The organism is Lelliottia sp. RD5 (genome assembly GCF_056032945.1).
Map to the genome: position 1 here is coordinate 227,081 of NZ_JBVYHQ010000001.1, position 52,383 is coordinate 279,463.

Annotated in this window: 71 protein-coding genes (2 of these 71 only partly in view); 42 read left to right on the top strand and 29 right to left on the bottom strand. The window is 51.0% G+C overall.

Annotated features, from left to right (window positions below; translation table 11 throughout):
- A protein-coding gene (locus AC0LWE_RS01165; protein ID WP_131487217.1) for a YchJ family protein crosses the window boundary here: on the bottom strand, positions 1 to 143 show its start. 316 nt of this gene lie to the left of the window's left edge; 143 of the gene's 459 nt are visible here — the first part of the coding sequence; the start codon lies at positions 141 to 143; the stop codon falls past the left edge of the window.
- A gap of 115 nt (positions 144 to 258) precedes the next feature.
- Between AC0LWE_RS01165 and rssA the strand changes: the two genes are divergently transcribed.
- From rssA to galU, 3 genes are all read left to right on the top strand, one after another.
- Positions 259 to 1,161, top strand: coding sequence for a patatin-like phospholipase RssA (gene rssA, locus AC0LWE_RS01170; RefSeq protein WP_174343279.1), 903 nt, complete (start codon positions 259 to 261; stop codon positions 1,159 to 1,161).
- Positions 1,162 to 1,253: 92 nt separating this feature from the next.
- A complete protein-coding gene (rssB, locus tag AC0LWE_RS01175; protein WP_174343278.1) occupies positions 1,254 to 2,267 on the top strand; it encodes a two-component system response regulator RssB in 1,014 nt (337 codons plus the stop codon).
- Between the two features lie 197 nt (positions 2,268 to 2,464).
- Positions 2,465 to 3,373 (top strand): UTP--glucose-1-phosphate uridylyltransferase GalU, encoded by a 909-nt coding sequence (galU, locus tag AC0LWE_RS01180; RefSeq protein WP_202667859.1) that lies wholly within the window; start codon positions 2,465 to 2,467, stop codon positions 3,371 to 3,373.
- A gap of 201 nt (positions 3,374 to 3,574) precedes the next feature.
- Here galU and hns read toward each other — a convergent pair whose 3' ends face one another.
- Entirely contained in the window at positions 3,575 to 3,988 is a 414-nt protein-coding gene (hns, locus tag AC0LWE_RS01185) for a histone-like nucleoid-structuring protein H-NS (protein WP_012017689.1), read from the bottom strand.
- A 547-nt stretch (positions 3,989 to 4,535) separates the two neighbouring features.
- On the opposite strand from hns, the gene tdk reads away from it, so the two are divergent.
- The gene (gene tdk, locus AC0LWE_RS01190; protein WP_202667860.1) at positions 4,536 to 5,150 is read left to right on the top strand and encodes a thymidine kinase; all 615 of its coding nucleotides are present in this window, start codon (positions 4,536 to 4,538) and stop codon (positions 5,148 to 5,150) included.
- An 81-nt stretch (positions 5,151 to 5,231) separates the two neighbouring features.
- Here tdk and adhE read toward each other — a convergent pair whose 3' ends face one another.
- A complete protein-coding gene (adhE, locus tag AC0LWE_RS01195) occupies positions 5,232 to 7,907 on the bottom strand; it encodes a bifunctional acetaldehyde-CoA/alcohol dehydrogenase (RefSeq protein WP_059179176.1) in 2,676 nt (891 codons plus the stop codon).
- Between the two features lie 487 nt (positions 7,908 to 8,394).
- Here adhE and AC0LWE_RS01200 point away from each other — a divergent pair, with 487 nt between their 5' ends.
- The 7 genes from AC0LWE_RS01200 to AC0LWE_RS01230 all read left to right on the top strand — a co-directional run bounded on the left by AC0LWE_RS01200 (position 8,395) and on the right by AC0LWE_RS01230 (position 16,317).
- A complete protein-coding gene (locus AC0LWE_RS01200) occupies positions 8,395 to 9,042 on the top strand; it encodes a YchE family NAAT transporter (protein WP_012017686.1) in 648 nt (215 codons plus the stop codon).
- A 771-nt stretch (positions 9,043 to 9,813) separates the two neighbouring features.
- The gene (gene oppA / locus AC0LWE_RS01205) at positions 9,814 to 11,448 is read left to right on the top strand and encodes an oligopeptide ABC transporter substrate-binding protein OppA (protein WP_131487219.1); all 1,635 of its coding nucleotides are present in this window, start codon (positions 9,814 to 9,816) and stop codon (positions 11,446 to 11,448) included.
- 124 nt (positions 11,449 to 11,572) lie between these two features.
- Complete coding sequence (gene oppB, locus AC0LWE_RS01210) at positions 11,573 to 12,493, top strand: oligopeptide ABC transporter permease OppB (RefSeq protein ID WP_059179174.1); 921 nt, start codon at positions 11,573 to 11,575, stop codon at positions 12,491 to 12,493.
- 14 nt (positions 12,494 to 12,507) lie between these two features.
- Positions 12,508 to 13,416, top strand: coding sequence for an oligopeptide ABC transporter permease OppC (oppC, locus tag AC0LWE_RS01215; protein WP_059179173.1), 909 nt, complete (start codon positions 12,508 to 12,510; stop codon positions 13,414 to 13,416).
- An 11-nt stretch (positions 13,417 to 13,427) separates the two neighbouring features.
- Positions 13,428 to 14,432: an ABC transporter ATP-binding protein gene (gene oppD / locus AC0LWE_RS01220; RefSeq protein WP_059179172.1), complete on the top strand. Its 1,005-nt coding sequence runs from the start codon at positions 13,428 to 13,430 to the stop codon at positions 14,430 to 14,432.
- Complete coding sequence (gene oppF / locus AC0LWE_RS01225) at positions 14,429 to 15,433, top strand: murein tripeptide/oligopeptide ABC transporter ATP-binding protein OppF (protein ID WP_059179171.1); 1,005 nt, start codon at positions 14,429 to 14,431, stop codon at positions 15,431 to 15,433. The genes oppD and oppF overlap by 4 nt, the downstream gene beginning before the upstream one ends.
- Positions 15,434 to 15,480: 47 nt before the next feature.
- A complete protein-coding gene (locus AC0LWE_RS01230) occupies positions 15,481 to 16,317 on the top strand; it encodes an ion transporter (RefSeq protein WP_059179183.1) in 837 nt (278 codons plus the stop codon).
- A gap of 29 nt (positions 16,318 to 16,346) precedes the next feature.
- Here AC0LWE_RS01230 and AC0LWE_RS01235 read toward each other — a convergent pair whose 3' ends face one another.
- Both AC0LWE_RS01235 and cls read right to left on the bottom strand, forming a co-directional pair.
- Complete coding sequence (locus AC0LWE_RS01235; RefSeq protein ID WP_059179170.1) at positions 16,347 to 16,676, bottom strand: HI1450 family dsDNA-mimic protein; 330 nt, start codon at positions 16,674 to 16,676, stop codon at positions 16,347 to 16,349.
- A gap of 34 nt (positions 16,677 to 16,710) precedes the next feature.
- On the bottom strand, positions 16,711 to 18,171 hold the full coding sequence (cls, locus tag AC0LWE_RS01240; protein WP_059179169.1) for a cardiolipin synthase: 1,461 nt from the start codon (positions 18,169 to 18,171) through the stop codon (positions 16,711 to 16,713).
- Between the two features lie 142 nt (positions 18,172 to 18,313).
- On the opposite strand from cls, the gene AC0LWE_RS01245 reads away from it, so the two are divergent.
- The 7 genes from AC0LWE_RS01245 (at position 18,314) to AC0LWE_RS01275 (ending at position 23,079) form a co-directional block, all read left to right on the top strand.
- A complete protein-coding gene (locus tag AC0LWE_RS01245; RefSeq protein WP_012017677.1) occupies positions 18,314 to 18,487 on the top strand; it encodes a YciY family protein in 174 nt (57 codons plus the stop codon).
- 141 nt (positions 18,488 to 18,628) lie between these two features.
- Positions 18,629 to 18,760 (top strand): KPN_01571 family protein, encoded by a 132-nt coding sequence (locus AC0LWE_RS01250; protein ID WP_216979984.1) that lies wholly within the window; start codon positions 18,629 to 18,631, stop codon positions 18,758 to 18,760.
- Positions 18,761 to 18,879: 119 nt separating this feature from the next.
- Complete coding sequence (gene leuE, locus AC0LWE_RS01255; RefSeq protein WP_219346473.1) at positions 18,880 to 19,515, top strand: leucine efflux protein LeuE; 636 nt, start codon at positions 18,880 to 18,882, stop codon at positions 19,513 to 19,515.
- A gap of 152 nt (positions 19,516 to 19,667) precedes the next feature.
- Entirely contained in the window at positions 19,668 to 20,186 is a 519-nt protein-coding gene (locus tag AC0LWE_RS01260) for a DUF2569 domain-containing protein (RefSeq protein ID WP_174343272.1), read from the top strand.
- Positions 20,187 to 20,359: 173 nt separating this feature from the next.
- Positions 20,360 to 21,265, top strand: a complete 906-nt coding sequence (gene gcvA, locus AC0LWE_RS01265; protein WP_219346474.1) for a transcriptional regulator GcvA — start codon at positions 20,360 to 20,362, stop codon at positions 21,263 to 21,265.
- Between the two features lie 75 nt (positions 21,266 to 21,340).
- Positions 21,341 to 22,168, top strand: coding sequence for a DMT family transporter (locus AC0LWE_RS01270; protein WP_219346475.1), 828 nt, complete (start codon positions 21,341 to 21,343; stop codon positions 22,166 to 22,168).
- A gap of 20 nt (positions 22,169 to 22,188) precedes the next feature.
- Positions 22,189 to 23,079 (top strand): oxidoreductase, encoded by an 891-nt coding sequence (locus tag AC0LWE_RS01275; RefSeq protein ID WP_474264612.1) that lies wholly within the window; start codon positions 22,189 to 22,191, stop codon positions 23,077 to 23,079.
- 214 nt (positions 23,080 to 23,293) lie between these two features.
- Here AC0LWE_RS01275 and AC0LWE_RS01280 read toward each other — a convergent pair whose 3' ends face one another.
- On the bottom strand, positions 23,294 to 23,590 hold the full coding sequence (locus AC0LWE_RS01280; RefSeq protein WP_219346476.1) for a YciI family protein: 297 nt from the start codon (positions 23,588 to 23,590) through the stop codon (positions 23,294 to 23,296).
- 221 nt (positions 23,591 to 23,811) lie between these two features.
- Between AC0LWE_RS01280 and tonB the strand changes: the two genes are divergently transcribed.
- The gene (gene tonB / locus AC0LWE_RS01285; protein ID WP_219347690.1) at positions 23,812 to 24,525 is read left to right on the top strand and encodes a TonB system transport protein TonB; all 714 of its coding nucleotides are present in this window, start codon (positions 23,812 to 23,814) and stop codon (positions 24,523 to 24,525) included.
- 29 nt (positions 24,526 to 24,554) lie between these two features.
- On the opposite strand, the gene yciA is transcribed toward tonB, so the two are convergent.
- Positions 24,555 to 24,953, bottom strand: a complete 399-nt coding sequence (gene yciA, locus AC0LWE_RS01290) for an acyl-CoA thioester hydrolase YciA (protein WP_012017669.1) — start codon at positions 24,951 to 24,953, stop codon at positions 24,555 to 24,557.
- A 321-nt stretch (positions 24,954 to 25,274) separates the two neighbouring features.
- Between yciA and AC0LWE_RS01295 the strand changes: the two genes are divergently transcribed.
- Entirely contained in the window at positions 25,275 to 26,456 is a 1,182-nt protein-coding gene (locus tag AC0LWE_RS01295) for a tyrosine-type recombinase/integrase (protein ID WP_474264614.1), read from the top strand.
- Here AC0LWE_RS01295 and AC0LWE_RS01300 read toward each other — a convergent pair.
- From AC0LWE_RS01300 to AC0LWE_RS01395, 20 genes are all read right to left on the bottom strand, one after another.
- Positions 26,437 to 26,652 (bottom strand): helix-turn-helix transcriptional regulator, encoded by a 216-nt coding sequence (locus tag AC0LWE_RS01300; protein WP_474264616.1) that lies wholly within the window; start codon positions 26,650 to 26,652, stop codon positions 26,437 to 26,439. The genes AC0LWE_RS01295 and AC0LWE_RS01300 overlap by 20 nt on opposite strands.
- A 448-nt stretch (positions 26,653 to 27,100) precedes the next feature.
- Positions 27,101 to 27,349: a TraR/DksA family transcriptional regulator gene (locus tag AC0LWE_RS01305; RefSeq protein ID WP_474264618.1), complete on the bottom strand. Its 249-nt coding sequence runs from the start codon at positions 27,347 to 27,349 to the stop codon at positions 27,101 to 27,103.
- 91 nt (positions 27,350 to 27,440) lie between these two features.
- On the bottom strand, positions 27,441 to 27,632 hold the full coding sequence (locus AC0LWE_RS01310; RefSeq protein WP_474264620.1) for a DUF1382 family protein: 192 nt from the start codon (positions 27,630 to 27,632) through the stop codon (positions 27,441 to 27,443).
- Complete coding sequence (locus AC0LWE_RS01315) at positions 27,629 to 28,483, bottom strand: MmcB family DNA repair protein (protein WP_474264622.1); 855 nt, start codon at positions 28,481 to 28,483, stop codon at positions 27,629 to 27,631. The genes AC0LWE_RS01310 and AC0LWE_RS01315 overlap by 4 nt, the downstream gene beginning before the upstream one ends.
- A complete protein-coding gene (locus tag AC0LWE_RS01320) occupies positions 28,480 to 28,698 on the bottom strand; it encodes a hypothetical protein (RefSeq protein ID WP_279063226.1) in 219 nt (72 codons plus the stop codon). Before AC0LWE_RS01320 ends, AC0LWE_RS01315 begins: the two co-directional genes overlap by 4 nt.
- Before the next feature lie 2 nt (positions 28,699 to 28,700).
- The gene (locus AC0LWE_RS01325) at positions 28,701 to 29,576 is read right to left on the bottom strand and encodes a DNA adenine methylase (RefSeq protein ID WP_474264624.1); all 876 of its coding nucleotides are present in this window, start codon (positions 29,574 to 29,576) and stop codon (positions 28,701 to 28,703) included.
- Positions 29,573 to 29,725, bottom strand: a complete 153-nt coding sequence (locus tag AC0LWE_RS01330) for a DUF1317 family protein (RefSeq protein WP_474264626.1) — start codon at positions 29,723 to 29,725, stop codon at positions 29,573 to 29,575. The genes AC0LWE_RS01325 and AC0LWE_RS01330 overlap by 4 nt, the downstream gene beginning before the upstream one ends.
- Before the next feature lie 11 nt (positions 29,726 to 29,736).
- A complete protein-coding gene (locus tag AC0LWE_RS01335; RefSeq protein ID WP_234593501.1) occupies positions 29,737 to 30,450 on the bottom strand; it encodes a hypothetical protein in 714 nt (237 codons plus the stop codon).
- An 11-nt stretch (positions 30,451 to 30,461) separates the two neighbouring features.
- A complete protein-coding gene (locus AC0LWE_RS01340; protein ID WP_474264628.1) occupies positions 30,462 to 31,127 on the bottom strand; it encodes an ATP-binding protein in 666 nt (221 codons plus the stop codon).
- Between the two features lie 3 nt (positions 31,128 to 31,130).
- Positions 31,131 to 31,790 (bottom strand): exodeoxyribonuclease X, encoded by a 660-nt coding sequence (exoX, locus tag AC0LWE_RS01345; protein ID WP_474264630.1) that lies wholly within the window; start codon positions 31,788 to 31,790, stop codon positions 31,131 to 31,133.
- 3 nt (positions 31,791 to 31,793) lie between these two features.
- Positions 31,794 to 32,213 (bottom strand): HNH endonuclease, encoded by a 420-nt coding sequence (locus tag AC0LWE_RS01350; protein WP_474264632.1) that lies wholly within the window; start codon positions 32,211 to 32,213, stop codon positions 31,794 to 31,796.
- Positions 32,198 to 32,353 carry a hypothetical protein gene (locus AC0LWE_RS01355; RefSeq protein WP_474264634.1) on the bottom strand — a complete coding sequence of 52 codons (156 nt, stop codon included), beginning with the start codon at positions 32,351 to 32,353 and terminating at the stop codon, positions 32,198 to 32,200. The genes AC0LWE_RS01350 and AC0LWE_RS01355 overlap by 16 nt, the downstream gene beginning before the upstream one ends.
- Positions 32,347 to 32,742, bottom strand: coding sequence for a hypothetical protein (locus AC0LWE_RS01360; protein ID WP_449557247.1), 396 nt, complete (start codon positions 32,740 to 32,742; stop codon positions 32,347 to 32,349). The genes AC0LWE_RS01355 and AC0LWE_RS01360 overlap by 7 nt, the downstream gene beginning before the upstream one ends.
- A gap of 68 nt (positions 32,743 to 32,810) precedes the next feature.
- A complete protein-coding gene (locus AC0LWE_RS01365; RefSeq protein ID WP_446029104.1) occupies positions 32,811 to 33,023 on the bottom strand; it encodes a cell division protein FtsZ in 213 nt (70 codons plus the stop codon).
- A complete protein-coding gene (locus AC0LWE_RS01370) occupies positions 33,020 to 33,178 on the bottom strand; it encodes a hypothetical protein (protein ID WP_474264636.1) in 159 nt (52 codons plus the stop codon). The genes AC0LWE_RS01365 and AC0LWE_RS01370 overlap by 4 nt, the downstream gene beginning before the upstream one ends.
- The gene (locus AC0LWE_RS01375) at positions 33,175 to 33,426 is read right to left on the bottom strand and encodes a hypothetical protein (RefSeq protein ID WP_474264638.1); all 252 of its coding nucleotides are present in this window, start codon (positions 33,424 to 33,426) and stop codon (positions 33,175 to 33,177) included. The genes AC0LWE_RS01370 and AC0LWE_RS01375 overlap by 4 nt, the downstream gene beginning before the upstream one ends.
- 138 nt (positions 33,427 to 33,564) lie before the next feature.
- The gene (locus AC0LWE_RS01380) at positions 33,565 to 33,774 is read right to left on the bottom strand and encodes a hypothetical protein (protein ID WP_474264640.1); all 210 of its coding nucleotides are present in this window, start codon (positions 33,772 to 33,774) and stop codon (positions 33,565 to 33,567) included.
- On the bottom strand, positions 33,771 to 34,346 hold the full coding sequence (locus tag AC0LWE_RS01385; RefSeq protein WP_474264643.1) for a BRO family protein: 576 nt from the start codon (positions 34,344 to 34,346) through the stop codon (positions 33,771 to 33,773). The genes AC0LWE_RS01380 and AC0LWE_RS01385 overlap by 4 nt, the downstream gene beginning before the upstream one ends.
- A 760-nt stretch (positions 34,347 to 35,106) precedes the next feature.
- A complete protein-coding gene (locus AC0LWE_RS01390) occupies positions 35,107 to 35,592 on the bottom strand; it encodes a lipoprotein (protein WP_474264645.1) in 486 nt (161 codons plus the stop codon).
- A gap of 36 nt (positions 35,593 to 35,628) precedes the next feature.
- Complete coding sequence (locus AC0LWE_RS01395; protein ID WP_474264647.1) at positions 35,629 to 36,333, bottom strand: XRE family transcriptional regulator; 705 nt, start codon at positions 36,331 to 36,333, stop codon at positions 35,629 to 35,631.
- A gap of 111 nt (positions 36,334 to 36,444) precedes the next feature.
- Between AC0LWE_RS01395 and AC0LWE_RS01400 the strand changes: the two genes are divergently transcribed.
- The 4 genes from AC0LWE_RS01400 to AC0LWE_RS01415 all read left to right on the top strand — a co-directional run bounded on the left by AC0LWE_RS01400 (position 36,445) and on the right by AC0LWE_RS01415 (position 39,051).
- Positions 36,445 to 36,672 carry a helix-turn-helix domain-containing protein gene (locus tag AC0LWE_RS01400; RefSeq protein WP_474264649.1) on the top strand — a complete coding sequence of 76 codons (228 nt, stop codon included), beginning with the start codon at positions 36,445 to 36,447 and terminating at the stop codon, positions 36,670 to 36,672.
- Positions 36,673 to 36,701: 29 nt separating this feature from the next.
- Positions 36,702 to 37,244, top strand: coding sequence for a toxin YdaT domain-containing protein (locus AC0LWE_RS01405; protein ID WP_474264652.1), 543 nt, complete (start codon positions 36,702 to 36,704; stop codon positions 37,242 to 37,244).
- 185 nt (positions 37,245 to 37,429) lie between these two features.
- Complete coding sequence (locus tag AC0LWE_RS01410; protein ID WP_474264654.1) at positions 37,430 to 38,365, top strand: replication protein; 936 nt, start codon at positions 37,430 to 37,432, stop codon at positions 38,363 to 38,365.
- The gene (locus AC0LWE_RS01415) at positions 38,362 to 39,051 is read left to right on the top strand and encodes a replication protein P (protein ID WP_474264656.1); all 690 of its coding nucleotides are present in this window, start codon (positions 38,362 to 38,364) and stop codon (positions 39,049 to 39,051) included. Before AC0LWE_RS01410 ends, AC0LWE_RS01415 begins: the two co-directional genes overlap by 4 nt.
- A 164-nt stretch (positions 39,052 to 39,215) precedes the next feature.
- Here AC0LWE_RS01415 and AC0LWE_RS01420 read toward each other — a convergent pair whose 3' ends face one another.
- Complete coding sequence (locus AC0LWE_RS01420; RefSeq protein ID WP_474264658.1) at positions 39,216 to 40,382, bottom strand: hypothetical protein; 1,167 nt, start codon at positions 40,380 to 40,382, stop codon at positions 39,216 to 39,218.
- A 1,158-nt stretch (positions 40,383 to 41,540) separates the two neighbouring features.
- Between AC0LWE_RS01420 and AC0LWE_RS01425 the strand changes: the two genes are divergently transcribed.
- The 17 genes from AC0LWE_RS01425 to AC0LWE_RS01505 all read left to right on the top strand — a co-directional run bounded on the left by AC0LWE_RS01425 (position 41,541) and on the right by AC0LWE_RS01505 (position 52,052).
- Positions 41,541 to 42,032 (top strand): hypothetical protein, encoded by a 492-nt coding sequence (locus AC0LWE_RS01425; RefSeq protein ID WP_474264660.1) that lies wholly within the window; start codon positions 41,541 to 41,543, stop codon positions 42,030 to 42,032.
- Between the two features lie 188 nt (positions 42,033 to 42,220).
- Positions 42,221 to 42,676 carry a YbcN family protein gene (locus tag AC0LWE_RS01430; RefSeq protein ID WP_474265145.1) on the top strand — a complete coding sequence of 152 codons (456 nt, stop codon included), beginning with the start codon at positions 42,221 to 42,223 and terminating at the stop codon, positions 42,674 to 42,676.
- Positions 42,676 to 42,846: a NinE family protein gene (locus tag AC0LWE_RS01435; RefSeq protein ID WP_474264662.1), complete on the top strand. Its 171-nt coding sequence runs from the start codon at positions 42,676 to 42,678 to the stop codon at positions 42,844 to 42,846. Before AC0LWE_RS01430 ends, AC0LWE_RS01435 begins: the two co-directional genes overlap by 1 nt.
- Entirely contained in the window at positions 42,839 to 43,450 is a 612-nt protein-coding gene (locus AC0LWE_RS01440; RefSeq protein ID WP_474264664.1) for a recombination protein NinG, read from the top strand. The genes AC0LWE_RS01435 and AC0LWE_RS01440 overlap by 8 nt, the downstream gene beginning before the upstream one ends.
- Positions 43,447 to 43,830 (top strand): hypothetical protein, encoded by a 384-nt coding sequence (locus AC0LWE_RS01445; protein ID WP_474264666.1) that lies wholly within the window; start codon positions 43,447 to 43,449, stop codon positions 43,828 to 43,830. Before AC0LWE_RS01440 ends, AC0LWE_RS01445 begins: the two co-directional genes overlap by 4 nt.
- A complete protein-coding gene (locus AC0LWE_RS01450; RefSeq protein ID WP_157500249.1) occupies positions 43,827 to 43,943 on the top strand; it encodes a hypothetical protein in 117 nt (38 codons plus the stop codon). Before AC0LWE_RS01445 ends, AC0LWE_RS01450 begins: the two co-directional genes overlap by 4 nt.
- A complete protein-coding gene (locus AC0LWE_RS01455; protein ID WP_474264668.1) occupies positions 43,940 to 44,629 on the top strand; it encodes a bacteriophage antitermination protein Q in 690 nt (229 codons plus the stop codon). The genes AC0LWE_RS01450 and AC0LWE_RS01455 overlap by 4 nt, the downstream gene beginning before the upstream one ends.
- Positions 44,630 to 44,917: 288 nt before the next feature.
- Entirely contained in the window at positions 44,918 to 45,238 is a 321-nt protein-coding gene (locus tag AC0LWE_RS01460) for a hypothetical protein (RefSeq protein ID WP_474264670.1), read from the top strand.
- Positions 45,239 to 45,293: 55 nt separating this feature from the next.
- A complete protein-coding gene (locus AC0LWE_RS01465) occupies positions 45,294 to 45,746 on the top strand; it encodes a lysozyme (protein ID WP_474265147.1) in 453 nt (150 codons plus the stop codon).
- Positions 45,743 to 46,120 (top strand): DUF2570 domain-containing protein, encoded by a 378-nt coding sequence (locus AC0LWE_RS01470; RefSeq protein WP_474264672.1) that lies wholly within the window; start codon positions 45,743 to 45,745, stop codon positions 46,118 to 46,120. Before AC0LWE_RS01465 ends, AC0LWE_RS01470 begins: the two co-directional genes overlap by 4 nt.
- Positions 46,038 to 46,271, top strand: coding sequence for an Rz1-like lysis system protein LysC (gene lysC, locus AC0LWE_RS01475; protein ID WP_474264674.1), 234 nt, complete (start codon positions 46,038 to 46,040; stop codon positions 46,269 to 46,271). Before AC0LWE_RS01470 ends, lysC begins: the two co-directional genes overlap by 83 nt.
- Before the next feature lie 380 nt (positions 46,272 to 46,651).
- Positions 46,652 to 46,867, top strand: coding sequence for a hypothetical protein (locus AC0LWE_RS01480; protein ID WP_421550105.1), 216 nt, complete (start codon positions 46,652 to 46,654; stop codon positions 46,865 to 46,867).
- 165 nt (positions 46,868 to 47,032) lie between these two features.
- On the top strand, positions 47,033 to 47,671 hold the full coding sequence (locus tag AC0LWE_RS01485; protein WP_474264676.1) for a putative metallopeptidase: 639 nt from the start codon (positions 47,033 to 47,035) through the stop codon (positions 47,669 to 47,671).
- Positions 47,672 to 47,703: 32 nt separating this feature from the next.
- The gene (locus AC0LWE_RS01490) at positions 47,704 to 48,183 is read left to right on the top strand and encodes a DUF2280 domain-containing protein (protein ID WP_474264678.1); all 480 of its coding nucleotides are present in this window, start codon (positions 47,704 to 47,706) and stop codon (positions 48,181 to 48,183) included.
- Positions 48,170 to 49,642, top strand: a complete 1,473-nt coding sequence (locus AC0LWE_RS01495) for a phage terminase large subunit family protein (protein WP_474264680.1) — start codon at positions 48,170 to 48,172, stop codon at positions 49,640 to 49,642. Before AC0LWE_RS01490 ends, AC0LWE_RS01495 begins: the two co-directional genes overlap by 14 nt.
- A gap of 12 nt (positions 49,643 to 49,654) precedes the next feature.
- Positions 49,655 to 51,106 carry an anti-CBASS protein Acb1 family protein gene (locus AC0LWE_RS01500; protein ID WP_474264682.1) on the top strand — a complete coding sequence of 484 codons (1,452 nt, stop codon included), beginning with the start codon at positions 49,655 to 49,657 and terminating at the stop codon, positions 51,104 to 51,106.
- A complete protein-coding gene (locus AC0LWE_RS01505) occupies positions 51,042 to 52,052 on the top strand; it encodes a phage minor head protein (protein ID WP_474265149.1) in 1,011 nt (336 codons plus the stop codon). Before AC0LWE_RS01500 ends, AC0LWE_RS01505 begins: the two co-directional genes overlap by 65 nt.
- Here AC0LWE_RS01505 and AC0LWE_RS01510 read toward each other — a convergent pair.
- Complete coding sequence (locus AC0LWE_RS01510) at positions 52,036 to 52,236, bottom strand: hypothetical protein (RefSeq protein ID WP_474264684.1); 201 nt, start codon at positions 52,234 to 52,236, stop codon at positions 52,036 to 52,038. The two genes, AC0LWE_RS01505 and AC0LWE_RS01510, sit on opposite strands and share 17 nt — an antisense overlap.
- Before the next feature lie 48 nt (positions 52,237 to 52,284).
- Here AC0LWE_RS01510 and AC0LWE_RS01515 point away from each other — a divergent pair, with 48 nt between their 5' ends.
- Positions 52,285 to 52,383, top strand: partial view of a DUF2213 domain-containing protein gene (locus tag AC0LWE_RS01515; protein WP_474264686.1) — the 5' portion only. 1,296 nt of this gene lie beyond the right edge of the window; 99 of the gene's 1,395 nt are visible here — the first part of the coding sequence; the start codon lies at positions 52,285 to 52,287; the stop codon falls past the right edge of the window.

Sequence of the window (52,383 nt, forward strand, 5' to 3'; positions counted from 1 at the left end):
TAGTCTGCGTCTTTGATCACAAAAGCTGTGTATCTGGAGCGCATAAGGTGTGACGGGTCCGGAGCAAGCTGGTCGCCAGAAAGATATCGCTGGCAACATAGGCTATACTCGAGGGCGCTACCACAGGGACAGAGTTGAGTCACAATGCTCTTCCTGGAACAATAAAGTAATGGCGTCTTAACGCCTGGGCGGCACTATGTTAACTGAGCGGTAGCGATGATGCTACGCCGGGAATTCAGGGGAAGTGAAGCAGGGCTAATGAGAAAAGTAAAAATAGGTCTGGCGTTAGGCTCAGGCGCAGCGCGAGGCTGGTCACATATTGGCGTGATTAACGCATTAAAACGAATCGGTATTGACGTTGATCTTGTTGCAGGCTGCTCCATTGGTTCGTTGGTCGGAGCCGCCTACGCGTGCGATAAAATGCCAGAGCTGGAATCGTGGGTACGTTCTTTCAGCTACTGGGATGTTTTGCGTCTTATGGATCTCTCGTGGCAGCGGGGCGGACTCCTGCGCGGTGAGCGCGTCTTTAATCGCTTTCGCGAAATCATGCCACTCGATAATTTCAGTCATTGCCAAATGCCGTTCGGCGCAGTGGCAACCAATCTCAGTACGGGCAGAGAGCTCTGGTTCACCGAGGGTGATCTCCACCTTGCCGTGCGCGCGTCGTGCAGTATGCCGGGTTTGATGGCGCCAGTTCCGCATAACGGTTACTGGCTGGTCGATGGGGGTGTCGTCAATCCGGTTCCCATCTCTCTGACGCGGGCGATGGGCGCAGATATCGTGATTGCCGTGGATTTACAGCATGACGCCCATCTGATGCAGCAAGATTTAATGCCCATAAATGTGCAGAGCGAAGAACCGGATATCGATAAACTGGTCTGGCATGAGCGCCTGCGCGAGCGCTTAGGGCGAATGGCCGCACGTAAGACTGTCTCGGCGCCGACGGCGATGGAGATAATGACGACGTCAATCCAGGTGCTTGAAAATCGACTGAAGCGAAATCGCATGGCGGGCGATCCGCCGGACATTCTGATCCAGCCGTTCTGTCCGCAAATTTCCACGCTCGATTTTCATCGCGCCGACGCTGCCATCGCCGCCGGTGCGTTAGCCGTCGAAAAGAAAATAGATGAGTTACTACCTTTGGTGCGCACAACCGTATGAGCACCCGTATTTTGATGACTTCAGCAAATTCTGACAGGCGATAGGCGCAATAGCATGCCACTATTTACCTATTGTCAGGCAGGGGAGAGAACATGACACAGCCATTGACCGGAAAACACATTTTAATAGTTGAAGACGAGCCCGTTTTCCGTTCGCTGTTGGATTCCTGGTTATCCTCTTTAGGCGCGACCACGACACTGGCTACTGATGGCCTGGATGCCCTGGAAAAATTAGCCGATATGACCCCGGATCTGATGATTTGCGATATCGCCATGCCGCGTATGAATGGCCTGAAGCTGGTTGAGCATTTACGCAATGAAGGTGTTCAAACCCCGATCCTGGTTATCTCGGCGACTGAAAACATGGCTGATATCGCGAAAGCGCTGCGCCTCGGCGTACAAGATGTGCTGCTCAAACCCGTTAAAGATCTGAACAGATTGCGCGAAACCGTGTTCGCTTGCCTTTATCCGAATATGTTTAATTCTCGCGTAGAAGAAGAGGAGCGTCTTTTCCAGGACTGGGATGCGTTGGTCAGTAATCCGCATGCCGCCGCGAAATTATTACAAGAGCTTCAGCCGCCTGTTCAGCAAAATATATCCCATTGTCGCGTTAATTACCGTCAGTTGGTTGCCGCCGATCAGCCTGGATTGGTGCTCGATATCGCACCGCTCTCTGATACCGATCTCGCCTTTTATTGCCTGGATGTGACACGGGCCGGTGATAACGGGGTATTAGCAGCATTATTATTGCGGGCACTTTTTAATGGTCTCTTGCAGGAGCAACTCTCTCATCAGGGACAACGGCTTCCTGAATTAGGGACGCTGCTTAAACAAGTTAACCATCTTTTCCGCCAGGCCAATTTACCGGGACAGTTTCCGCTGTTAGTCGGTTATTACCATAGCGAGTTGAAAAACCTTATCCTGGTCTCCGCGGGCCTTAACGCCACGCTTAATACCGGTGAGCATAATATCCAGGTCAGTAATGGCGTGCCGTTAGGCACCATGGGGACGACATATTTGAACCAAATAAGCCATCGCTGTTCATCATGGCAGTGTCAAATTTGGGGCGCAGGCGGGCGTTTGCGCTTAATGTTGTCCACGGAATAAGCAGTTAAATTTTATTCTTCAGATAGCTTTATCTTCGTTTTACTGGCAGTGCTACTATCGTTGCCAGTTTGATACGTATTTATCCTAATTAATCGGTAACGCGCCCTTTTCAGACCCGGATCACATTGCGAGGCTGATATACTGAATGCGTTATTTATTGCATAAAGTTCAAAACTTGAACAGTTCAGGAGATTTCAATGGCTGCCCTAAATTCGAAAGTTACAAAGGCCGTTATCCCAGTGGCGGGATTGGGAACCAGGATGCTACCGGCTACTAAGGCCATTCCGAAAGAAATGCTGCCGTTGGTCGATAAGCCTTTAATCCAGTATGTTGTTAATGAGTGTATTGCCGCCGGTATTACGGAAATTGTACTGGTAACGCATTCGTCTAAAAACTCTATCGAAAACCATTTCGATACCAGTTTTGAACTTGAAGCCATGCTGGAAAAACGCGTCAAACGTCAACTGCTGGAAGAGGTGCAATCTATTTGTCCTCCGCACGTTACCATCATGCAGGTGCGTCAGGGGCTGGCTAAAGGCCTGGGCCATGCGGTGCTGTGCGCGCATCCGGTTGTGGGTAACGAACCTGTCGCTGTTATTCTGCCAGACGTGATTCTTGACGAGTTCGAATCTGACCTCTCTCAGGATAACCTCGCTGAGATGATTAAACGCTTTGACGAAACGGGCAGCAGCCAAATCATGGTAGAGCCCGTTGCAGATGTGACGGCTTACGGTGTTGTTGACTGCAAAGGCGTTGAGCTAAAACCAGGTGAAAGCGTGCCGATGGTTGGCGTGGTCGAGAAGCCAAAAGCAGACGTTGCGCCATCTAATCTCGCCGTGGTGGGTCGCTATGTGCTGAGCGCAGAGATTTGGCCGCTGCTGGCTAAAACCCCTCCAGGAGCAGGTGACGAAATCCAGCTCACCGATGGCATCGATATGCTCATCGAGAAAGAGACCGTTGAAGCCTACCACATGAAAGGCAAGAGCCACGATTGCGGTAATAAACTGGGTTATATGCAGGCTTTCGTTGAATATGGTATCCGTCACAATTCTCTGGGCGAAGAATTTAAAGCCTGGTTGAAAGAAACGATGGGTATTAAAAAGTGATCTGATCACTCAGATGTATGTAGCCGGTATCAGTCAGATGATATCGGCTTTTTTTATGCCTGATAACCGCCATAAGCTGATTCTTAAGGAAGTATGAGCAACGGTGTGTAGCTATATAATTGGGTGTAAGCGTATGTATCGGTATAAATTACGGGCATAAAAAATCCCGTATTAAACGGGATTTTTCTGAAAGGCAGGCGATTAATCCTTGATCAGGAAATCGTCCAGCTGTTTGCCTTGCTCTTCCATGGCTTTCTTGATTACTGCTGGAGTACGGCCTTGGCCTGTCCAAGTTTTAGTTTCGCCGTTCTCATCAACGTAGCTATATTTAGCTGGGCGAGTTGCACGTTTTGCTTTAGTGCTGGTCTTAGCGGCTGACATGCTGTTCAGTAATTCATTTGGATCGATACCGTCGGCAATCAGCATTTCACGGTATTGCTGAAGTTTGCGAGTGCGTTCTTCGATTTCGGCAGCCGCAGCGCTCTCTTCTTCACGACGTTCAGTCACAACCACTTCTAATTTTTCCAGCATTTCTTCCAGCGTTTCGAGGGTGCATTCTCTTGCCTGCGCACGAAGAGTACGGATGTTGTTCAGAATTTTAAGTGCTTCGCTCATTTTAGTAATCTCAAACTTATAATGGGGGGTTTGTTGTCCTAATAATAGAGTGATAATTTAAGATGTGCAATAGGTGGGAATGTAAGGAATTCAAAAAATACTTAATATCACGCGCCAATATTAATTACGTTAACTTAAATTTCATTGTCAGGATGATGGGCTTGTTATCATCTCGACTGGCATAAACCGACCGGCTACATGTTTGTTTAGTGGCAATCAGGCTTGTGATTATAGTTGCGGCGGATAAATATCAACCTTTTGTATTACCCCACTCGAAGGGGTCTTATTGCCAGAATAGTTAATAAATATTGAATTCGGGCGAGTAAGAATTCCATTATAAAAAGTCATGACTTACACGGCTATAAACGCTCTTCTGACAAATGGAAAATGGCATTACTGCATGTTTTAACATGTTATTTTGTTTATCAGTGTTGAATGCTGACATTGCCTATGCACCTGTTTTGTGGTTCGTCACACTGGGGACGAGGCAAATTATGGTACAATCATCCATCGGGAATATTACACATTGATTAGGGTTTAACGACCAATGGCACAACTTTATTTCTACTATTCCGCAATGAATGCAGGCAAGTCTACAGCGCTGCTGCAATCCTCTTATAACTATCAAGAAAGGGGCATGCGCTCGCTGGTATACACTGCCGAGATTGATGATCGCTTTGGGGCAGGGAAGGTGAGCTCTCGTATAGGGCTATCGTCCCCGGCAAAGCTCTTTAATAACGGAACCGATTTACTCAGTGACATCCGCTCTGAGCATGCTGTGAAGTCGATACACTGCGTTCTGGTAGATGAAAGTCAGTTTTTGACACGTCAGCAGGTCCATGCTCTTTCAGAAGTCGTTGATGAACTCGATATTCCCGTTCTGTGCTACGGACTGCGCACCGACTTTCGCGGCGAACTGTTTATCGGTAGCCAGTATTTATTGGCCTGGTCAGACAAACTGGTCGAGTTGAAAACGATTTGTTTCTGCGGCCGCAAAGCCAGCATGGTGCTGCGTCTTGATCATGAAGGAAAACCCTTCGCTGAGGGTGAACAGGTCGTCATTGGCGGCAACGAACGCTATGTATCCGTGTGCCGTAAGCACTATAAAGAAGCGCTGGCTGTTGGGTCTCTTACAGCTCTCGTTGAAGAGAATCGTCATTAGACTTCATCCTGTTTTTGCTGATGGTTGTTCATCAGGCATAAAAAAACCCGCCAGTGGCGGGTTTTTTATTTCAGCTAGTAATTAAGCGTTTTTCTTCACTTTTTTATCAGCTTTTACAGGTGCATCAATTTTTACTGCAGCTGTGTCATTTTCGCTGAATTCGCGTCCGTAGTATGTATCAAGCAGAATCTGTTTCAGCTCGGAGATCAATGGGTAACGCGGGTTAGCGCCAGTACATTGGTCATCGAATGCATCTTCAGACAGCTTGTCAACATGTGCCAGGAAGTCAGCTTCCTGAACACCCGCTTCACGGATAGATTTAGGAATGCCCAGTTCAGCTTTAATGCTATCAAGCCATGCCAGCAGTTTCTCAATCTTCGCAGCAGTGCGATCGCCTGGAGCACTCAGACCCAGATGGTCTGCGATTTCTGCGTAGCGACGACGAGCTTGCGGGCGGTCGTACTGGCTAAATGCTGTCTGCTTAGTCGGGTTGTCGTTAGCGTTGTAACGAATAACGTTCGAAATCAGCAGGGCGTTCGCCAGACCGTGAGGAATGTGGAACTGAGAACCCAATTTGTGCGCCATTGAGTGACACACACCGAGGAAGGCGTTAGCAAACGCGATACCGGCGATGGTCGCAGCGTTGTGTACACGCTCACGAGCTACTGGGTTTTTAGAACCTTCATTGTAAGAGGCTGGCAGGTTTTCTTTCAGCAGTTTCAGCGCTTGCAGAGCCTGACCGTCAGAGAATTCACTCGCCAGTACAGAAACATAAGCTTCCAGTGCGTGAGTCACTGCATCCAGACCACCGAATGCGCACAGTGATTTCGGCATATCCATCACCAGGTTGGCATCAACAATCGCCATATCTGGAGTCAGAGCGTAATCAGCCAGTGGGTATTTCTGACCCGTTGCATCATCAGTAACAACCGCAAATGGCGTCACTTCAGAACCGGTACCAGAGGTGGTGGTGACCGCAATCATTTTTGCTTTCACGCCCATTTTCGGGAACTTGTAGATACGTTTACGGATGTCCATAAAGCGCAGTGCGAGTTCTTCGAAATGCGTTTCTGGGTGTTCGTACATAACCCACATGATTTTAGCGGCGTCCATCGGGGAACCACCACCAAGCGCGATGATCACGTCTGGTTTGAAGGAGTTAGCCAGCTCTGCACCTTTGCGAACAACGGTCAGGGTTGGGTCAGCTTCAACTTCGAAGAAGACTTCAGTCTCAACGCCTGCTGCTTTCAGAACAGAAGTGATCTGGTCTGCATAGCCGTTGTTGAACAGGAAACGGTCAGTCACGATGAGCGCACGTTTGTGGCCATCAGTAATCACTTCATCCAGCGCGATTGGCAGTGAGCCACGGCGGAAGTAGATAGATTTCGGAAGTTTGTGCCACAACATGTTTTCAGCTCGCTTAGCAACGGTTTTCTTGTTGATCAGGTGCTTAGGACCAACGTTTTCAGAGATGGAGTTACCACCCCATGAACCACAACCCAGAGTCAGGGAAGGCGCGAGTTTAAAGTTATACAGGTCACCGATACCACCCTGAGAAGCAGGGGTGTTGATCAGAATACGTGCGGTTTTCATTTTGTCGCCGAAGTACTTCACGCGCTCAGGCTGGTTGTCCTGGTCGGTATACAAGCAAGAGGTATGACCAATCCCGCCCATTTCAACCAGTTTCTCCGCTTTGATCACCGCGTCTTCGAAACTCTTAGCACGGTACATGGCAAGAGTAGGGGACAGTTTTTCGTGAGCAAAGGGTTCAGATTCATCTACAACGCTGACTTCACCAATCAAAATTTTGGTATCAGCGGGAACCGTAAAGCCTGCCAGTTCTGCAATTTTAGCGGCAGGTTGGCCAACAATTGCAGCGTTCAGTGCGCCATTTTTCAGAATGATATCCTGAACGGCCTTCAGCTCTTTACCCTGCAGCATGTAACCGCCGTGGGTAGCAAAACGTTCACGCACTGCGTTATATGCAGAGTCAACAACGATAACTGACTGCTCGGAAGCACAAATTACGCCGTTATCGAAGGTTTTAGACATCAGGATAGAAGCAACAACGCGTTTGATGTCGGCGGTTTCGTCAACAACAACTGGGGTGTTACCGGCACCAACACCAATGGCAGGTTTACCGGAGCTGTATGCGGCTTTCACCATGCCTGGACCACCGGTTGCCAGAATCATATTAATATCTGGGTGGTGCATCAGCGCGTTAGACAGTTCTACAGATGGCTGGTCAATCCAACCAATCAGATCTTTTGGTGCACCCGCTGCGATGGCTGCTTGCAGAACAATATCAGCCGCTTTATTTGTCGCATCTTTAGCACGTGGGTGTGGGGAGAAGATGATTGCGTTACGGGTCTTCAGGCTGATGAGTGACTTGAAGATGGCGGTAGACGTTGGGTTAGTTGTCGGAACGATACCGCAAATGATACCGATTGGTTCAGCGATAGTGATAGTACCGAACGTATGATCTTCTGCCAGAACGCCACACGTCTTCTCATCTTTATAGGCGTTGTAGATATACTCTGAAGCGAAGTGGTTTTTGATCACTTTGTCTTCAACGATACCCATGCCAGACTCGGCAACGGCCATTTTAGCGAGAGGGATTCGAGCATCTGCAGCAGCCAGTGCGGCTGCGCGGAAGATTTTATCAACCTGTTCTTGGGTGAAATTGGCATATTCACGCTGGGCCTTTTTGACGCGCTCGACGAGTGCGTTAAGTTCCGCGATATTAGTAACAGCCATAATGCTCTCCTGATAATGTTTAAACTCTTTTAGTAAACCAGCGCTCAATAACTCACCAGTATAGCCGAGGTGTCAGCACTTGCTTAACACACAATAAAACAAAGGTTTACTGAGGTTCGCAATCAACTCTCCGGCACTAACTTACTAAAAGAGCCTGACTTTAGCATCATCCCTTTTTACTAGGCCCACTCCCTGTTGGTGTCATCAAGATTACTCACTTCTGAGTACGGAAAACATGATCTGAATCAATTTATACCGAAGCTGATACCTTTCAGCACGGGTATTTTGAGTAATCATATCAAGTGTTAAATAATTACAAAAGTAATGGAATCGAATATTCCATCATTGACACAAATACTTAACACAGGAAATTCATAGCGTTTTGGAGCAGATTTCTGGTGAAGTATGCTGATAAAAAGCGTATCTTCAGCGCGGTTTTACTTCCTTTAATTTGTTGTTCGGGCCATGCTGATTTGCGGAGCTAATTGTGACCCCATTGCTCTTTGATTTCTCTACCTATTTTAAGTTTTTTATTGGTTTGTTCGCACTCGTTAACCCGGTGGGGATCATCCCTGTCTTCATTAGTATGACGAGCTACCAGACGGCGGTTGCCCGAAATAAAACTAACCTGACAGCTAACCTGTCCGTTGCCATCATCTTGCTGACGTCACTTTTTCTTGGCGACTCGATTCTGCAAATTTTCGGTATCTCCATCGACTCCTTCCGTATCGCAGGTGGCATTCTCGTGGTGACGATTGCGATGTCGATGATCAGCGGGAAATTGGGGGAAGACAAACAGAACAAACAGGAAAAATCAGAGTCCGCGGTTCGCGAGAGCATAGGCGTTGTTCCCCTTGCACTGCCTTTGATGGCGGGGCCAGGTGCGATCAGTTCCACTATCGTCTGGGGCACGCGCTACCATAATCTGGTGCATTTGATCGGGTTTTCGATCGCGATTGCACTTTTTGCGCTGTGTTGTTGGGGCGTGTTTCGCATTGCACCCTGGCTTGTGCGTCTACTGGGACAAACCGGTATCAACGTGATCACGCGTATTATGGGGCTGTTGCTGATGGCGTTAGGAATCGAATTCATTGTGACAGGGCTAAAAAGTATTTTCCCAGGTCTGGTGAATTAATCATTTCATATGAAAGGACGGAGCCAGTGGCTCCGTTTTTTTTCGTTATTATCAGCAAATCATATAAATAAAGTTGAAATCTTCACAAGAAATAATAATTTCCGCTAATAAATCACTTTCGTTACATTTCAGTAACTTAATGTGAATCCTCTCTTTTCCCCGTACATAAACCGCGCAAACAGTCTGTTATTTTAATCACATGATACTCTGGGGCTTGCTGTGAGATAACCGAAATGTTATTAGTAATTTCAACATTCCCCTAGATGAATGTGCTAAATAACAACCAGTTGTTAAATTTTTGTACAAATGCGAGTCGATGATAGCGCAACGAAGCGCAACGCGAGATGAATCTCGCTATCACATTGAATGTTCGGTCTTTTCAATGTGTCTGTAGTACGGCAAGGCTGCCCTCACCGAAAATCCCATCGTAGTAAAAGAGAATTGCTTAACAAATTTGCAAAATGTATTGGCGCGAAATTAAGCCATTTGGTACTTTCCGGCCTTATATTTTGCTCCAGTATTCTTGTAGATGAGAATGATTTTCAAAATAGCGCTCATCTCAACCCAATATCACACGTCTCAAAACAGGGGAGGCGTGTTTGGAATCGACGCAAGGTGGCCACACGAGTCATCAGCAATAAGTAAAGTCGGTGATAGCAAGAAGTAAACGACCTGACAGCAGCTCAACTCCTGCGTTGTTCAGGACCCCTCAGGGGAATTAAACAGGCTGGTCATAAAACCAGTAATTATAATGAGTGGAGTATCAACACAATGTCCATCATCACAAAAAAAAATCTGATTGCCGCGGGAATCTTCACTGCGCTAATCGCGGGTAATATGGCAATGGCTGCCGACGTTCCTGCCGGAATTACACTGGCAGAAAAGCAAACCATGATTCGCAACAACGGTGCAGAGCCTCAGTCTCTTGACCCGAACAAAATCGAAGGCGTTCCGGAAGCAAACATCAGCCGTGACCTGTTTGAAGGTCTGCTGATTACCTCAACGAAAGACGGTCACCCAATCCCAGGTGTGGCTGAAAGTTGGGATAATAAAGACTTTAAAGTCTGGACATTCCACCTGCGTAAAGACGCAAAATGGTCCAACGGTGAACCTGTCACCGCACAAGATTTCGTGTATAGCTGGCAGCGTCTGGTGGATCCTAATACCGCATCCCCCTACGCGAGCTATCCGCAATATGGTCACATCCTGAACGTTGATGAAATCATCGACGGCAAAAAGAAACCGTCTGAGCTGGGTGTTAAAGCGGTTGACGACCACACCCTGGAAGTCACGCTGAGTGAACCCGTTCCGTATTTCTACAAATTGCTGGTTAACCCGGCAATGTCCCCGGTAAATAAAGCTGCCATCGAAAAATTTGGCGAAAAATGGACGCAGCCTGCGAACATCGTGACCAACGGTGCGTATAAGCTGAAAGACTGGGTTGTTAACGAACGTATCGTGATGGAACGTAATACCAACTACTGGGATAACGGTAAAACCATCGTTGATCAGATTACCTATCTGCCTATTTCTTCTGAAGTGACCGATGTAAACCGCTACCGCAGCGGTGAAATCGACATGACCTATAACAACCTGCCGATTGAACTCTTCCAGAAGCTGAAAAAAGAGATCCCGACAGAAGTTCACGTCGATCCGTATCTGTGTACTTATTACTATGAAATTAACAACCAGAAAGCACCATTTAACGATGTCCGCGTTCGTACCGCACTGAAGCTGGGCCTGGATCGCGATATTATCGTTAACAAAGTGAAAGCGCAGGGCGATCTGCCTGCTTTCGGTTATACCCCGCCATATGCTGACGGCGCCAAACTGACCAAACCAGAGTGGTTCACCTGGACTCAGGAAAAGCGTAACGAAGAAGCTAAAAAACTGCTGGCTGAAGCGGGCTACACCGCTGACAAACCACTGAAATTTGACCTGTTGTATAACACCTCAGATCTGCACAAAAAACTGGCAATCGCGGCGTCATCCATTTGGAAGAAAAACCTGGGTGTTGACGTGAAGCTGGTTAACCAGGAGTGGAAAACCTTCCTGGATACCCGTCATCAGGGCAACTATGACGTGGCGCGTGCAGGCTGGTGTGCGGACTACAACGAACCAACATCCTTCCTGAACACGATGCTTTCTGACAGCTCTATGAACACCGCGCACTATAAGAGCCCGGCGTTTGACGCGATCATGAAAGAGTCTTTGAAAGCAACCGACGAAGCACAGCGTTCCGCTCAGTACGACAAAGCGGAGCAGCAGTTGGGTAAAGACTCTGCGATTGTACCGGTTTACTACTATGTGAACGCGCGTCTGGTGAAACCTTGGGTTGGCGGTTATACCGGCAAAGACCCGATGGATAACATCTACACCAAAGATTTGTACATCATTAAGCATTAATGGCAATCCGTGGGGCAAAGCAATTTGCCCCACTGTGTCTTAACTCATCGCACAAACTACACGGCATCACTCATTTCGATTTGAGTGGGCATGTGTAAAAGGCACACGCCAGAAGGTACGGGCAATGTTGAAATTTATCTTACGTCGCTGTCTTGAAGCGATACCGACGCTCTTTATTCTCATTACTATTTCGTTCTTCATGATGCGACTCGCCCCGGGTAGTCCGTTTACCAGCGAGCGCGCGCTGCCGCCAGAAGTCATGGCGAACATCGAAGCCAAATACCATTTAAACGATCCTATCTCTACCCAGTACTTCAATTATTTGAAGCAGCTGGCGCAGGGTGATTTTGGACCGTCATTCAAATACAAAGACTATTCCGTAAACGATCTGGTGGCGTCGAGCTTCCCCGTTTCGGCTAAATTAGGCGCCGCGGCCTTTATTCTTGCCGTTGTTCTTGGCGTCAGCGCAGGGGTTATCGCCGCGCTTAAACAAAATACCAAATGGGATTATTCCGTGATGGGGATAGCGATGACCGGGGTCGTCATACCCAGTTTCGTTGTTGCGCCGTTGCTGGTGATGGTGTTTGCCATAACGCTGAAATGGCTGCCCGGGGGCGGCTGGAACGGCGGGGCACCGAAGTACATGATTTTGCCGATGGTGGCATTATCGCTGGCTTACATTGCCAGCATCGCGCGTATCACCCGTGGTTCGATGATTGAAGTCTTGCACTCAAACTTCATTCGTACTGCGCGCGCTAAAGGCTTGCCGATGCATCGTATTGTGCTTCGCCACGCGTTAAAACCTGCGCTGCTGCCAGTTCTTTCATATATGGGGCCTGCGTTTGTCGGGATTATCACCGGCTCTATGGTTATCGAAACTATCTATGGCCTGCCGGGTATCGGCCAGCTGTTCGTGAATGGCGCGTTGAACCGTGACTATTCGTTAGTACTGAGCCTGACGATTCTCGTCGGCGCACTGACGATCCTCTTTAACGCCGTTGTCGATGTGCTGTATGCCGTTATCGACCCAAAAATTCGCTACTAGCACTGGAGTACGCCATGATGTTGAGTAATAAAAACAGCGAGGCGCTGGAAAACTTCAGTGAGAAACTCGAAGTCGAAGGGCGCAGCCTATGGCAGGACGCCCGCCGTCGCTTTATGCATAACCGTGCAGCGGTCGCAAGCCTTGTGGTCCTGATCTTTATCGCATTATTCGTGACGCTCGCCCCCGTGTTGTCGCAGTTCACCTACTTCGATACCGACTGGGGCATGATGTCCAGTGCGCCTGATATGACGTCTGGACACTATTTCGGTACCGACTCATCCGGACGCGATCTGCTGGTGCGTGTGGCGATTGGTGGACGTATCTCCCTGATGGTGGGCATTGCCGCCGCGCTGGTGGCTGTTGTTGTCGGCACGCTTTACGGCTCTCTTTCCGGCTATTTGGGCGGCAAAGTCGATTCCGTGATGATGCGTCTGCTGGAGATCCTGAACTCCTTCCCGTTCATGTTCTTTGTTATTTTGCTGGTGACTTTCTTTGGACAAAACATCCTGCTGATTTTCGTGGCTATCGGGATGGTGTCCTGGCTGGACATGGCGCGTATTGTGCGTGGCCAGACGTTGAGCCTGAAGCGCAAAGAATTTATTGAAGCGGCGCAGGTTGGCGGTGTTTCCGTCGGTGGGATCGTGGTACGCCACATCGTTCCGAACGTGCTGGGCGTCGTCGTGGTATACGCCTCGCTGCTGGTGCCAAGCATGATTCTGTTTGAATCTTTCCTGAGCTTCCTCGGTTTGGGTACACAAGAGCCGCTGAGCAGCTGGGGTGCGCTGCTGAGTGATGGCGCGAACTCAATGGAAGTTTCTCCGTGGCTGCTGCTGTTCCCGGCTGGTTTCCTGGTGGTTACCCTGTTTTGTTTCAACTTTATCGGCGATGGCTTGCGTGATGCCCTCGACCCGAAAGACCGTTAAGGAGTGCCGCCATGACTATTATTGAAACGGCAACCGCGCCACGTCAGCAAAATGTCCTGCTGGACGTCAAAGATTTACGCGTCACCTTTCAAACGCCCGATGGCGATGTGACGGCTGTAAACGATCTGAACTTTGATCTGCGTGCTGGCGAGACGCTGGGTATCGTGGGTGAATCTGGCTCCGGTAAATCGCAAACTGCCTTCGCGCTGATGGGCCTGCTGGCGCAAAACGGCCGAATCAGCGGAACCGCGACCTTTAACGGTAAAAACATTCTGAACCTGCCGGAGCACGAGCTGAACACGCTACGTGCCGAGCAGATTTCGATGATTTTCCAGGACCCGATGACCTCGCTGAACCCGTACATGCGCGTGGGTGAGCAGCTGATGGAAGTCCTCATGCTGCATAAAGGCATGAATAAAGCCGAAGCGTTTGAAGAGTCGGTAAAAATGTTGGATGCGGTAAAAATGCCGGAAGCGCGTAAGCGTATGCGCATGTATCCGCATGAATTTTCGGGCGGTATGCGCCAGCGCGTGATGATCGCGATGGCGTTGCTCTGTCGTCCTAAATTGCTGATTGCCGATGAGCCGACCACCGCGCTGGACGTCACCGTGCAGGCGCAGATCATGACGTTGCTGAATGAACTCAAAAGCGAGTTCAACACGGCGATTATCATGATCACCCACGACCTGGGTGTGGTAGCGGGTATCTGTGACAAGGTGCTGGTGATGTATGCAGGCCGTACCATGGAATACGGCAAGGCGCGCGATGTGTTTTACAATCCCGCGCACCCTTATTCCATTGGTCTGTTGAATGCGGTCCCGCGTCTGGATGCGGAAGGTGAATCTCTGCTGACGATTCCAGGCAACCCACCGAACCTGCTGCGTCTGCCTAAAGGCTGTCCGTTCCAGCCACGCTGTCCGCATGCGATGGAAATCTGTAACAGCGCTCCGCCGCTGGAAGAGTTTGCGCCAGGCCGTCTGCGCGCCTGCTTTAAGCCGTACGAGGAGCTGGTATGAACGCCATAGATGAAAAAAGAAATGTGCTGCTCGAAATTGCCGATCTGAAAGTGCATTTTGACATTAAGGACGGCAAACAGTGGTTCTGGCAGCCAGCCAAAACCCTCAAAGCAGTTGATGGCGTCACGCTGCGCCTTTACGAAGGTGAAACCCTGGGTGTCGTTGGGGAATCGGGCTGCGGTAAGTCGACTTTTGCCCGCGCCATCATCGGCCTTGTTAAAGCTACAGAAGGTAAAGTGGCGTGGCTGGGCAAAGATCTGCTGGGTATGAAGCCGGACGAGTGGCGCGAAGTGCGCAGCGACATCCAGATGATTTTCCAGGATCCGCTGGCATCCCTGAACCCACGTATGACGATTGGGGAGATTATCGCGGAACCTCTGCGCACTTATCATCCCAAAATGTCCCGCCAGGAAGCGCGCGACCGCGTGAAAGCGATGATGATGAAAGTAGGGCTGTTGCCCAACCTCATCAACCGCTACCCGCATGAGTTTTCGGGTGGGCAGTGTCAGCGTATTGGTATTGCGCGTGCGTTGATTCTGGAACCTAAGCTGATTATTTGCGACGAACCGGTTTCCGCGCTGGATGTTTCCATCCAGGCGCAGGTGGTTAACCTGCTGCAAAAATTACAGCGTGAAATGGGGCTGTCGTTGATCTTCATCGCGCACGACCTGGCGGTGGTTAAACACATTTCAGATCGTGTACTGGTGATGTATTTGGGCCACGCGGTAGAGCTGGGGACCTACGATGAGGTTTACCACAATCCGCTGCACCCTTACACCAAAGCGCTGATGTCGGCGGTGCCGGTTCCCGATCCGGATCTGGAAAAAAATAAAAAAATTCAGCTTCTGGAAGGCGAGTTGCCGTCACCGATAAACCCGCCATCTGGCTGCGTATTCCGTACGCGCTGCCCGCTGGCCGGTCCGGAATGTGCACAAACCCGGCCAGTACTTGAAGGAAGTTTCCGTCACGCGGTTTCCTGCCTGAAAGTAGACCCGTTATAATCGCAAGGGCTGACATGATGTCAGCCCTTAATTTTTGCGAGGTTATCGTGTCGCTATCCGTTTCTTCGGTTCGTCGTCGGATGTTCCGTCTGCTATTCGATCAAAATACCCGCTCAGGTCGTCATTTCGAAGGATTGTGCGGACTGTTTGCGCTACTCAGCGTACTCATCATCTTTATTGAGTCAGGTCTTGGGACGCAATATCACCTGACGATGGACGAGTGGCATCTCTTCGTCTGGCTGGAGCTTTTCGTCACGCTGGTTTTTACACTGGAATATTTGCTGCGGGTTTTCAGCTGGCCCAATCCGGCGAAATATGTCTTTAGCTTTTGGGGCATTATCGATCTGGCGACCATTTTGCCGCTCTATGTGATGTGGCTGTGGCCTGAAATTAGCGTCAATTATGTTTTTGCCTGGCGGGCAATGCGCGCCATACGCGTGCTGCGCGTCCTGAAGTTGTTGCGTTTAATGCCGTCGTTGCATGTGTTCTGGAAGGCGATATTTAGTGCCCGGCATCAGTTAATTCTGTTCTATTCGTTTATTGCCATTGTAATGATTGTCTTTGGTGCGCTGATGTACCTGATAGAAGGGCCTAAATATGGATTCACCACCCTGAATGCATCCGTCTATTGGGCTATTGTCACGGTCACGACGGTGGGATATGGCGATATTACACCGCATACGCCGCTTGGCAGAATTGTGGCGTCGATGCTCATTTTGATTGGTTATTCCGTGATAGCGATTCCTACCGGTCTTATCACGACGCACATGAGTGCAGCATTTCAGAATCGACAGCAGCAGCGCAAATGCCCTCATTGTCAGCAGGCGAACCATGAGCACAGCGCGCGATTTTGTAACCGCTGCGGGACTGAATTAGCGGATTAAATATAAAAGGCTGCATTCGCAGCCTTTTGTTATTCACGCCAGAGGATATGGCACAGCTTGTGATCTTTTTCCCGACACAGCAGGACGCGGGCAAAAATATCATTGATTTCGCCGCCGTCAGTCTCCGCAAGACCAATCACCACCTCGGCAAAAAAGTCCGGGTTGAGGTCGAAATCGACATGCTCAGCCCAGTCTTCAGACGGGTCAAACAGCTCCGCGCCGCCGCGCTCTTCAAACTGCAAATTAAAGAGGATAACGTCTGCGGGATCGAGATTATCCATCGCCAGTTCGAGAAAAATGTCGTAGGCCTGCTCGAGCGTTTCGTCTTCCGTCAGACGATTATTCAGATCCATTTCCATGATGACTACCTGTTAAAACATCGTTGGGCACGTTTTACAGCAACGGGCTAAAGAAGTAAAACAGTCGTTCGGTGATCCGCTGCCACAAAGGGCGTTTGACCCACAAACTGGCGTCCAGCAAGCGCGAGCGGGAGATGTAATCGTCCTGAACGGCAGCCAAATCGCCACCAAAACCCGCATCGTCAATCACCAGCGTAATTTCAAAATTCAGCCACAAACTCCGCATATCCAGATTCACGGTCCCGACCAGACTGAGTTCCCCATCCACCAGTACGCTTTTGGTATGCAGCAGTCCACCCTCAAACTGATAGATTTTCACCCCTGCTGCCAGAAGCTCTGTAAAGAACGCGCGGCTAGCCCATCCCACCAGTACCGAGTCGTTTTTGCGCGGCATAATAATGCTGACATCCACACCGCGCTGTGCGGCGGTACAAATCGCATGCAACAGGTCGTCGCTCGGCACAAAGTAGGGCGTAGTCATGATCAGATATTCACGCGCAGAATAAGCCGCAGTGAGCAACGCCTGATGAATCAAGTCTTCCGGGAAACCCGGGCCGGAGGCAATGGTATGAATGGTATGGCCGCTTTCCTGCTCGAACGGCATGATATTGGCGTCGGGCGGTGGCGGCAAAATACGCTTGCCGGTTTCAATTTCCCAGTCGCAGGAATACACAATACCCATTGCGGTAGCGACGGGACCTTCCATACGCGCCATTAAATCGATCCACTGACCCACGCCGGAATCTTGTTTGAAGAAGCGCGGATCGACCATATTCATGCTGCCGGTGTAGGCAATATAATTGTCGATCATGATCATTTTACGGTGCTGGCGTAAATCCATGCGACGCAGAAACACGCGCAGTAAATTCACCTTTAGCGCTTCGACAACTTCAATACCCGCGTTGCGCATCATCCCAGCCCAAGGGCTGCGGAAAAAAGCCACACTCCCAGCAGAATCCAGCATCAACCGGCAATGGATACCGCGACGAGATGCCGCCATCAGCGACTCAGCAACTTGATCCGCCATTCCACCCGGCTGCCAGATGTAGAAAACCATTTCGATATTATGGCGAGCGAGTTGGATATCGCGAATCAGCGCCTGCATAACGTCATCAGAGGTCGTTAACAATTGCAGCTGATTACCTTTAACCCCGGCAATGCCCTGACGCCGCTCGCAGAGTTTGAACAGTGAAGATGCCACGCTGCTATTTTCTTCGGCAAAGATGTGTTTGCAGGATTTCAGGTCGTTTAACCATTTTGCGGTCGACGGCCACATGGCGCGGGCACGCTCGGCGCGACGCTTGCCCAGATGCAATTCACCAAACGAAAGATAGGCAATAATTCCCACCAGCGGCAGGATGTAGATAATCAGTAGCCAGGCCATGGCAGAGGGGACAGCTCGGCGTTTCATCAGGATGCGAAGCGTCACACCTGCGATGAGCAGCCAGTATCCCAGAATGACCAGCCAACTCACCACGGTGTAGAAGGTTGTCATAATTAAAAATCCTTTTGAAAGCGTATTGTTATGAGTGTACGCATCAGAATTGATCTGGCAAATAAAAAGGACGGCTAAAAGCGCTGGTTTGCCGCGACCAAGGGTTTATAATGGCGTTTCTGTTAAGGAAAGAGTTTTAACCATGAAGCGCAGTAGAACTGAAGTAGGGCGCTGGCGCATGTTGCGACAAACGAGCCGCCGCAAGGCTCGCTGGCTGGAAGCTCAATCCCGCCGCAATATGCGTATTCACGCTATCAGAAAATGTGGGCTAAGCCGTCACCGTAATGCACTGGTGTTCGCCGTTCGCGATCTCTGAGTTCCCTGAAGGCACCGTTTTCGGTGCCTGATGTTTTTTTAAGCCATCAACGCCTGTACGCGTACTATTTTGCTTCCCGCGTGTTAAATCCTTCCACTGCTACGGTATGATGTGCGGCGATGTACGCGATGAATAAGAAAAATGAATCCTTTCCTTTGGGTCTTAATTGCAATTTTTGCCGTAGATGCATTAAGGGAATATTTAGGACTCTCGTCGCTCACGCAGCTAGGGCAATTTATTTACGCGCTTGGCATGCACTGGGCAATGCTTTAAGGACAGACGGTACTGACGCCCGCAAGGGTTTGCGAACGTCAGAATGACATGTATAGCGCGTTCACGGTTTCGGTTCTCTTAACCACGCTGTGGCGCGCTGTTTTAAAAAGGAGCGGGTGGTGTTTGCGGAGTTTGGTGTACTGAATTTTTGGACCTACGTTGTTGGCGCGTTTTTTATTGTTCTCGTGCCTGGCCCCAATACTTTATTTGTTCTCAAAACAGGCATAGGTCACGGCGTCAAAAAAGGTTATCTCGCCGCGACGGGCGTATTTATCGGTGATGCCGTACTGATGTTTCTGGCCTGGGCCGGCGTGGCGGCACTGATTCAAACTACACCCGTGCTATTCAATATTGTCCGTTATCTTGGCGCGCTATATTTACTGTGGCTCGGTGGCAAAATGCTCTGGTCGGTCATTATGCGCAAAAACAGCGCGCAGGCAGGAGGGGCAGAGCCGGCAAGTATGATCCTGAAGCGCTCGCTGGTATTGAGTTTGACCAATCCCAAGGCGATTCTGTTTTACGTCTCGTTTTTCGTGCAATTCATTGATGTCAGTGCGCCAAACACAGGCACCTCTTTCCTGATCCTTGCGACAACCTTAGAACTGATCAGCTTCATGTTCATGAGCTTCTTGATTTTCTCCGGGGCATTTGTGACACGCTACTTGAAGACGAAAAAGAAACTGGCGAAGCTGGGAAATGGGTTGATCGGGCTGCTGTTTGTGGGATTTGCCGCACGACTGGCATCGCTCCACTGAAGGAACGCATACCGTTGCTGAGAGCGGAGATGCGATGAGTGTAATAGTGCTCAAGATTGCGCCTGGATTAGCCGATATCTCTGAGTACCCATGTTACCCACTCTGGAATCAAGCTGAGCCGTTAAGAGCCTGCGTGTTAATAAGGAAAAATAATGACCGATACCGCTTTCAAATGGACGTGCATTAAATGTGATAAGACCATTCCACAGCACCAGGAATACTGCCCTGAATGTGAGGAAAAACGGTATCGCAAAATTGGCGGTTTGCTGTTCGTGCCATTTCTGAATATGTTCCTCATTGCGTATGGTTACTTCAGTTCACTGGCCGTTACATTAAAGGCCAGCATTGATACGCTAGGTTATCTTCCGCTTCCGCAATCAGCCTATCTGTTTATTTCTGCGGGGGTGAATTTTGTTTTCTTGCTTTACATTATCTATGTTGCCTCACTTTTTTTGCGCAAGAAGAAAGAACTTCCGCTGGCGTACAGTGTGTTGCTCGTCGCTGGTATCGTCGTCATGTTGATTGACCGGTGCATCACACCTTACCTGTTCCCACAGATTGCCCTGGGCTTTAACCAGGTGATGCCAATTGTTACCCACACAATTTACGCCTGCATCTGGATCCCTTACTTCCGCTATTCCGTACGCGCTAAGAAGACTTTTATTCGTTAACCCAATCGAGTCTTAAACAGTCTATGGCTGCCATATTCTCGCAGCCATTTTTATTGATGGTGAAACATCTCAGCGTTATACGCTCGTTAGATGACAATCACGCTTACGCTTTCTTTTGAAGAAGAGTCGGCCTATCGTGTCATGAGTCTGAGCTCATTCACAGGATAAGAAAGATGCGTGACATTCCTCCTACCGCCATGCTTCGTGCGTTTGAAGTTGCTACCCGCCATCCCACGTTCACCTCATCCGCATCAGAGCTATTCATCACGCAGAGTGCGGTCAGCCATCAGTTAAAAAATCTTGAAGAATTATGGGGCCTACAGCTTTTTCAGCGCGGTAAGACACTCACACTGACGCCTGCAGGCGCCGCGCTCGCGCCTATCGTGCGCGAGTTTTTCACAAAGCTGGAAACCTCGTTAGCCGATCTTCGCGAACAAAAAAGCCGTGTACGATTACGTTTAAGTACTACCTATTCTTTCGCGTTGAAGTGGCTGCTGCCACGTCTTCCAGAATTAACCCGACTGCATCCTGAGATTCTGGTCACGATTGAAAGCACCGACAGAGCCATTAACTTCACCAATTCAGATTCCGACGTGGCGATCCGCTTTGGTCACGGCAATTATCCGGCGCTGCACACGGAATTTATGTTCCGCGAACAGCTGTTTCCGGTGGCCAGCCCGGCATTATTACAACGTTTTGGAACACCCCATGAACCGGCTGAGCTGTTGCGCTATCCGCTTCTGACGCGCGACGGTGCGGATCTGGTTCCGAAATGGGATTCCTGGTTTGAGCAGGCCGGTATACAGACGGATGCGTTGCATGAGAGCGTACGTTTTGCAGACACCAATATGACCATCGAAGCCGCGCTGCTGGGACAGGGCATTGCGTTAGCGCGCAGTGGACACGTCGAAAAAGAGCTCAAGGAAGGCAGTCTGGTAAGGCTGTTTAATATCCCTTTTCCTTCGCCCGCGGCCTATTACTTTGTCTGTCCAGGCGGCATCGAAACGCAGCCGCACATTATGACGTTCTGCTCCTGGCTTATGGCTGAATCCCATCAGGCTCAGCTCAGTTATACATAAGGTATGAGCTTTCGCTCATGATCGAATGACGACACTTCACTTTTAAAACAGGCGTAGGTTGCTTAGCATCAGCCTATGCCAAGCCATATTATTTTCCTGACGCTATTCGCCGCTCTGCTGCATGCCAGCTGGAATACTCTGTTACGTGGGGCAACTGACCGGTTATGGGCGATGACCATTATGTGCGTGGCGATTGCCATGACCAGCGGCCTAATCGCACTGTTTGTGCCATTGCCATCCTCGGCCAGCTGGAAGTACGTGTTGTTTTCGGCGCTGCTGCATGTGGGCTATAACCTGTGTCTGATACGTAGCTATCAGAGCGGGGATCTCGGGCAATCCTATCCGATTGCGCGCGGCTGCTCTCCGCTACTGGTGACATGCGCGGCGGCACTCTTCGCCGGTGAAAAAATTGAACTGAATACGCTTGGCGGTATTACGCTGGTTTCCTGCGGTATTCTGATGCTCGCCATGAAGGGCTACAAACTGGCGATGCCGAATCTGAAATATGCGCTGGCCACCGGTGCTTTCATTGCCGCGTATAGCGTAGTGGATGGGATAGGTGTGCGATTGTCCGGCAATGCGCTCTCATACACCGTGTGGATGAGCGCCTTATGGGGAGGGCTGATGCCCGCACTCTATATCGCTTTGCGCGACAGAAGAAGTTTATTGCGCTGGCGGCCGGGTGTACCTCGTGCAGCGATAGGGGGCCTTGTTTCGCTACTGGCGTACGGGATCATTGTCTACGCCATGTTGGGTGCCCCGATGGGCACCGTTTCAGCACTGCGCGAAACCAGCGTTCTCTTTGCCGCCATATTAGGTTACGTGTTCCTGGGCGAATCGCTAACGCTAAGAAAAACGCTTGCGTGCGTGGTTATCGCTACCGGCACGCTCATTATCGGTTAACGACATTGGGAGAATGCGACATGTCTGACAGTCCAACTATTGCCCTCATTGGTCCAGGCGCTATCGGTACGACTATTGCCGCGCTACTGCATGAGGTTGGCCGCAAGCCGTTACTGTGCGGACGTACAGCCCATCCGAAATTAGTGCTGCGCTTCGATGAAGATGAAATTACCGTGCCGGGGCCAGTATTGAGCAACGCGGCGAATATCACTCAGCCGTGCGATCTGGTATTCGTTGCGGTGAAAGCGACCCAGACGGCATCGAGCGCAGGCTGGCTGGATAAACTGTGTGATGAAAACACAGTGGTCTGCGCGCTGCAAAACGGAGTAGAGCAGAAAAGCCAGCTGGAGCCTTATGTTAACGGCGCCACGGTCGTGCCTTCGGTGGTCTGGTTTCCTGCACAGCGTGAACCGGACGCTTCTGTCTGGCTGCGTGCAAAACCTCGCCTGACGCTGCCGGATACGCCGCAGGCAAAACGGATAGCTGATGCGCTTACTGATACACGTTGCACCGTCGAGCTTTCGGAGGATTTCACGTCCATCGCCTGGCGCAAACTGTTGCAGAATGCGGCGGCAGGTTTGATGGTACTTGCCAATCGCCGTGCTGGCATGTTCTCGCGGGAAGATATTACAGAACTGGCAATGGCTTACCTGCGCGAGTGTCTGGCGGTGGCGCGTGCTGAAAAGGCGATACTGAACGATGACGTTGCGCGTGAAATCGTGGACGGTTTTCGTCGTGCGCCTGCAGACTTAGGCACTTCTATTCTGGCGGATCGTCAGTCTAACCGCCCAATGGAATGGGAGGTCCGTAACGCTGTGATCCAGCGGCTAGGCAAATCACATGGAATACCTACGCCCATCAGTGACGTGTTGGTACCTCTGCTAGCGGCAGGAAGCGAAGGGCCTGGGTGAGGTTCCGCGCTTTGGACTTAGCCAACAATCTCATCGCATCTGTCACGGGCTCAATGAACGCCGACCTTGTAGGCCCAGTTAAAAATAAAGCCCCGTCTATGCGGGGCTTCTTGTATCAATGTGATTAATGCGTGGGACAGGCGTGAAATAAAGTCCTTTATTTCCACTGGTTGATGTTTTTTAAAAAGCGCGTGAGGACGCTTTATTCACAACCTTAAAACACTTTCTTAAACGGGCGAACGGTGACTTTTGCGTAAACGCCTGCGGCGACGTACGGGTCGGCTTCGGCCCAAAACTGTGCTGCTTCCAGGGATTCGAAATCGGCAATCACCGTAGAGCCACTAAAGCCGGCCGCGCCGGGATCGTTGCTGTCAACGGCAGGCATTGGCCCTGCGGTGAGCAGTTTGCCTTCGTCGTGCAAAAGTTGCAGTCGCGCCAGATGCGCAGGGCGGACGGAAAGACGTTTTTCAAGAGAATCAGCAACATCCTCAGCGTAGATAACGTAAAGCACGGCGGAGCTCCTTAACCATAAAAAGTGGCATTTACGTTATGTGAAAGCAGCGATGACTGCAATGTAAAGATAACAACCTTGTTAAAACTGTAACAAACCGAGGCCAGGATACGCCGCTTACGCACTTAAATTGCGAGAAGATGGAGTGTCTTATTGAATATGATTGCTATTTGCATTTAAAATCGGGGTCTGGTTTTTTAACTGTAACGATTATGACTTCGATGACCCTGAATTTACCTCGCCGCTTTCCCTGGCCGACGCTGCTTTCCGTTGTGATTCACGGTGCTGTTGTCGCGGGTCTGCTCTACACATCGGTACATCAGGTTATTGAAATGCCAGCGCCCGCGCAGCCGATTTCGGTGACCATGGTGACGCCCGCAGAGCTAGAGCCGCAGGTCGTCCCGCCACCACCAGAGCCTGTTGTTGAGCCGGAACCTGAGCCGATCCCTGAGCCGCCGAAAGAAGCGCCAGTGGTGATCCATAAGCCGGAGCCAAAGCCGAAACCGAAGCCAAAACCAAAACCGGTTAAAAAGGTGGAAGAACGTCCAAAACGAGAGGAGCGTCCCGTTGAACCGCGTACGACGCAGACCGTGCAAAATACGGCGCCGGCGAAACCCGTGATGAATAACGCGCCGGCCACGGCAAAACCGGTCGTCTCGGCACCTTCTGGCCCGCGCGCGCTAAGCCGCAATCAGCCGCAATATCCTGCGCGTGCGCAAGCCTTGCGCATTGAGGGGCGTCTGCGCGTGAAATTTGACGTCACGGCTGATGGACGCGTGGATAACGTGGAGATTCTTTCTGCCCAGCCCGCCAATATGTTTGAGCGTGAAGTGAAAGCGGCGATGCGCAAATGGCGATATGAAGCCGGGAAACCAGGAAGTGGATTGATTGTGAATATCGTGTTCCGCCTTAACGGCGGGGCGCAGATGGAATAGTAAAAAGCCTCCGCGATGGAGGCTTTTTTTTATACCTGTGGAAGCTGGCGGGGTTTCCCGTCGTTATCCACCGCTACATAGATGAACAGCGCTTCAGTCGCCTTGTAGCGCTGGCCGATTGGCTCTGAGGCCACCTTTTTGACCCACACTTCAATATTAATGGAAACTGAGGTGTTACCGCGCTTGACGCAGCGGGCGTAGCAGCAGACCACATCACCCACCGCAACCGGACGCAAAAACGTCATCCCATCGACCCTGACCGTCACCACGCGGCCGTGCGCGATCTCTTTTGCCAGGATCGCGCCACCCATATCCATTTGCGACATTAACCAACCGCCAAAGATGTCACCGTTCGCATTGGTGTCGGCGGGCATTGCAAGTGTGCGTAAAACCAGTTCGCCCTGAGGGGCGTCATTCGTTGTTGTCATTGTAATTTATGCTCGTGACGGAAGACGACAGGCGGGATGCTACTATGATTTATACGCGGTGGGAAATACGAAAATCAGACGGGTATCAAATGGCCAGACGGCGTACCGTCTGGCATACAGGGATTAGTGTTTATCGTCCTGAGGCATGCTTTTACGCTTCAACATCGTTTATCGTGATTTATTTTGTTTTACCAAATCTGCCAACAACCCGCCTGAATACCCAACCTCCCATTTATAGTGTTTTAGGATGCTTTATTTTGAATGGATGCAATTTAAGTGATTTGTGTACACTGCTGCGTACATTGCTCAGGAGTGTACACGGTGCTCACAGATACCAAACTCAGGAAGTCGCTAGGGAAGCGCAGAGAGAAGGTTGAAGTTCTCTCGGATTCAAACGGACTCAACGTCAGATTAAGCATAACTGGCGGAGTAACTTTCTTCTACCGATATCGATGGCAGGGGAAACCGGTGCAACTAAGCATTGGCGATTACCCAGCCATATCACTGGTTATGGCCAGAGAGAGAAGGCAGCAATTCCGGACATGGATTAGCGAGGGCTATGACCCGCGCCAGAAGGTTCTGGTTGAAAGACATGAGCGTATTGACGCGATCACAGTCGATGAGGCTTACGACTACTGGGTTAAGCATTACTGCATCCCTGAAGGCCTGATAAAAATCAACGACAACAACCGAAGCTTTCGAAAACACATCAGCCCCAAAATCGGGAAGTCGATTGTTGATCAGACCGTGAAAGGCAGTTGGCTGGAAGTATTTGATGCCATGGGCAGGACAGTAATCGCCGGTGAGATGCTTTCTCTCACCAAGCGTGCATTCAGGTTCTGTCACAACCGCGGGGTGATCAAAACGAACCCTCTTGAGTCGCTGAGGAAATCTGACGTCGGCATAGCTGCGAAAATGAAAGAGAGGATGCTGTCGGATGATGAGATAAAGGTCGTCTGGGATACGCTATTTTCATTCCCTCCGTCACAGCAACTCGTCGTCAGGTTTATGATGCTGACTGGTTGCCGCGCAGCGGAAATAAGGAAATCACGCTGGGACTGGTTTGATTTTAATGCCAGGACGTGGACCGTTCCTGCTGAGGATTATAAAACTGGTAAAACGATCAGGCGGGCGCTACCTGAAGCTGCATCGCGGCTGATTCAGGAGCACAAACGCGGATCCGCTACCAGGCATGTGCTCACCCCAGTTCAGTTCAGGAATAAAGATGATATACCGCCAGGCCAGGGGTTAGTTTCTACGTATTCAGCTCAGGTTATCCGCAAAGCGAACATGAAGCAGTGGTCACTGCATGACCTCAGGAGAACGGTAGCCACGAGGCTGTCTGAGCTTGGCGCTCCGCCACACGTAATTGAAAAATTGATGGGGCATCAGATGGGAGGGATAATGGCCAGATACAACCTGCATGACTATCTCGATGATCAGCATCAGTGGCTTGATATCTGGCAGAAGCATTTGGAGGAGATTATTGGGTATCCTCTTTAGTGAAGTTGACCTTGTCTTCCCAGGACTTGACTTCTGATTCCCTCCAGCGCTTAGGGTTACCTGGAATCGTAGGTTTTGGGAAAGGGCAGGTGAAAGCCGCCGGCATGCGTTCCGGAGTGCTCCAGAAATAAAGCGTGCTACGCGAAATTTTGTAGCGTGCAAGGATTTCGCTTGTGACCAGAATGCTGTCATTCATCTGTGTTCTCCAGAAAAAGAATGCCCGGCGCGTGGCCGGGCAAATGGGGGATAACGGAGCAGTGCTTTCGCACCCAATAGTCAGCTCATAACTGGCTATCAGTTGCTTCAGCCAAAATCCTTGTTGACAATCGTTCGCATTTGTGAATAATAGATACCTCATCTTTATAGATAACAAAATTCCTTGTGCTGGGATTACTATTGCGCAAGGATCTATGCAAAGTCATGGCTGTGACTGCTGACCTCGTTACTCTAATTCCAGTAATGGCATATATGATAAAGGGGCTAGTTATGATCGGATTCGTGTTTGGGCTTAGCCCAATGATGATGGTAGGTTGCGGGTGTACGCTGCGGGTATGCATTCCTGTCCATTTGATCTGTAGATCCTTAAGCATGTCTGTACCCGGCCTTAATCGTAACTGAAGGGGTAGCACCACCCGCACCACATTCTAAGGCCCCGCATCAGCGGGGCTTTTTCTTTTCCAAGGGAATTTCTTCTTTCTAAACTCGTGTTCCGATAGGCAACTCACGCACATCGTGTAGCCCGGGTAAGCCTGTCTCCGCACATCGCTAAGTTTGTCACCACACTCTTCACAATGCTCCGCAGATACTGCGTTGCGGTTGAGTCGGTGAGCGGAAAGGGCAGCGTTACGCTGAAGCTCTTCAATCTCTGCTGCGGTATCGATGATGTCGGCCATGGTCAATGCTCCCGGAACTGTCGGTTAATACGGTTGAAGGTGAACGCCAGCAATAAAAAAGGCCGCGATAGCGACCCTGTTAGTCGTGCCTTCATACTGCACCGCCTTCATTCTTCTCGGCTTCGATCGCCATCTGCTCAAGCCGTCTCGATAGCTCGGCGGACAGCGTCTGGAATTCTTCCTCAGTCGCTACCGGGATCGGCACAAAGCGAATGCCGATGCGCGCGAGATGGTTGGCAATTTCGAGGCTTTTCCTCAAATCAACGGGCGAGGCTCTGTTCATGCGGCTTTCTCCCCGGGCAATGGTTTCAGACCGTCATTCAGCGTGCGCCCAAGGTTGGACAATATTCCTCGTAACCTCTTTATCTCTTCATCCTCGGTCAGTCGGCGCGTTGCTTCCCATAGCGTCCTTGTCAGAACATACATAGGGACATTCGGGTCGAGGCCAAGCGCTTTCGCCAGATCTTGCTGAGCGTCGGTTAACCTTTCCTCCGATTCCTCCCGGCGCTTACGTCGGCGTTGCAACTCCTCTTCACTTTCCTGGCGCAGGTTCTTCAGCCTTTCATCGTTATCCCTAATGTGCTGCTCTAGGCGCTCCTTCGACCGATGTGCTCGACAAACAAGATCGGCGATTTCGTTGCCATGTCGCTTCATTAGTTTTTGGTCGCTGAGGTAGGTGTTGATTACGCGGCTTTTTATTTGGGTTCTCCCTGCCTGCAGGGCCATGCCATCCATAAGCAGCTTCATCCAGGCATCGCGAGGAAGGGTATCAATCTGGCGCATTGTCGGCCCCTTGAGGGTATGCCATCCAGTTTCCTTCCGGATCATCAAGCCACAACCATCTGGGATGTCGCTTTTCTTGAGCATGCCTTCAGGAACTGCAAAAACAACGCCGCCTGCGTAGTTGAAGTATTTGGTGTATTTACCTGCCGTAACGTCAGCCCGGAAATCGCTTACGCTGACTTTGACCTCATAGACCACAGGGCAGAACTTGCTGTAGCTGTGAGCAATAGAGTAGACATCAGGTCGACACGTACCGGCGGGCCCAAGCTGCATGTCCTCCCAGCAGATGCGCGCTGTGTTCTGGCGTAAATGCTCAGCAAGCTCGTTATGACCCCATTTTTTTGTTGTCATTGTTCGGCTCCAAACCGACCGTTAAGGCGGCCGGTGTATGAGATGAACTCCAGGAGGCTAACTCCCAGAGGTTCGATTTGCTGGTGGTGTTTCCGGATGATGGGCGGCACTGTTTCGTTCCAGTTAGGCTTTGGCTTCTTGCGCATGGCCTTCTGAATTTCCTCGGTGCAGCGGCGGCAGGCGGTGCGGATCGCATTATCAGCTTCTGGTGTCATTGCTAAACTCCCAGGGTGGCCACAATATCCTTTGCGGTTTCGCGGGTGCTGCCCTTGCTTGATATCGCCCGTCGGGCAGAAACATGATGGAGGGTAAAACCGTGCTCCCCGTAAAGCTCAAGAATGCGCGGTGCTGTTGAGTTACTGATGAGGACCTTGGCGCCTCGCTGGTGGGCTGCAACACAACTTTCCGCCAGTGAGATCTGGTCAGCCCAGGAGAAACCGCCAGCAGCGTAGTTAGTGAAACCCGCGGTACCAGGTAAAGGCTCATATGGTGGATCGCAGTAAACAACATCGCCGTCACCGGTCAGCGCCAGCGTCCTACGGAATCCCGCATTCATGAATACGCATTTATGCGACTTCTGCTTGAATTCCTTAATCTCAGCCTCAGGGAAGTAGGGCGATTCGTACTTGCCCCAGCCAACGTTAAAGAAGCCATCGCGGTTGTAGCGGATCAGACCGTTAAAGCAGTGTCGATTGAGGAAGAGGAAAGCAGCGGCTCGTTCTGGGGCGCCCATACGCTGATGGTTAAATTCGTCGCGAAGCTCTTTGTATGCTTCTTCACTATTGGAGTGCTGGAAAAGAATTTTAGCCAGAGACCACACCCTGATGTGGTCAACATCGAGCATTTGATAGAGATTTATCAGATCTGCGTTGACGTCAGCCAGCAGGAAAGACTCGTGCTTTTCGGAGTTGAGGAAAACAGAACCGCCGCCGACGAATGGCTCAACTAGGCGATTACCCTCAGGAATTAGGTGATCCAGTTCCGGCAGCAGCGAATATTTACCGCCAGCCCATTTCAGGAACGGACGCTGCCATGCCCTCGGCGAATCATCGCAAGCTTCCTCGTTACATACCTCCTGTGCTTCAACCGTCATGCCGCCTCCTGCCTTTCCCGATACTCCTCAGCGAGCCGCTGAGCCTTTGATGGATTGCTGACCACTTCACCCCATGGCATTAGCCAGCCGTTACCAATGAAGGGAAGGCACAGCGTGCCAACCCTGATGTCGTCGTGAGCGTGGGTCATAACGAGGTGTCCTAGAACGGGATGTCATCGTCGAACTGCGGGTTTTGATTGCTTTGCGCAAGCTGGCGATTAGCCTGCTGCAGGCGAGAGTCAGGGACCGCGTTAGGGTCATGCTGATTGTTGCCCCAGCTACTATTGTTATTCGAAGATGCACCCCAGCCGCCGCGTGAAGAATCGTGAGGCTTGCGGTCATCTTTATCTTTCATGGTTCGCTCAAGCGTGGCGATCGCTTCGGCAGGCGTTTTATCGGTGAATTCTTTGTATGTGAGGCGCGAACCCGGCTGGAAAACGTGGCGCACTTCAAATTTGTAGCTGTCACTGCCATCCGTCGTTTTAGTGGTGAGAATTTTCTGCAAGAAAAGTCCTACACGCTTACCTTCCAGCGCCGGAAGGCACCATTCCGGCCCGTTTGGCCCTTGGCGCTGTTGCGCCTGAGCGTCTTTAACCTGCGCGACCCACATAATCGCGGCAATCAGGCCCATACCGAACGTCTGGCTGCCGTCGCGACCGAGGAAATTGATACGCAGGAAGTTAGCTTTCTGGCCGTCAGCGTCGAGCGAAAGAACCAGAGCCTGCGACTGTGAGCCATCCTTGCCGAACTCATACACAGCAGAGGTGATGATCCCCTCGTATGCGCCGGTTTCTGAAATGCCAGCGGAAGATCCTGCTTTGAGTGCTGCTTCTGCCGACTGCTGGTTCCAGGTAAAGCTGATTGGTTGGTTCATCGTTATCTCTCTTATAAATCTGTGAATTCAGAAATTGCGTTGTCGAACTCGGCCAGGTCGTTGTCCATGTCCGTCACTTCTGGCCCGAACAGGTCAGGAGGACATTTCACGGTGTCGTTGTCGTCGCCCTTCAACAGGAAAAGATGTCTGCCGTCACGCTTGATGATGCGCAGAACGATAGGGAAGTAGCCTTCGGGTGTGAGCTTTTCGTTGAGCATCTTGCCGACGGTCTTCATTCTGATTTTTCCTTCACTCTCTTCGGTGTGAGCGAGGAAATAGACGCGGAAGTCGTCCGGAAGCTGGGTTGCCGCTTCGATAATGCGCCAGGCGTGCTCCGCCATTTCGGTGAATTTGGTGTAGCCAGTTTCGTAGGCCCGGTCCATGTTCTCGTGCTGCATCACTGCCTGGAAATCATCGATGATCAGCATCTTTCGGCTGCTTTGCGCTGCGTTACGAATGACGTCAAGAAGATGCCGCCCATTACGGATATCAACCACGTTCCCGCGCTGTACCGAGTTATCCGGCAGGCGTTTACCGTGGAGTTTCCAGCCAGTGTTGCGGAACGGGAGAGCCTTGCGAATACAGCGTGCCAGAATGGCATTTTCCGGATTAACGTTGCGGAGGCTGTACGTCTTGCCATACCCGGAATCGGCAAGGATGAGAGTCATCACCGCCATAAATCACCCCTTAAGCCAGTGTTTGATGGTGAAGAGGATGTCTTCATCGTCGCTGTTGCTGGACAGCCAGCGCAGATAGCCTGGGTCGACCTTCGCAATCTCCTCGAACGTCAGCCCTTTATGCTTACCGAAGCGGATCGCTTTTATCAGTGACGGGTTGTTTGAAATTGCGCGCATTTCGCCCATCGTCCACTTGGCCAGGCGGCCCATATACAAGAGCAGTTCCGCGGTGACGTAGCAGTCATTGAGCGCGCGGTGCGCATACAGCCCTTCAGGCAATTCAGGTTTTAGGCCCAGGCTGTAACGCAGGTACTGGTTGCTGTGGCTTGGGTGATCGGGGAGAAGGACTCGCGCCAGCTTTGCCGTACAAATCCAGGGACCGTCAATTTGTGGAAGCTTCGACTTATCGAATTTCGCGTTGTGTGCAACGTAAGCCTGCGCGCCAAGGTAACGATGGATAACTTCGCCAATCAGCGGGGCATCAGCAACCATATCTTCGGTGATGTGGTGGATAGCCATCGCCTCAAAGCTAATTGCCTCAGTAGGCTTAACAAAGTCGCTCATCGGGTTGCAGATAATGCCGTCGACAATATCCACGCTGGCAATTTCCAGCACGCTGCCTTCCAGGCTGGTCGTTTCTGTGTCTACGATACGTAAGGTCATTAATTAATCCTCAAGCCACGCCCAGCGGCGACGCTTTTGAATATTGATAATGCAGGAGTGGACAACACCATATTCCCGCGCTAGATCGCAGATACGCTTATTGCTTTTCCTGATGGCGCGCACCTGTTCTGGTGTGAGCTTTTGTTGTTTGCCCATACGGTTTTTACGAGAACGGTCAATCATGTTGTCCGCATGAGTACCCAGAGACAGGTGCTCCACATTGCAGCAGCGAGGGTTATCGCAAGAATGCAAGACCTCCGTCCCTTTTGGTGCGTCAGCCATGATGCGATGTGTTTTCACGAGCACTCCATTGCTGCGGATAGTTCCATAACCACAACCATCGACAGAGCCGCTCCATTCCATGCAACCGCTTGGCGTTGATTTACAGCGACTAAGGATTCGGGCTTTCAGTTCATCGAGCACGGCATAACTCCTGTTATTGCGTCGTTAACTGCGTCAAATTCTGCGAGCTGGTGGGCCAGAGATTCGAGGTCTGCCGGCTGCAGGTCATACAGCAGGCAGAGCAGGGCAACCATCAGCAATCCGTTCTGCTGAGTTACCATCTCGTTCTCCGTGAATTTTTTGCGCGTGAGGGGTTCTGATTGAAGTGTTTCTCTGCACATTTTTTATCGGTGCAGAAGTGTTCTTGTTTCGTCGACATGTAGGTCGAAACGGTCTGCACGTTGCAATCGCTCTTGTGTCGACGCGCGCCGCACCAGGCGCACATCACCGAGTTGAGATGCTCGGTGGCCGAATCGAGAAAGATGCTTTCGGAAAAACTGCCCGGCACACCGCGCGAATCGACATATTCGATCATGCTTTCGGTGCGACCGGCGCTGTTAGTGAATGACCCGCGCCCGGTAAGCTTGATGACCTGTCCACCAAGTTTGAGACGGGATCCTTCTGGCAAACTTGCCAGGCGTTCAGAGGTTAATCGCTCATAAGGTTGCATAAAGACTCCTTAAAAAGTGCGTGCGAATCCCGGCCGCATAAAGCCAGCCTGGTCGGTTGAGTAGGGGGTTAGTGCTGGATAGGGTTGCCGTGACCGTCCAGAAGGACGTCAATCACGCAGTCACTGAGCCGGATGATTTCTGCATCGGTGTGCAGGTACACCCATTTGCGCTCCTGGATGACTGCTGACACGCGATAGGTACGGCCTTCATGCAGCGCTATCATGCCGGGCGTGACGCACTGGCGAATGAGCGGGGTAGTGCCGTAGTGCATTCCGATCATGCCTTCACCTCAACCTGTTGCAGGAGGCCAGCGATATGCATCTGCCAGCGACTAAGTACGAGTTTTTCGCGAGGGTTGGATACCGACGTAAGCTTCCACTCGTTATCGTTGAGCTTTTTGGCGGTGTGCTGCTTGCCGTTGTGGTTGACCGTCATGGCAACTCCCGAGCTTTGACCATGGCGTCGGCCATTGAGTAAAATGCCCTGGCCATATCAAGCATCGCTTCTTCATGGTTAGTGCCAATGCTCATTGCCGTACCGCTTGCCATAACTCCCTGCATAACTTTTGACGCAAAGTAGCCGCGCAGCGTCATGCCATGACTGTCGATTATCATGTTTACACTTTCGCCCTTGTGAACCCCGGAGTAAGGGAACGCTGGGCCACCGTTATTTTGTGTGCTCATAGTCATCTCCGCGCTTGAGGCCGCGCCGCCGAACGTTAAACAAGACTTCTGCGCTAATGGGCGGTGGATGGCCGCCGGTTGTCATAACTAACCGCACTCATCGAGAACGGTGAGGTATGAAAAACCCGCCGGAGCGGGTCATTTCTTCTGTTTTGTCTTTTGCTTGCCTGCCCACAACTTGGCGATGTAGAGGCAATCGTCGAAGATCCTTCCTTTGCGGCTTGCCTGAGAGCAGCGCCGGTAATGATCAACTGCCATGTCTGCACCGGTCATTGCCGCGTTCTCGTCGTAGCCCAGCTTTATCAGCTCGGTCGTGATATTTTTGTGAATGAATTCCTGCGGGGTCATGCTGGTTCACCCTCGGTGAATTCTCCCAAGTCAGGTATGGCGATTTGGGTCAGTTGCAGCGCCAGCTTTGTCGCCTCCTTTACGCGCTTGATGTCTTTTTTACGCTGAGCCAGTAGGCCACTTCCTTTTTGCCCGCGGTGTTTGAAGGAAAGGTCATCAAAGGCCGCTATCTGGTTGTGAATCTGTTGGCCAGTCATCTGAAGCAGCCCGTTCACATCGAGAGGAACAATTTCGACGCCAGATTCTTTTTCCACCAGGTCAAGCATCCAGCGCCGAAGGTCTTTGGCTACTTTCGTACGGGAAACCATGCCAATGAGGTGCGCGCCGCGGGGAGAGAATAAACGCACGTCAACTTCACGTAAGCTATTGTTTATCCCGTTCATCGTCACTTTGGTCAGCGTGGTCATGCTGTCAGTGAACTCGTCGTTATGACGCTGAAAAATCTTGTTCACTTGCTTTTCATCTGCATATCCAAGTAGCGCAGAAATCTGTTCGCCGGTGAACCAGATTCGGGAATCACCATTGTCGTAAGTGGTGATCGTCTGTTCTTGGAAAGTAAGTTCCGATTTCATCCTCTTACCCTCTGTCGTTAGCCGCTGATGCGGAAGAAATGCTTTGGTGCTGGCTTCCCACTTTCAAGTAGCAGGAAAGGCCGTCGTTGCCTTGGTGAGCCATTACCTCACCAACTAGCTGATAACCGTCTGCCAGCCCAAAGCACTCAACAAAAACCCCGACGGTGGCGGGGTTTCCGAAAGCATTTGTGGTACCGATTATTTGTGAGCGATATAGCTTTGCCGTCGCATAGAAGCTCCTTTGTTGCGTGGTTGATTCAGCCCAGCCCACTCAGCTTCGAATGGACTGGAATAAATCTGTTTGCGCTTCGCACCTCTCATTCCGCCAGTGTTGCCCGTTCCCACGCCTTTATCGCTCTCGCGAGGGGGTAGCCTTCTCACCGACCGGATCGCCGCCGGTGATACGCCGCATTTTTGCGTTGGGGTCTAAACAGGATTACTGAGTGCTGTTCCGACTTTGCATGTTGTTAAAAAGCAGGCGACTTGATGTTCGCCGCTGGCTAACTTCGCTCAGCTGTCGATGTTTCGTTTCGATGGATTGATAATAGCGATGAGTATTGTTCATAGCAATACGTATTGATATTAAATAATAGCCATGGCTATTAATGCGTTGATAGCTAAAGGAATTTAATTTTATATTTTTTCGGTTGATTGAGATGTGGGTCGTATTTTCATTGCGAATGGTATTGGTTTGGCGAGGGGCTTGCGGTGGGCAATAAAAAACCCAGCGCTATGGCTGGGTTGTTCATGACAGGGAGGATTAGCGGGTAACCATCACTGTATTGTTTTGGCCTGCTTTTACTGATGCTGCAGACATCAGCGCGCCGCCTTCAGTCACCAGCCCGTATGTGGATGGGCGCATCCAGGTAACGCTGGTCTGAACGTAATATTCGCCAGGGGCAATGTTATCGAACTCAAACTTACCCTGGGCATCAGCAATCGTGACTTTCTCATATTTCGCAGCGCGCATATCTTCTTTTTCGCAGCGGGTCAGCCCCATGCAGGTAGCGAACTGAAAATCGGTATAAGAGGTTTTTGGCATCAGGATAACCTGGCTGCCGGCTGCTACTTTCACGTCTCCGCCCATGGTTTTAAGGAATGCCTGGCCGGTCAATTTCTCTGAGCCTTCCAGTTTCAACTTGTCATACTCGGCTTGCGGGAAAGCTGGGAGACTTACTGGTTTAGGAATGGTCATACACCCAGAGAGAAGTGCAGCTGCTGTCGCTGCAATAAAGAACTTTTTCATGATATTCCTTGCTGTGAAAAGCCGTGAGGCTAAAAGTTAACCGTGTTTTCTGTACGTCAGAGGCATGCTACCAATCACTTTGCCGAATACGAAGATTCTGTTCATTTCTTCTTTTTCGATCGGCTCCCAAGGGCGGTAGGTCTGGTTGTCGGATATTACCAACAACTTGTCTTTCATCTTCTGCAGGCGTTTTACGTGGGAGGTATCATCATAGATAAAGGCGTATATACCATCGCCATCGAACTGCTGGACGCCGATATCCACAAATAGCAAGTCGCCTGGTTCAATTGTTCCAGACATGCTGTCACCGCGAACATTTATGATCCTGATCTGTTCTGCCTTCCTGCCATTGAACATCCTGCGTGCGTCTTCAACTGAATATTCTACGGATCTAAGCACCTCTACAAACTCGCTGTTGATGACCCCTGGCCCAGCGCTTACGTAGAAGTCCAGTGCCTCGATACGGAAGGTGTCAGTAGGTGCCAGCTCTGTTTTTGGCTGCGAAATTGCGGGCATTTGACCATCGTCACGCATTGGGCCAACTCCGGTTGAAAGCCACTCAGTGCGAACGCCAAGCGCGTTGGCGATCTCTACGATTTTAGTTGAGCCTCGGGCATTGCCACTAGTTAGCCTCCAGATTGTGGGCTGTGCAACGCCAGACGCCTTAGCTAACGCGCCCTGAGATATGCCTGATAGTTCCATTGCCTGATTCAGGCGTTCTGCAAGAGTTTCTTTTTTCATGATTTTTAATTTATACGCTTACGTATTAATGGTCAAAACACGTTTAGCTATTGCCTAAATTAATACGCATTGCTATTATCAATTCACACCAATACTCATAGGAATTGGAATATGACGAACAAAACCATCCAGCGGGCCATTGATATCGCTGGTAGCCAGAAGAAATTAGCTGACCTGTGCGGCGTGGCGCAACCTACGGTATGGCGCTGGTTGCACGGTGGAGGCATTGATGCGCGCTACGTAATGAAGATTGTCACTGCAACCAACGGCAAGCTCAAACCAGCTGATATCCGTCCAGATTTAGCCCAACTGCTTGGGGTAAATAACACAGCCGCTTAACGGCGGCCCTAACCACGAAAGGGAAAGCAATGCATTCACTTGCGTATCAACACAATACCGGAATACACCCTGGAGCGATGATAAACCGCGCTCAAGCTAAAGCTGTGCCAGACCACGAAAAGATCCGTGATGCGGTTCGGGCCTGGTCGTCGGCGCAGGACAATCAGGACGTCGTCTCGGCTCTGATTATCAACGAATACCGGGAGCAGGGCGGAACTGCAATCAGTTTCCCGGAAGATATCAGCCGGGCGCGCCAGAAGCTGTTTCGCTTCCTGGATAACCGCTTCGATTCAAAGCAGTACCGCGAGAACGTCCGTCAGCTGACACCGGCAATCATGACTGTCCTGCCGCTGGAGTACCGCACGCGCCTGGCGCCGCAGAACGACACGATGTCGCTGATCGCTTCTGCAATGAAAGAGTGTGCCGAGGCTAAGCAGGCTGTCCTGCTTGATGCTCCTGAGCATCAGAAGCTGAAAGAGGTAAGCGAGGGCATAGCATCGCTGTTCCGCCTCATGCCGGAGCAGGTAGGGCCGCTGATGACGATGGTCACGTCGATGCTGGGGGTTATGTGAAGACTACAGAAATGGCGAAAGCTGCGGTGCTAGAACACCAACAGCTTTCTGGTGCAACAAACGTCAGTCAATTGCGAGGTCATTATGACAAACGCTAATCAAAAACGCCAGGCGCAGGAGGTTTAACTGTGTCGAACGTCGCTTACGCTAATTTCGCGGCGCATGCAGCCGCAAGGAGCAACAGGATGGAGAACCAGAAGTCTGGTTATGTCCCGTTGTACCGGAGCATCAAGAAGAAGTCCTGGGCTAAGGATGTATTCCTGCGCGCGCTGTGGGAGAACCTGCTCATTGACGCAGCCAGACAGCCATACACGGCATTCTTCAAGGGCAAGCAATGGCCTCTGCAACCCGGTCAACTGGTCGTCACTGCTGCAGATCTTGGCCTTCAGTTGTGTGACCGTCAGGGCAATCCGACAAGCCGCGACGCAGTGGAGAGAATGCTGTCTGTTTTCGTCCGCGAAGGGATGATTTCCATCGAAGGAGAGAAGCGAAAAGGCAGGGTGATCACCATCACAAACTACGTCGAATATGCTCAAAAAATGGACGATTTACCCGCACATAAAGCCGCACATAAAGGCGCACATGGCGAAGCCAGTAGTGGCGCTGGTTATGAGGGGTATGCCGCACATAAGGCCGCACAATTACCCGCACATCATGAACAAGAAGGTAATAACAAGAATATTAAAAGATCTTCGTCAGAACATTCTGGCGAATCTTCAGACGCACGCCTGAAAAGGTTTTTGTCTGTTCACCCAGAAGCAGTGATTTACACACCAACAGGGGCTAAGTGGGGAACTGCTGACGACCTGAAAACAGCTGAATGGATTTCCAGCCGTGTGCAGGTGATCAACCCATCCTGCAAAGCTGCTGACCTGAAGACCTGGTCAAACACGATTCGCCTGATGCGCATGGTGGACAACCGCACCCATCAGGAAATCTGCTCCCTGTACGACTGGGCAAGCAAAGACCATTTCTGGCACACAAACATCCTCTGCCCGGCCAGCCTTCGCAAGCAGTGGGACAAACTGACGATGCAGCGCAATGCAGGCGGAGCGCAACGCTCTGATAAGCCAGGTCTTGACTTCAACAACACTGACTGGATTCACGGGGTGAAACTATGAAAAGTCTTGCCGAGCAGATGAGACATCACGATCGCGAGCAGATGAGCCGCATTGCCCACAACCTGCCTGAGCAGTACGAAGAGCGTGGACCTGTCGAGCAGCTGGCGCAGGTTTTCAACAAGCTGTTCAACGAGCTGCGCGCTGCGTTCCCGGCCAGCATGGCGAACTTCCGAGACCAGGCCGACGTGAACGAATTCCGCCGTCAGTGGCTGCTGGCGTTTCAGGAGAATGGGATCCACTCAATGGCTCAGGTCGATGCCGGTATGCGCATTGCCCGCCGCCAGGAGCGCCCATTCCTGCCGTCGCCGGGCCAGTTCGTCGCCTGGTGCAAGCAGAGTGGCGGGGCGCTGGGCATCAACTTAGACCAGGTGATCGCCGAATACTGGGACTGGCGCAAACGTTCGTTTGAGTTCACCTCCAGTGAGCAATTCCCTTGGTCCCAGCCGGTCATGTATCACATCTGCGTCGAGCTGCGTCACCGCAGCACAGAACGCCAGTTGACGCATGGTGAGCTGGCACGCGAGGCGGGCGATCTGCTGGACATGTGGGAGAAGCGCGTCTTTGAGGGCAAGCCTGTGCCGCCTGTACGCCGGGCAATTGCAGCACCGGCTGCCCAGCACGGTGCGACGCCGATCCAGTTGCTGCAGGCCAAGTACAACCGCAACAAATCTAACGGGGTGGTGTGAGATGAATTTCACAGTTCGTAATTAAAACCTAGTGGCACAACGTAAAGCCTGAGGCTGAGTAAGGTTGTGAGGACCCAAATAGTTCGGAATGACTACCTGCGAACATCGCTTATGAAACATAAAAATGTATATGCCAGTGTTATTGAGGAGCACTGGCATAGCTTTTAAATTTTTGTCTTTGACATTACTTTACCAGCAATATCTGCAACGGCGTTTGCACCATCCAACAAGGAAGGTATATTCTCTGCTGAAATTTGTATTGGTGAGAAAATAAGCGCTTCGAAAGCATCCCATGATGATTTATTATCTTTATCTGCATTTTTCTTATCTATGTAATCATGTACAAATTCACATAAACTGAGCCTATGCTCTATCTGTAGGAGTTGTGTATTTAATGTTTTAACCTCTCCGTAATATAGACGCATAAAGTAAAATATCAATAATTCTATAGTTAAGAGCGGCAAGTAGAATGTAAGTGTATTAAGCCCTGTGCCAATGTCAATCCAGGAATAAACGTGGTTTAAAAAAGTGAATAGTGGAGGGATTGATAGTAAGGCAGTAAACGTCCATGTTATCTTTTTTGCATCTTTCAATTCAGCGTTTTTATCTGTGCTCATTTTTTTAAAAGCTTTGCTTAATAATACGAAATTATATTCGTTTTTGTATTCGTTAAGCTTTGCTTCATAGTTTTTTAAATCTACTTCTAGGTCCTCGATAGTCTTAATAAGTGATTTTGATTGACTTGTATGAGAATCCATTTGCTGCTCAAAATCCGCAAGTTCATTAGTTTTTAATGTGGATATTTTATTCTCGTACGCTTCAACATCTTGGGCTATATTTCTGATTGATTGAAATTCATTTGAATTAATCAAGTCTCTGGTGATCGCTGTGGCCATTGAATGTGAAATCCACAAAAATTGTGACTCCATTCGGCTTTCTTTTGTTAATGAAGCAAGTCGAGGAAGAACAATGGTGTGAATAACTTCAGGAAGTTCTTCTCTGCTTGGTTCCCAAAAATAAAACTCATGAATCAAACGGAGTAATAAAGATAAGAAATGAATCTTATTATCCTGTAAAACCGTTAAAGATGGTGATGCACGTGAAGAAAGATGCTTTTGATTAAATGGAGTGAATTTTTCCAACTCGCTTCTGCGGAATTGATAAAGATATTTAAAATGTTCCCAAGACTTAACAATTACAGCATCTATATATAGATCTTCATTGACTGTGTTCAGATCAACATCTTTTACTTTGCTTACGAAAATCACTGTAGGAATATAACCTGATATTTCATTTATTTCAGACCTAAACTCATCATCCCAAAAATTCATTTTTATTATCCTAAGGTTAAAGTTTTATAAATTCTAATGTTCGTATTTATAGAGTTTATAGAGTTTATAGAGTTTATAGGTTTAATTTTACACAATCAACCCGCCATAATCATGTTATCGGAGCCTGAACAACTCCGGTGACTTCTGCGCATTTAAGGGGAATTAAATGAGACCACAACCTAAATCCCCACCTTTCCATAGATGCAGAAATGATTCTGAGATCTTCTGAATTCTGCAGTTTCCGTGAAGGAGGCTTAATCCATTCGACGCCGTGATGCTCGTGCTGCGCACCTGGGGTGTAATTGTGTTTGGCGGCCAGGCTTTCGGCGGAACCGAAGGCCTGAAAAAACCATATGTTGTATAGTTGAAACTTACACAAAACAGATGTTTAATAGATTTATCCCCGCGAGTGATCCAGAAAGGAGGACCTGATTTTGTCCGAGTTTTTGTATTCCCCCGCATGCCGCTGTAGAGCACCACATCTGAGTGTCTGACCAGGGGATGAACCAAGATTGGATAGTGTACAGAAGGTGGCGCGCGAGGCTGTGCCAGACGCTACCGGCTCGCCCTGGGGGTGAGCAGCCTTCGCCTGAGCCGTGGTGGGTTTTGGTTAATACGCGAAAAGCTGAGAGGTCAGACAACCAATTTGCTAGAGGAGCATCCCCGGAGCGAGTCCGGTGAGCCAACCGAAAGCAATGCGAAAACGCATAAACTCGGCCTGCCAGTCGCCTAAACTACCGCCCTATGGCGGTATTTTTTTGCTTGTAAATCAAAGGGCGTGATATGAACGAAGCATGGGCAGCAATTACCGCAGGGGTGATTGCTGGAGCACTGCAACAGGAGATTTGAGGTGTTTAGATCAGCGATGTCATCTGCATCTATTGTTTTTTCTTTCTTGGCTTTAGCTGAAATAACGAAAGTTGATGGATGGGCGATGGCAACGTTATTCCAGCGCATATGCATAATATGGAGTGTAGGTGTTCTGATTTTGATGATATATCAATATTTTCGCAGGTGACGCCATGACAGTCAGTACATTTAGCGTCGTGATGCTCGTGCTTTATATTCAACATATGCTGGTTGTTTTTTTACTTGGCCTTTAAGGGGGACTTGTTTAATGTGTGCCAATGATTAATTAATTGCAGAGTGAATTTTCAAATGAGTTTTTCAGACATAGTAAGTTTTGGTGGGTTTTTAAGTGGGTTTGGTGCATTGTTCTACGCATGGAGGCAGCACGAAAAAAACAAAGAACTGTCGTTCCCTGTAAGGGATGCGCACCGAACGATGTGTAATTTGAAACCATTTAGCCAGGAAGTTGAGCAACTTGTAGATTTTCTGTTCAATAACATCGACAGAAAGGTTTATCTGAGTATATGTATCGATGAACAAGATGCTTCCTCCGTAGAGCATGAAGAGATAAACGTTTCTTGCATCTACATAAGTTATCAAAAGCTTAGGGATTTTTCCGAAGGCGAGGATGCTACGACGGAAAACAGCCTTACGCTATGCATAAATGTGGAAAAAAATACAAAATCAACAAGCAAGTGTTATAGCCAATACGGGGTCATTGTGTTAAAGGGATACTTTACGGTTAAGAATTCCGGTGGCCCACGTATGGGGGAGTGGTGGGTGACCATAACCGCTGAATAGTCGTGATTCTTTTTTGATTTTTAATAATCAACCCACCATAATTGATTTATCGGAGCCTGAACAACTTCGATGACTTCTGCGCATTTAAGGGGACTTAAATGCGACCACAATCTGAACTCCTTACCATGTCACAGATGCAGAAATGCACCTGCGATTTTCTGCATTCTGCGGTTTCCGTTAAGGGGGCGATGACTCTGCCAGTAGACGGCATCAAACTCCATCGCGGCAACTTCGCGACCATTGGCCAGCAGATTCAGCCATTGCTGGATGCCGGGCAATGTTTCCGCCTGCAAGTCAAACCGTGGCGCGAGAAGCGCAGCCTGTCGCAGAACGCTCTCAGCCACATGTGGTACACGGAAATCAGCGAGTACCTCATCGCCCGCGGTAAGACCTTCGCTACGCCTGAGTGGGTCAAAGACGCGATGAAGCACACCTATCTCGGCTACGAAAGCAAGGACCGGGTAGACGTCGTGTCCGGAGAGGTAACCACGGTCCAATCCCTCCGCCATACGTCAGAGCTGGAAACCGGAGAAATGTACATCTTCCTGTGCAAAGTCGAAGCCTGGGCGATGAATATCGGCTGTCACCTGACCATTCCGCAGAGCTGCGAGTACCAGCAGTTGCGCGATAAACAGGAGGCCTGATGTCTACTCCGCTTTCCCGCGTCATCACAAACGAAATCTTCCGCGTTCCGGCGCGCCGTAAGCGTAAGCCAGCGGTTAATCCTTCCGATATCCCGACACTGAAAGACTATACCGCCCACCTGGTGGATCAGAAATGGCTGCGTCTCGCGGCGAGGAGGGCACATGGCTAAGTTACCGCGCCGCAAGTGCGCCCATAAATCCTGTCGCCAGTGGTTCCACCCGGTACGCAACGGGCAGGTAGTTTGTAGCTTCGAATGCGCCAGCGCGATCGGCAAAGAACAGACCGCAAAAGCCCGCGAAGCCGCTCAGCAGAAGGAAGCGCAGCGCCAGCGAACCGAAGAGAAGGCTGGTCGACAGCGCCGCGCAAAGCGTCGTAATGAGCTGAAGCCGATCCGTCACTGGGTGCAGATGACTCAGCGTGCCTTCAACGACTGGCGTCGCGAAATGCTGTTGACCGCCGGGCACGGCTGCATCTCCTTCGGAACCAAGACCGCGTTTGCCTGGCATGCCGGGCATTACCGTACCACCGCCGCGGCACCACAGCTTCGCTTTAACCCGGACAATATCTGGCTCCAGTGCTCCGCCTGCAACGTCCACAAATCAGGGAACATCGAGGCTTATCGAGCCGCCCTGGTCGAGTTGATTGGCGAAGAGCGCGTGCTGGCGCTGGAATCCAACAACGAAACACACCGATATACCCGTGAAGAACTGGACGGCATCCGCGCCAAGGCCAGAGCAGACCTTCGCGCGCTGAAACAGCAGGAGGCCGCATGAGCACTGAAACCGAAATAGAGCTGGGCAAGGTTGTCGCTTTCCCGACGAAGAATAACGACCTGCGGGATGGGCTGGTTATTCAGCGCGAAGGTCAGAAAGTCATGTGCCTTCACTCCACTGTTTGGGTGAACGAAAAAGACCGGACCTTACGCTGCCGGAAGTGCGAAACGTTGATTGAGCCTTTTGACTTCCTTATGACGCTCTGCGACCAAGAGTCACGCTACATGGAAAGCGTGAAATATCTCCGTAGGGAAGAAAAGCAGCGCCGCCAAAACATCGAGAAGCTCATTCAGATTGAGAAGAACGCCAAGTCACGCATTCGCCGCGCCGGGGATAAATCTCCACTCCCTCTCTGGCAGAACGAGAGGGTAGATGAATGACCCGTGATCAGATTGTCAGATACCAGGCAGAAAGCGTTAAGCGCGCCAACCTGCCACCAGTAGCAAAGCACAGCCAGACCAAAACCAACCAGCCACATAAGGAAGCCGCATGAACAGTCAGCAACTGGAATACGTACGTCAGCAGCTCATTGTGGCGACCGCAGATCTGAGCGGGGCGACGAAAGGGCAACTGGTAGCTTTCGCCGAAAACGCGCAGTTCACCGCGACGGCGCGCAGCCGGGGCCGGAAGAAAATCACCGACCCGGTCACCGGCCGGAAAGTTAACCCTGATGGCCCGGCGATGAGCGGCAGCCAGTCCCGCGCAAAAGGTTCATCTATCGCGCTGGTCAGCCCGGTAGAGTTCGGCACCGCATCGTGGCGCCGCGCTGTTCTGTCACTGGAAGAACACCAGAAAGCATGGCTGCTGTGGAACTACAGCGAGAATACCCACTTCGAGTACCAGGTGGCGATAACCCAGTGGGCGTGGGCTGAGTTCCGGGAACAGCTCGGCGCTAAGAAGGTGGCCGGCAAGACGATGGAGCGCCTGAAGAAGCTGATATGGCTGGCGGCGCAGGACGTTAAAGCGGAGCTGGCGGGTAAGGATGTGTATCAGCACCAGGACCTGGCGGCTCTGTGCGGCGTTAAACCTGATAACTGGTGTCATAACTACGCCGACTACTGGCGGGCCATGTGCGCCATCTTTAAGCGGCTTGATGGCGATTCTCTTCTCTGCACTGTGAGAACACGATCACAACAAAAATCGACTTTTTCGCAGCAGGGTATTGCAAAAGTCAATTAAATCGCATACATTTCATGTAAATCTGATATCGTCGCCATAGCTTCGGTTGACGACAGAATTAAGAGCCTCGCCATCGTGCGGGGCTTTTTTATTTGCGGTACGCCGCACACAGAACCCGCTGCCTGGGACCCCTCGGCCATAGAGCCGACATTGCCTTACCCTCACATTGCCAGCCTGTCGCTGGCTTTTTTATTCGCGCCCATCCATACAGCTAACCACTTACCTTTGATCGCATTGGGTGAGGCGCTTTTCCTATGACACACAGCACCCCGACCCCGGAGGTGTGGAATGCAACGTATGAACCCAACAAATGGACACGATCTGCCGTACTGGTGGTCGGCTGCCTTGGGCCTGTTCTCTTTGCTTAGCCTGCAGGATTACGTGTTTATTATCGGTGCGCTGGTATCGGCGTTCTTCACGATAAAAACCTATTACGCAAAACGGAAAGAAGAGCGTGAGCGTATGGCTGAGGAAAGGAAACGAACCCAGCTGCTGGAAAACTACTTATCTGATGTAGGTAAAAAACCTCACTCCGATCGTCCGGCTGCCGCCGAGGTGGTAACGGAGGCAATGCGGAGAATCGCCAGTGACCCAGTTGAAACTGAGTAAAAAAAGTGGGGCGGCGGGAGTTGTTTGCTCTGTCGGCGCAATCATCGCCATTGTGATGAATGCGGGTCATGTCAGAACAAACGAGCGAGGGCTTGAGTTAATAGGTAATGCTGAATCTTGCCGACGTGATCCGTATGTCTGCCCGGCTGGTGTGCTGACTGATGGTATGGGGAATACGCATGGCGTGAAGCTCGGTACCGTTAAGTCTGACCAGCAGATCGCAGCCGAGTGGGAGCGCAACATCCTTGATGCCGAGTCCTGCGTTAACCGCTACGGGAATGGCAGAAAGCTATCTGACGATACTTTCTCAGCGGCTGTATCGGTAACGTTTCGTGCTGGCTGCGGAAACATGCGCACCTCCACGATGTTCTCTCTTCTCAGAAGTGGGGATATCACGGCAGCATGCTACCAGTTCCCGCGCTGGGTATGGGGTGGAGGCAAGATTCTGCCTGGTCTGGTTACTCGTGCCGGGGAAGAAGAAGCGCTCTGCCTGGACGGTGTGAAATGAGCCGACTAACAGCCTTCATCTGCGCTGTCGTTATCTGCCTGCTGGTTTGCATGGTCTGGGCGATTAACCACTACCGCGGCAACGCCATCACCTACAAAGACCAGCGCGATAAGGCGATGGTCCGGGCAGACACATCAGAGGCGATCACCAGCAACGTGATCACCACGATGAACCTCATCCGTGACATCTCACAGGCTACCCAGAATGCAAAGAACGAACTGGCCCAAAAAGGCGAAACGCGCATTGTCTACATCAGGCAGGCGCTTGAAGGCGATATGTGCGCTAAGCAGCTTGTTCCTACTGCCGCTGCTGACAGCCTGCGGGAATACGCAGACAGTTTACGTTCCAGCTCCGGTAGTTCCGATAAGCGCTGACCTGACCGCAGACACGCCGATCCCCGGAATGGTGGTTCCGTTCACGTGGCAGGCAAGTCTGGAGTTAAACGCGCAGCTTTATACGGCGCTGGGGCAGTGCAATCTGGATAAGGCGGGAATTAGAAGGGTAGAGGAAAGCCGAAAGCAGTAATCCATAACGCACCAAGTATTACTTTTGCAAAGATTGTAATTAGTGGCGCATAGGCAATGGCTAGCTGGCAAATCATTTTATTCTTCTCTGTCATTATACCTCCAAGGTTGATGGTTAAGAGGAATGGAGCATTACGCTTTCTTCCCTGTAAAGTGACATTCTAATATCAGGGCAATCTCATCAGGGTGTGATTGGGTTATATCTATTGTGTAACTTATATCGGCCAGAGAATCTGCTGTCCTATAGTCCGCCCTAATTGGTCAATATCTCTATAGTGTGGGTATGATGCATAGCCCCGCCTTTCTGGACCGAAATAAGCTAAATATCCCCGCAAAGGGATAAAACAAAAATATCCCCGATAGCGGATAAAGAGGTTCTCAATGTCCGACATCTACCAAATCACTATCACCACCACATCGAAAGAAACCTTCACCGGCCTGATGAAACGTAGCCAGCCCGAAATCATTAATGGATTCGTAGCGCTGGCGACCGACACAGGCGAGTGGCGTTATTTCCGCCCAGATAGCGTGGAGCAGTTCCACTTTGTGCCGGTGATTGAGGAAGAATCAAATGGCGACGTGCAGACTGTCAGTTGAAATCAAAAGCAGATGGTGGCTTCCCGTCTACATCAGGACGCTGACACTATTCTGCATGATGATGCGGTGTGAGCCGGATTATCAAAAGGTCGCTGAATTCATCGTTAAACATGGCATTAGCCAAATGGTGACGTCGGAGCCAGTAAAGAAATAACGGAGTAACCCATGGCGAATGATGACGAGCGCAGGCCATACCCGCCAGTTAACTTCATCGACTCCGACAGCTGGCAGCCATACACCAGGCTGATCCCCGCCAATGAAGTGCATGAGTGGATAAGCCGACAAATCCTCAGCGATACCGGAAGCATCCATAACCATGACCACGAGCATCTGCTAGAAGCTGATCTCTGCTTCATGTGGGCATCTGGCTCATTCGCGAAGAAGGGGCGCTACGTTCTCGGCCAGGCTGAGCAGGTAATGCTCCGTGCCGGTGGATGGCAGAAAGCCAGAATGGAACAGCAGATGTATGAATGGTTCGGGCGCATCCCGAAGTTCATCATCACCCTGTCAGCCGATTACTGTTCACAATGCAGCGACCTCGAGTTCTGCGCACTGGTAGAACATGAGCTTTACCACATCGCCCAGGCCACCGATGATTTCGGTGCGCCAAGATTCAATAAAGATACCGGGCAGCCAGTGCTTACACTGCGCGGCCACGACGTTGAAGAATTCACTGGTGTCGTACGTAGATACGGTGCCAGCAAAGAAGTACAGGAGCTTGTTGACGCGGCGAATGCGCCCGCAGAAGTGGCTCACATCGATATAGCCAGGTCATGCGGGACATGCATGTTAAAGCTGGCCTAACGTTATGACTGATTATGACAGGCAGGTAATTTATGGCGGCACTGAAAGGTGAGGTCAAAGCCTTCATCGTTCAGTCTCTTGCCTGCTTCGATACTCCATCCCAGGTGGTTGAGTCGGTCAAAAAAGAATTTGGCCTGAGCATCACGCGTCAGCAGGTCGAATCCCACGACCCGACGAAAGCAAACGGCAGAGGGCTGGCGAAGAAATGGGTTGAGCTTTTCCACGACATCCGTAAGCGCTTCCAGACCGAATTAAGCGACATCCCGATCGCCAACAAAGCCTATCGCCTCCGCGCGCTTGACCGGATGATGACCAAAGCCGAAGGAATGAAAAATATGGCGCTGGCTGCCTCGCTGATGGAGCAGGCGGCGAAAGAATGCGGCGACGCATACACCAACAAACAAAAGGTGGAGCATACCGGTAAAGACGGCGGGCCGATCGAGTCCTCAACGCTTACGCCGGAAGAATACAAGCAGGCTCGACGGGAGATGCTGGAGGATGACGAGTGTTGAGCAGCGGACCCATGCCCGCAAAATAGAATGTGAAGAGGACGGGCTGTATTTCTCCCGTTACTTTTTCAAACAGCGCACCGGCGGCAAGATGATCGTTGCGCCACACCACAAGGTAATCCAGCAGGCGTTGGATCGGGTGGTGAGCGGCGAGATAACGCGGCTGATCATTAACGTCCCGCCGGGTTATACCAAAACAGAGCTGGCGACCATCAATATGATGGCGCGCGGTCTGGCGCTGAATAAGCGCGCCCGTTTCATGCATCTGTCTTATTCGCACAATCTTGCACTGCTGAACTCTTCTACAGCTCGCGGAATGATTAGGTCGAAACTCTATCAGGCGATGTGGCCGATGGAGCTGCGCGACGATGCCGACAGTAAAGCGATGTGGTGGAATGAGTTCGGCGGCGGCGTTTACGCTTCGTCCGCTGCGGGGCAGGTTACCGGCTTCCGAGCTGGGCACATGGAGCCTGGCTTTCAAGGCGCGCTGATCATCGATGACCCGGTTAAGCCGGATGATGCCTACAGCGACGTAGTGCGCGGTGGGGTTAACAACCGTTTTAACGAAACAATCAAATCACGACTGGCAATTGAATCTACGCCGATGATCGTGATTATGCAGCGCATCCACTATAACGACCTCAGTGGTTATCTGCTGCGCGGCGGAAGCGGTGAAAAGTGGCATCACCTCAATCTTCCGGTAATCATCGACAACAGCAAAAGCTACGACGAAGTTTACCCAGAAAACACCCACGCCATTCCGATTGACCATGGACTGCCTGATGGCTGGCTGTGGCCGTTCAAACATACCGAATCACACCGGGTTTCTCTGTTCTCACACCGGCGCACCGCCGATGCACAGTACATGCAGAATCCGAAGCGCTTCAATGCAGAGGGCGCGCTGTGGGATGAGGCAATGATCAACGCCTCCCACGAAATGCGGATCACGCAGGAGATGACTCGAACAGTCGTTGCAATCGACCCTCAAGCAACCAACAGCGATGAGAGTGATGAAACAGGTATATCTGTTGCCAGCGTTTACGGCAGCGGCGATGAACGGCAGTACACGGTTGATGCTGACTACAGCGGCAAGTTCTCCCCGAACGGCTGGGCCACTCGAGCTATTGAGGCATACAAGCACCATGAAGCTGATGCCATCGTGATCGAAACGAACCAGGGCGGCGACATGGCCGAGGACACACTGGTCAATGCCGGTTTCACAGGCCGGATCATTCGCGTACATGCCAGCAAGGGTAAGTTTGCGCGTGCAGAGCCCATATCGGCGCTCTACGCGCAAGGTCGCGTTGCTCATCATGGCAGTCTCTATATGCTCGAAAACCAGTTGATGGAATACGTCCCATCTACCGCCAAAAAATCACCTGACCGCCTCGATGCAGCTGTGTACGCGCTTACCGAGCTATCCGAACCACAATCTATTGGCATGTTGGTGCGCTCGCGCTAACGGAGGACACCAGTGAACGAAAGCCAAATGAAAGAGCAGCGCGCCTCTAACGCCAGCATGGAAAAGGAACGCAATAAAAACTTGTCAATGCTGTTCAATGGTACCAGCAACACAAAGCGCCAGCGTCTCTATCAGGAGTTCGGCTATCCGCTTCACCTGACCTTTGATGACTTTTATCGGGCGTACCGTCGTAACGCGGTGGCCGGAGCAGCCGTAACGCGTATGGTTGATGGATGCTGGGAGGACTTCCCGGAGGTTTACGAGGGCGATCAGACAAAGGACGCATCGAAGCAAACCGACTGGGATAAACGCGTCAACAAACTCCTTAAACGTTGCTGGGAGCAGATTAAAGGTGCCGACCGGCGCAATCTGGTTGGGCGTTACTCGGCGATCCTGCTTCAAATTAAGGACAATAAGAAGTGGTGGGAGCCAGTAGATAAGGCAGTTGTTAGCCGTCAGCAGGAAAAGGCACTCGTTAAGCTAATCCCTGCGTGGGAAGCACAAATCGACCCTGTTAACTGGGACGATAACCCAGACAGTGAAACGTTCGGTGAAGTGACGATGTACTCATTCACCGAGTTGCCAGTTGACGGGAACTTTGACGCCCGACCTGGGCGAATCATCAATGTGCACCCTGACCGGGTAGTCATTCTGGCAGAGGGATCTGATGATGGCGTGATGACGTCAGGCAAGTCCCTGCTTGAGGCTGGCTTCAACAAGTTGCTGGACATCGAGAAGGTGAGCGGCGGGGCGTCTGAGGGATTCCTGAAGAATGCCAGTCGCCAACTTAACTACTCATTCAGCGAGAAGACGAACTTTTCTGCGCTAGCGAAAGCGCTCGGCGTGGCGGAAGGGCAGCTTGCGGAAGCGCTTGATCAGCAGGTCCGTCGCCTTAACGACAGCACCGACAGCGCAAGCTTTATGCAGGCTGGTACCGCTGAGGTATTGAGCGTTGCGGCGGCTGACCCAGAGCCGACCTGGAGAACCGCACTGAGCGAGTTCTGCGCTACCGTGCCAATTCCGGTGAAAGAGCTTGTTGGAATGCAGACGGGTGAGCGCGCCAGCACCGAGGATGCCAAAGGCTGGGGGCGCACAAGGATGAGCCGACGTAAAGGCTTTCTGACTGACATTATCACCGATGTGGTTTCGCGATTCTGGGTGCTTGGCATTATTCCCCCGGCGCAGAATGAAGAAATCACCGTAGGCTGGTCTGATCTGCTGGCTCCGAGTCAGGCAGAGAAAATTGCCAATATGGATAAGCTGGCAGACGTGGCTGTGAAATCGACGAATGCTTTCGGTCGTTCGGCTATCGAAGAGAACGAAATCCGCGCTGCTGGCGAGCTGCAACCACTGCCTGAGCTTGATGATGAGGTTCCGCCTGATGGCAACAAACCAAAACCTGATCCTCTGGCCGACCCTCAGTCAGAAGCCGAAAAGTCCGGTGATACCACGGTCGAAAGTTGACCCCACAATGTCGCGCAAGTCCGTCAGCAAGATGGAGCGCGACATCGAGGGTCGGTATTACGCGATTAAAGTTGCGCTGAAAGCCCTGTTCGACCAGCGCCTGACCGGTAGTGAGCGAGAGGCAAACAGCCATAACTGGCACTTCCTCTGCCACGACAACGGCGAGGATATGCGGATCTACAAGGTCAATGCTGGCAAGTTCATCTACGACATGACGCCGCAGGAACTGGCCGACCTCCTCGAAGCGGTGCAGTCGATTCTCGACGATTATCTGCTGGAAGGTGGCGAGCAAAATCTCTGGGCGATGGACTATGTCGTCGCTGAGGCGCAGCGCGGCACGTTGGAGGCCTTTAATAACCTCTCGCAGCAGTCGCAGGTGTACGCCAGCCAGACAACGTTACAGCAGCTTTTAAGTAGCCCTGGTCATCTTAATCAGGTGGCGGCGGCAAGGCTGACAACGTTCAGTGACTGGAAGGTCATTAGCGACACCGCTCGCGGCGATCTAACCAACATCATCACCGATGCGGTAGCACGCGGAGTGAATCCTCGTGAGACGGCCAGCGTTATCAGCAAGCGCCTCGATGTGTCGATGTCGAAGGCCAAGGCCATCGCTCAGACTGAGCAGGTCGGCGCGCTACGGCAGGCGCAATGGAACGAAACAGACTGGGCAGCGGATCGGCTTGGGCTTAATACCGGCTTGTTGTGGCTGTCAGCACTCAAGCCAACGACGCGCACCTGGCACGCCAGTCGTCACGGCAATGTCTACACCACCGAAGAGGTGCGGGACTTCTACGCCGAGAACGGCAACCGGTACAACTGCTACTGCAGCCAGATTCCGGTGCTGCTCAACGACGACGGCAGTATTGTCAATGAGGGTCTGGCGGATAAGCTATCCCATGAGAGGAAAATCTGGGATAGCCAAAAGAAAATCAAAGAGGAAGGATAGCGGTGATGGATACTTCAATTGTAACCGATTGATCCTGTCCGGTGATGAGGTCTGAAAGGGCCCTCATTGCTGCAGCGCGAACAATTGGAGAATCTGCTGCTGGCGCTGATGGGCTGCTTATAACGGTATCAAGGGTGTGAGGTTTCCCGTTAATTGTACCCTTAAATAAAATTTTATAGTCCACATTTACTCCTTATTAAACAGTTTATTACGCTCATAAAGAGGATAACACGTGAAGCTATCTAGCATCCACGTTAAATCCCTCGCCATCAACGCCTCCAATATCTCAACGACAACCATCAACGGCCAGGAACACTACGTAATTCGTGGT

Excerpts from the sequence above, each read along its gene's own strand:
- rssA (WP_174343279.1), top strand. The coding sequence starts at position 259 with ATGAGAAAAGTAAAAATAGGTCTGGCGTTAGGCTCAGGCGCAGCGCGA.
- rssB (WP_174343278.1), top strand. The coding sequence starts at position 1,254 with ATGACACAGCCATTGACCGGAAAACACATTTTAATAGTTGAAGACGAG.
- galU (WP_202667859.1), top strand. The coding sequence starts at position 2,465 with ATGGCTGCCCTAAATTCGAAAGTTACAAAGGCCGTTATCCCAGTGGCG.
- hns (WP_012017689.1), bottom strand. The coding sequence starts at position 3,988 with ATGAGCGAAGCACTTAAAATTCTGAACAACATCCGTACTCTTCGTGCG.
- tdk (WP_202667860.1), top strand. The coding sequence starts at position 4,536 with ATGGCACAACTTTATTTCTACTATTCCGCAATGAATGCAGGCAAGTCT.
- adhE (WP_059179176.1), bottom strand. The coding sequence starts at position 7,907 with ATGGCTGTTACTAATATCGCGGAACTTAACGCACTCGTCGAGCGCGTC.
- oppA (WP_131487219.1), top strand. The coding sequence starts at position 9,814 with ATGTCCATCATCACAAAAAAAAATCTGATTGCCGCGGGAATCTTCACT.
- oppB (WP_059179174.1), top strand. The coding sequence starts at position 11,573 with ATGTTGAAATTTATCTTACGTCGCTGTCTTGAAGCGATACCGACGCTC.
- oppC (WP_059179173.1), top strand. The coding sequence starts at position 12,508 with ATGATGTTGAGTAATAAAAACAGCGAGGCGCTGGAAAACTTCAGTGAG.
- oppD (WP_059179172.1), top strand. The coding sequence starts at position 13,428 with ATGACTATTATTGAAACGGCAACCGCGCCACGTCAGCAAAATGTCCTG.
- oppF (WP_059179171.1), top strand. The coding sequence starts at position 14,429 with ATGAACGCCATAGATGAAAAAAGAAATGTGCTGCTCGAAATTGCCGAT.
- AC0LWE_RS01235 (WP_059179170.1), bottom strand. The coding sequence starts at position 16,676 with ATGGAAATGGATCTGAATAATCGTCTGACGGAAGACGAAACGCTCGAG.
- cls (WP_059179169.1), bottom strand. The coding sequence starts at position 18,171 with ATGACAACCTTCTACACCGTGGTGAGTTGGCTGGTCATTCTGGGATAC.
- AC0LWE_RS01245 (WP_012017677.1), top strand. The coding sequence starts at position 18,314 with ATGAAGCGCAGTAGAACTGAAGTAGGGCGCTGGCGCATGTTGCGACAA.
- AC0LWE_RS01250 (WP_216979984.1), top strand. The coding sequence starts at position 18,629 with ATGAATCCTTTCCTTTGGGTCTTAATTGCAATTTTTGCCGTAGATGCA.
- AC0LWE_RS01260 (WP_174343272.1), top strand. The coding sequence starts at position 19,668 with ATGACCGATACCGCTTTCAAATGGACGTGCATTAAATGTGATAAGACC.
- gcvA (WP_219346474.1), top strand. The coding sequence starts at position 20,360 with ATGCGTGACATTCCTCCTACCGCCATGCTTCGTGCGTTTGAAGTTGCT.
- AC0LWE_RS01270 (WP_219346475.1), top strand. The coding sequence starts at position 21,341 with ATGCCAAGCCATATTATTTTCCTGACGCTATTCGCCGCTCTGCTGCAT.
- AC0LWE_RS01275 (WP_474264612.1), top strand. The coding sequence starts at position 22,189 with ATGTCTGACAGTCCAACTATTGCCCTCATTGGTCCAGGCGCTATCGGT.
- tonB (WP_219347690.1), top strand. The coding sequence starts at position 23,812 with ATGACCCTGAATTTACCTCGCCGCTTTCCCTGGCCGACGCTGCTTTCC.
- yciA (WP_012017669.1), bottom strand. The coding sequence starts at position 24,953 with ATGACAACAACGAATGACGCCCCTCAGGGCGAACTGGTTTTACGCACA.
- AC0LWE_RS01300 (WP_474264616.1), bottom strand. The coding sequence starts at position 26,652 with ATGAATGACAGCATTCTGGTCACAAGCGAAATCCTTGCACGCTACAAA.
- AC0LWE_RS01305 (WP_474264618.1), bottom strand. The coding sequence starts at position 27,349 with ATGGCCGACATCATCGATACCGCAGCAGAGATTGAAGAGCTTCAGCGT.
- AC0LWE_RS01310 (WP_474264620.1), bottom strand. The coding sequence starts at position 27,632 with ATGAACAGAGCCTCGCCCGTTGATTTGAGGAAAAGCCTCGAAATTGCC.
- AC0LWE_RS01315 (WP_474264622.1), bottom strand. The coding sequence starts at position 28,483 with ATGACAACAAAAAAATGGGGTCATAACGAGCTTGCTGAGCATTTACGC.
- AC0LWE_RS01320 (WP_279063226.1), bottom strand. The coding sequence starts at position 28,698 with ATGACACCAGAAGCTGATAATGCGATCCGCACCGCCTGCCGCCGCTGC.
- AC0LWE_RS01325 (WP_474264624.1), bottom strand. The coding sequence starts at position 29,576 with ATGACGGTTGAAGCACAGGAGGTATGTAACGAGGAAGCTTGCGATGAT.
- AC0LWE_RS01330 (WP_474264626.1), bottom strand. The coding sequence starts at position 29,725 with ATGACCCACGCTCACGACGACATCAGGGTTGGCACGCTGTGCCTTCCC.
- AC0LWE_RS01335 (WP_234593501.1), bottom strand. The coding sequence starts at position 30,450 with ATGAACCAACCAATCAGCTTTACCTGGAACCAGCAGTCGGCAGAAGCA.
- AC0LWE_RS01340 (WP_474264628.1), bottom strand. The coding sequence starts at position 31,127 with ATGGCGGTGATGACTCTCATCCTTGCCGATTCCGGGTATGGCAAGACG.
- exoX (WP_474264630.1), bottom strand. The coding sequence starts at position 31,790 with ATGACCTTACGTATCGTAGACACAGAAACGACCAGCCTGGAAGGCAGC.
- AC0LWE_RS01355 (WP_474264634.1), bottom strand. The coding sequence starts at position 32,353 with ATGGTAACTCAGCAGAACGGATTGCTGATGGTTGCCCTGCTCTGCCTG.
- AC0LWE_RS01360 (WP_449557247.1), bottom strand. The coding sequence starts at position 32,742 with ATGCAACCTTATGAGCGATTAACCTCTGAACGCCTGGCAAGTTTGCCA.
- AC0LWE_RS01365 (WP_446029104.1), bottom strand. The coding sequence starts at position 33,023 with ATGATCGGAATGCACTACGGCACTACCCCGCTCATTCGCCAGTGCGTC.
- AC0LWE_RS01370 (WP_474264636.1), bottom strand. The coding sequence starts at position 33,178 with ATGACGGTCAACCACAACGGCAAGCAGCACACCGCCAAAAAGCTCAAC.
- AC0LWE_RS01375 (WP_474264638.1), bottom strand. The coding sequence starts at position 33,426 with ATGAGCACACAAAATAACGGTGGCCCAGCGTTCCCTTACTCCGGGGTT.
- AC0LWE_RS01380 (WP_474264640.1), bottom strand. The coding sequence starts at position 33,774 with ATGACCCCGCAGGAATTCATTCACAAAAATATCACGACCGAGCTGATA.
- AC0LWE_RS01385 (WP_474264643.1), bottom strand. The coding sequence starts at position 34,346 with ATGAAATCGGAACTTACTTTCCAAGAACAGACGATCACCACTTACGAC.
- AC0LWE_RS01390 (WP_474264645.1), bottom strand. The coding sequence starts at position 35,592 with ATGAAAAAGTTCTTTATTGCAGCGACAGCAGCTGCACTTCTCTCTGGG.
- AC0LWE_RS01395 (WP_474264647.1), bottom strand. The coding sequence starts at position 36,333 with ATGAAAAAAGAAACTCTTGCAGAACGCCTGAATCAGGCAATGGAACTA.
- AC0LWE_RS01400 (WP_474264649.1), top strand. The coding sequence starts at position 36,445 with ATGACGAACAAAACCATCCAGCGGGCCATTGATATCGCTGGTAGCCAG.
- AC0LWE_RS01405 (WP_474264652.1), top strand. The coding sequence starts at position 36,702 with ATGCATTCACTTGCGTATCAACACAATACCGGAATACACCCTGGAGCG.
- AC0LWE_RS01410 (WP_474264654.1), top strand. The coding sequence starts at position 37,430 with ATGGAGAACCAGAAGTCTGGTTATGTCCCGTTGTACCGGAGCATCAAG.
- AC0LWE_RS01415 (WP_474264656.1), top strand. The coding sequence starts at position 38,362 with ATGAAAAGTCTTGCCGAGCAGATGAGACATCACGATCGCGAGCAGATG.
- AC0LWE_RS01420 (WP_474264658.1), bottom strand. The coding sequence starts at position 40,382 with ATGAATTTTTGGGATGATGAGTTTAGGTCTGAAATAAATGAAATATCA.
- AC0LWE_RS01425 (WP_474264660.1), top strand. The coding sequence starts at position 41,541 with ATGAGTTTTTCAGACATAGTAAGTTTTGGTGGGTTTTTAAGTGGGTTT.
- AC0LWE_RS01430 (WP_474265145.1), top strand. The coding sequence starts at position 42,221 with ATGACTCTGCCAGTAGACGGCATCAAACTCCATCGCGGCAACTTCGCG.
- AC0LWE_RS01435 (WP_474264662.1), top strand. The coding sequence starts at position 42,676 with ATGTCTACTCCGCTTTCCCGCGTCATCACAAACGAAATCTTCCGCGTT.
- AC0LWE_RS01440 (WP_474264664.1), top strand. The coding sequence starts at position 42,839 with ATGGCTAAGTTACCGCGCCGCAAGTGCGCCCATAAATCCTGTCGCCAG.
- AC0LWE_RS01445 (WP_474264666.1), top strand. The coding sequence starts at position 43,447 with ATGAGCACTGAAACCGAAATAGAGCTGGGCAAGGTTGTCGCTTTCCCG.
- AC0LWE_RS01450 (WP_157500249.1), top strand. The coding sequence starts at position 43,827 with ATGACCCGTGATCAGATTGTCAGATACCAGGCAGAAAGCGTTAAGCGC.
- AC0LWE_RS01455 (WP_474264668.1), top strand. The coding sequence starts at position 43,940 with ATGAACAGTCAGCAACTGGAATACGTACGTCAGCAGCTCATTGTGGCG.
- AC0LWE_RS01460 (WP_474264670.1), top strand. The coding sequence starts at position 44,918 with ATGCAACGTATGAACCCAACAAATGGACACGATCTGCCGTACTGGTGG.
- AC0LWE_RS01465 (WP_474265147.1), top strand. The coding sequence starts at position 45,294 with ATGAATGCGGGTCATGTCAGAACAAACGAGCGAGGGCTTGAGTTAATA.
- AC0LWE_RS01470 (WP_474264672.1), top strand. The coding sequence starts at position 45,743 with ATGAGCCGACTAACAGCCTTCATCTGCGCTGTCGTTATCTGCCTGCTG.
- AC0LWE_RS01480 (WP_421550105.1), top strand. The coding sequence starts at position 46,652 with ATGTCCGACATCTACCAAATCACTATCACCACCACATCGAAAGAAACC.
- AC0LWE_RS01485 (WP_474264676.1), top strand. The coding sequence starts at position 47,033 with ATGGCGAATGATGACGAGCGCAGGCCATACCCGCCAGTTAACTTCATC.
- AC0LWE_RS01490 (WP_474264678.1), top strand. The coding sequence starts at position 47,704 with ATGGCGGCACTGAAAGGTGAGGTCAAAGCCTTCATCGTTCAGTCTCTT.
- AC0LWE_RS01495 (WP_474264680.1), top strand. The coding sequence starts at position 48,170 with ATGACGAGTGTTGAGCAGCGGACCCATGCCCGCAAAATAGAATGTGAA.